The 57,671-nt window shown below is 64.7% G+C and carries 54 protein-coding genes (2 of these 54 cut by a window edge); 21 read left to right on the forward strand and 33 right to left on the reverse strand.

Annotation, left to right across the window (positions count from 1 at the left end; genetic code table 11):
- The 4 genes from MYCSP_RS21195 to MYCSP_RS21210 form a co-directional block, all read right to left on the reverse strand.
- On the reverse strand, window positions 1-213 hold the 5' end (the start) of the coding sequence (locus MYCSP_RS21195; protein ID WP_088415699.1) for a phosphoenolpyruvate carboxykinase (GTP). Its footprint begins 1,608 nt before the window's first position; 213 of the gene's 1,821 nt are visible here — the first part of the coding sequence; it begins with the start codon at window positions 211-213; its stop codon lies beyond the left edge, outside the window.
- Between the two features lie 152 nt (window positions 214-365).
- Window positions 366-731: a DUF6802 family protein gene (locus MYCSP_RS21200; protein WP_088415032.1), complete on the reverse strand. Its 366-nt coding sequence runs from the start codon at window positions 729-731 to the stop codon at window positions 366-368.
- Entirely contained in the window at window positions 728-2,173 is a 1,446-nt protein-coding gene (locus tag MYCSP_RS21205) for a hypothetical protein (RefSeq protein WP_088415034.1), read from the reverse strand. Before MYCSP_RS21205 ends, MYCSP_RS21200 begins: the two co-directional genes overlap by 4 nt.
- A complete protein-coding gene (locus MYCSP_RS21210) occupies window positions 2,170-3,234 on the reverse strand; it encodes an ERA-like protein 1 (RefSeq protein WP_070911815.1) in 1,065 nt (354 codons plus the stop codon). Before MYCSP_RS21210 ends, MYCSP_RS21205 begins: the two co-directional genes overlap by 4 nt.
- Before the next feature lie 134 nt (window positions 3,235-3,368).
- Between MYCSP_RS21210 and trmB the strand changes: the two genes are divergently transcribed.
- The 7 genes from trmB (at window position 3,369) to MYCSP_RS21245 (ending at window position 10,507) form a co-directional block, all read left to right on the forward strand.
- Window positions 3,369-4,163, forward strand: a complete 795-nt coding sequence (gene trmB / locus MYCSP_RS21215) for a tRNA (guanosine(46)-N7)-methyltransferase TrmB (protein ID WP_209435418.1) — start codon at window positions 3,369-3,371, stop codon at window positions 4,161-4,163.
- Window positions 4,160-4,849: an NYN domain-containing protein gene (locus tag MYCSP_RS21220; protein WP_083336072.1), complete on the forward strand. Its 690-nt coding sequence runs from the start codon at window positions 4,160-4,162 to the stop codon at window positions 4,847-4,849. The genes trmB and MYCSP_RS21220 overlap by 4 nt, the downstream gene beginning before the upstream one ends.
- A gap of 36 nt (window positions 4,850-4,885) precedes the next feature.
- On the forward strand, window positions 4,886-7,873 hold the full coding sequence (locus MYCSP_RS21225) for an MMPL family transporter (RefSeq protein WP_088415036.1): 2,988 nt from the start codon (window positions 4,886-4,888) through the stop codon (window positions 7,871-7,873).
- A 106-nt stretch (window positions 7,874-7,979) separates the two neighbouring features.
- The gene (locus tag MYCSP_RS21230) at window positions 7,980-8,282 is read left to right on the forward strand and encodes a WXG100 family type VII secretion target (protein WP_088415038.1); all 303 of its coding nucleotides are present in this window, start codon (window positions 7,980-7,982) and stop codon (window positions 8,280-8,282) included.
- Complete coding sequence (locus MYCSP_RS21235) at window positions 8,279-8,569, forward strand: WXG100 family type VII secretion target (protein ID WP_083014209.1); 291 nt, start codon at window positions 8,279-8,281, stop codon at window positions 8,567-8,569. Before MYCSP_RS21230 ends, MYCSP_RS21235 begins: the two co-directional genes overlap by 4 nt.
- Window positions 8,569-9,873 (forward strand): colicin D domain-containing protein, encoded by a 1,305-nt coding sequence (locus tag MYCSP_RS21240; protein WP_083014207.1) that lies wholly within the window; start codon window positions 8,569-8,571, stop codon window positions 9,871-9,873. The genes MYCSP_RS21235 and MYCSP_RS21240 overlap by 1 nt, the downstream gene beginning before the upstream one ends.
- 1 nt (window position 9,874) lies before the next feature.
- Complete coding sequence (locus MYCSP_RS21245) at window positions 9,875-10,507, forward strand: hypothetical protein (protein WP_083014205.1); 633 nt, start codon at window positions 9,875-9,877, stop codon at window positions 10,505-10,507.
- A 24-nt stretch (window positions 10,508-10,531) separates the two neighbouring features.
- Here MYCSP_RS21245 and MYCSP_RS21250 read toward each other — a convergent pair whose 3' ends face one another.
- The 14 genes from MYCSP_RS21250 to MYCSP_RS21315 all read right to left on the reverse strand — a co-directional run bounded on the left by MYCSP_RS21250 (window position 10,532) and on the right by MYCSP_RS21315 (window position 26,520).
- Entirely contained in the window at window positions 10,532-12,367 is a 1,836-nt protein-coding gene (locus MYCSP_RS21250) for a DUF2339 domain-containing protein (protein WP_088415040.1), read from the reverse strand.
- A gap of 86 nt (window positions 12,368-12,453) precedes the next feature.
- Window positions 12,454-13,113: a TetR/AcrR family transcriptional regulator gene (locus tag MYCSP_RS21255; protein WP_070912039.1), complete on the reverse strand. Its 660-nt coding sequence runs from the start codon at window positions 13,111-13,113 to the stop codon at window positions 12,454-12,456.
- A gap of 25 nt (window positions 13,114-13,138) precedes the next feature.
- The gene (locus MYCSP_RS21260; RefSeq protein ID WP_088415042.1) at window positions 13,139-14,389 is read right to left on the reverse strand and encodes an MlaD family protein; all 1,251 of its coding nucleotides are present in this window, start codon (window positions 14,387-14,389) and stop codon (window positions 13,139-13,141) included.
- Complete coding sequence (locus tag MYCSP_RS21265; protein WP_083014409.1) at window positions 14,386-15,591, reverse strand: MlaD family protein; 1,206 nt, start codon at window positions 15,589-15,591, stop codon at window positions 14,386-14,388. The genes MYCSP_RS21260 and MYCSP_RS21265 overlap by 4 nt, the downstream gene beginning before the upstream one ends.
- On the reverse strand, window positions 15,591-16,715 hold the full coding sequence (locus MYCSP_RS21270) for an MCE family protein (RefSeq protein WP_088415044.1): 1,125 nt from the start codon (window positions 16,713-16,715) through the stop codon (window positions 15,591-15,593). The genes MYCSP_RS21265 and MYCSP_RS21270 overlap by 1 nt, the downstream gene beginning before the upstream one ends.
- On the reverse strand, window positions 16,715-17,761 hold the full coding sequence (locus MYCSP_RS21275) for an MlaD family protein (protein WP_070911808.1): 1,047 nt from the start codon (window positions 17,759-17,761) through the stop codon (window positions 16,715-16,717). Before MYCSP_RS21275 ends, MYCSP_RS21270 begins: the two co-directional genes overlap by 1 nt.
- Entirely contained in the window at window positions 17,754-18,821 is a 1,068-nt protein-coding gene (locus MYCSP_RS21280; protein ID WP_083014196.1) for an MlaD family protein, read from the reverse strand. The genes MYCSP_RS21275 and MYCSP_RS21280 overlap by 8 nt, the downstream gene beginning before the upstream one ends.
- Window positions 18,818-20,389 carry an MlaD family protein gene (locus MYCSP_RS21285; RefSeq protein ID WP_083014194.1) on the reverse strand — a complete coding sequence of 524 codons (1,572 nt, stop codon included), beginning with the start codon at window positions 20,387-20,389 and terminating at the stop codon, window positions 18,818-18,820. The genes MYCSP_RS21280 and MYCSP_RS21285 overlap by 4 nt, the downstream gene beginning before the upstream one ends.
- The gene (locus tag MYCSP_RS21290; protein WP_070911805.1) at window positions 20,390-21,247 is read right to left on the reverse strand and encodes an MlaE family ABC transporter permease; all 858 of its coding nucleotides are present in this window, start codon (window positions 21,245-21,247) and stop codon (window positions 20,390-20,392) included.
- A 1-nt stretch (window position 21,248) separates the two neighbouring features.
- Window positions 21,249-22,106 (reverse strand): MlaE family ABC transporter permease, encoded by an 858-nt coding sequence (locus MYCSP_RS21295; RefSeq protein ID WP_083014407.1) that lies wholly within the window; start codon window positions 22,104-22,106, stop codon window positions 21,249-21,251.
- 430 nt (window positions 22,107-22,536) lie between these two features.
- Window positions 22,537-23,169 carry a response regulator gene (locus MYCSP_RS21300; RefSeq protein WP_162266391.1) on the reverse strand — a complete coding sequence of 211 codons (633 nt, stop codon included), beginning with the start codon at window positions 23,167-23,169 and terminating at the stop codon, window positions 22,537-22,539.
- Between the two features lie 32 nt (window positions 23,170-23,201).
- Entirely contained in the window at window positions 23,202-24,377 is a 1,176-nt protein-coding gene (gene macS, locus MYCSP_RS21305; RefSeq protein ID WP_070911803.1) for a MacS family sensor histidine kinase, read from the reverse strand.
- 9 nt (window positions 24,378-24,386) lie between these two features.
- Entirely contained in the window at window positions 24,387-25,586 is a 1,200-nt protein-coding gene (locus tag MYCSP_RS21310; protein ID WP_070911802.1) for an AI-2E family transporter, read from the reverse strand.
- A 55-nt stretch (window positions 25,587-25,641) separates the two neighbouring features.
- Window positions 25,642-26,520 carry an alpha/beta fold hydrolase gene (locus MYCSP_RS21315; protein WP_083014188.1) on the reverse strand — a complete coding sequence of 293 codons (879 nt, stop codon included), beginning with the start codon at window positions 26,518-26,520 and terminating at the stop codon, window positions 25,642-25,644.
- Window positions 26,521-26,685: 165 nt separating this feature from the next.
- Between MYCSP_RS21315 and MYCSP_RS21320 the strand changes: the two genes are divergently transcribed.
- From MYCSP_RS21320 to MYCSP_RS23605, 5 genes are all read left to right on the forward strand, one after another.
- Window positions 26,686-28,209, forward strand: a complete 1,524-nt coding sequence (locus MYCSP_RS21320; protein ID WP_083014185.1) for an adenylate/guanylate cyclase domain-containing protein — start codon at window positions 26,686-26,688, stop codon at window positions 28,207-28,209.
- 27 nt (window positions 28,210-28,236) lie between these two features.
- The gene (locus MYCSP_RS21325) at window positions 28,237-29,457 is read left to right on the forward strand and encodes a lysylphosphatidylglycerol synthase transmembrane domain-containing protein (RefSeq protein WP_070911800.1); all 1,221 of its coding nucleotides are present in this window, start codon (window positions 28,237-28,239) and stop codon (window positions 29,455-29,457) included.
- A gap of 56 nt (window positions 29,458-29,513) precedes the next feature.
- Window positions 29,514-30,053, forward strand: coding sequence for a YceI family protein (locus MYCSP_RS21330; protein ID WP_088415049.1), 540 nt, complete (start codon window positions 29,514-29,516; stop codon window positions 30,051-30,053).
- 31 nt (window positions 30,054-30,084) lie between these two features.
- A complete protein-coding gene (locus tag MYCSP_RS21335) occupies window positions 30,085-30,477 on the forward strand; it encodes a DUF3054 domain-containing protein (protein ID WP_070911798.1) in 393 nt (130 codons plus the stop codon).
- A gap of 65 nt (window positions 30,478-30,542) precedes the next feature.
- Complete coding sequence (locus tag MYCSP_RS23605; protein WP_070911797.1) at window positions 30,543-30,668, forward strand: hypothetical protein; 126 nt, start codon at window positions 30,543-30,545, stop codon at window positions 30,666-30,668.
- An 83-nt stretch (window positions 30,669-30,751) separates the two neighbouring features.
- Here MYCSP_RS23605 and MYCSP_RS21340 read toward each other — a convergent pair whose 3' ends face one another.
- Entirely contained in the window at window positions 30,752-31,498 is a 747-nt protein-coding gene (locus MYCSP_RS21340; protein WP_070911796.1) for a hemophore-related protein, read from the reverse strand.
- Between the two features lie 352 nt (window positions 31,499-31,850).
- Between MYCSP_RS21340 and MYCSP_RS21345 the strand changes: the two genes are divergently transcribed.
- From MYCSP_RS21345 to MYCSP_RS21355, 3 genes are all read left to right on the forward strand, one after another.
- A complete protein-coding gene (locus tag MYCSP_RS21345) occupies window positions 31,851-34,625 on the forward strand; it encodes an MMPL family transporter (protein WP_088415051.1) in 2,775 nt (924 codons plus the stop codon).
- Entirely contained in the window at window positions 34,622-35,152 is a 531-nt protein-coding gene (locus MYCSP_RS21350) for a helix-turn-helix domain-containing protein (protein WP_083020224.1), read from the forward strand. Before MYCSP_RS21345 ends, MYCSP_RS21350 begins: the two co-directional genes overlap by 4 nt.
- A gap of 113 nt (window positions 35,153-35,265) precedes the next feature.
- Window positions 35,266-35,712 (forward strand): CD225/dispanin family protein, encoded by a 447-nt coding sequence (locus MYCSP_RS21355; protein ID WP_070911793.1) that lies wholly within the window; start codon window positions 35,266-35,268, stop codon window positions 35,710-35,712.
- Here the strand turns inward: MYCSP_RS21355 and MYCSP_RS21360 are convergent, their stop codons facing one another.
- A complete protein-coding gene (locus MYCSP_RS21360) occupies window positions 35,713-36,948 on the reverse strand; it encodes a GNAT family N-acetyltransferase (protein ID WP_070911792.1) in 1,236 nt (411 codons plus the stop codon).
- 79 nt (window positions 36,949-37,027) lie between these two features.
- Here MYCSP_RS21360 and MYCSP_RS21365 point away from each other — a divergent pair, with 79 nt between their 5' ends.
- Entirely contained in the window at window positions 37,028-37,447 is a 420-nt protein-coding gene (locus tag MYCSP_RS21365) for a CoA-binding protein (protein ID WP_088415053.1), read from the forward strand.
- Here MYCSP_RS21365 and MYCSP_RS21370 read toward each other — a convergent pair.
- Both MYCSP_RS21370 and MYCSP_RS21375 read right to left on the reverse strand, forming a co-directional pair.
- Window positions 37,434-38,144, reverse strand: a complete 711-nt coding sequence (locus MYCSP_RS21370; RefSeq protein WP_162266392.1) for a hypothetical protein — start codon at window positions 38,142-38,144, stop codon at window positions 37,434-37,436. The genes MYCSP_RS21365 and MYCSP_RS21370 overlap by 14 nt on opposite strands.
- 11 nt (window positions 38,145-38,155) lie before the next feature.
- The gene (locus MYCSP_RS21375) at window positions 38,156-38,635 is read right to left on the reverse strand and encodes a hypothetical protein (protein ID WP_083020251.1); all 480 of its coding nucleotides are present in this window, start codon (window positions 38,633-38,635) and stop codon (window positions 38,156-38,158) included.
- A 111-nt stretch (window positions 38,636-38,746) separates the two neighbouring features.
- On the opposite strand from MYCSP_RS21375, the gene MYCSP_RS21380 reads away from it, so the two are divergent.
- On the forward strand, window positions 38,747-40,729 hold the full coding sequence (locus MYCSP_RS21380; protein WP_083020247.1) for a M13 family metallopeptidase: 1,983 nt from the start codon (window positions 38,747-38,749) through the stop codon (window positions 40,727-40,729).
- A 51-nt stretch (window positions 40,730-40,780) separates the two neighbouring features.
- Here MYCSP_RS21380 and MYCSP_RS21385 read toward each other — a convergent pair whose 3' ends face one another.
- The 4 genes from MYCSP_RS21385 to MYCSP_RS21400 form a co-directional block, all read right to left on the reverse strand.
- Window positions 40,781-41,770 carry a L,D-transpeptidase gene (locus MYCSP_RS21385; RefSeq protein ID WP_088415059.1) on the reverse strand — a complete coding sequence of 330 codons (990 nt, stop codon included), beginning with the start codon at window positions 41,768-41,770 and terminating at the stop codon, window positions 40,781-40,783.
- Window positions 41,771-41,995: 225 nt separating this feature from the next.
- Entirely contained in the window at window positions 41,996-43,156 is a 1,161-nt protein-coding gene (locus tag MYCSP_RS21390) for an acyl-CoA dehydrogenase family protein (protein ID WP_083017487.1), read from the reverse strand.
- Complete coding sequence (locus tag MYCSP_RS21395) at window positions 43,153-45,114, reverse strand: acetyl/propionyl/methylcrotonyl-CoA carboxylase subunit alpha (protein ID WP_088415061.1); 1,962 nt, start codon at window positions 45,112-45,114, stop codon at window positions 43,153-43,155. The genes MYCSP_RS21390 and MYCSP_RS21395 overlap by 4 nt, the downstream gene beginning before the upstream one ends.
- Window positions 45,115-45,118: 4 nt before the next feature.
- The gene (locus tag MYCSP_RS21400) at window positions 45,119-46,696 is read right to left on the reverse strand and encodes a carboxyl transferase domain-containing protein (RefSeq protein ID WP_070911787.1); all 1,578 of its coding nucleotides are present in this window, start codon (window positions 46,694-46,696) and stop codon (window positions 45,119-45,121) included.
- Between the two features lie 100 nt (window positions 46,697-46,796).
- Between MYCSP_RS21400 and MYCSP_RS21405 the strand changes: the two genes are divergently transcribed.
- On the forward strand, window positions 46,797-47,396 hold the full coding sequence (locus MYCSP_RS21405; RefSeq protein WP_070911786.1) for an SACE_7040 family transcriptional regulator: 600 nt from the start codon (window positions 46,797-46,799) through the stop codon (window positions 47,394-47,396).
- On the opposite strand, the gene ricR is transcribed toward MYCSP_RS21405, so the two are convergent.
- The 3 genes from ricR to MYCSP_RS21420 all read right to left on the reverse strand — a co-directional run bounded on the left by ricR (window position 47,393) and on the right by MYCSP_RS21420 (window position 49,791).
- Window positions 47,393-47,695: a copper-sensing transcriptional repressor RicR gene (ricR, locus tag MYCSP_RS21410; RefSeq protein WP_083017607.1), complete on the reverse strand. Its 303-nt coding sequence runs from the start codon at window positions 47,693-47,695 to the stop codon at window positions 47,393-47,395. The two genes, MYCSP_RS21405 and ricR, sit on opposite strands and share 4 nt — an antisense overlap.
- 6 nt (window positions 47,696-47,701) lie before the next feature.
- Window positions 47,702-48,331 (reverse strand): DUF305 domain-containing protein, encoded by a 630-nt coding sequence (locus tag MYCSP_RS21415; protein ID WP_070911784.1) that lies wholly within the window; start codon window positions 48,329-48,331, stop codon window positions 47,702-47,704.
- A gap of 74 nt (window positions 48,332-48,405) precedes the next feature.
- Entirely contained in the window at window positions 48,406-49,791 is a 1,386-nt protein-coding gene (locus MYCSP_RS21420) for a WS/DGAT/MGAT family O-acyltransferase (protein WP_162266393.1), read from the reverse strand.
- A gap of 109 nt (window positions 49,792-49,900) precedes the next feature.
- On the opposite strand from MYCSP_RS21420, the gene ilvD reads away from it, so the two are divergent.
- Window positions 49,901-51,637: a dihydroxy-acid dehydratase gene (gene ilvD / locus MYCSP_RS21425; RefSeq protein ID WP_070911783.1), complete on the forward strand. Its 1,737-nt coding sequence runs from the start codon at window positions 49,901-49,903 to the stop codon at window positions 51,635-51,637.
- A gap of 3 nt (window positions 51,638-51,640) precedes the next feature.
- On the opposite strand, the gene MYCSP_RS21430 is transcribed toward ilvD, so the two are convergent.
- Genes MYCSP_RS21430 through MYCSP_RS21440 form a run of 3 tightly spaced genes read right to left on the reverse strand, consistent with a single transcriptional unit; the run spans window position 51,641 to window position 55,032 of the window.
- Window positions 51,641-52,624: a hypothetical protein gene (locus MYCSP_RS21430; protein ID WP_088415063.1), complete on the reverse strand. Its 984-nt coding sequence runs from the start codon at window positions 52,622-52,624 to the stop codon at window positions 51,641-51,643.
- Window positions 52,614-54,257, reverse strand: coding sequence for an HsdM family class I SAM-dependent methyltransferase (locus tag MYCSP_RS21435; RefSeq protein WP_083017609.1), 1,644 nt, complete (start codon window positions 54,255-54,257; stop codon window positions 52,614-52,616). The genes MYCSP_RS21430 and MYCSP_RS21435 overlap by 11 nt, the downstream gene beginning before the upstream one ends.
- A 49-nt stretch (window positions 54,258-54,306) precedes the next feature.
- A complete protein-coding gene (locus MYCSP_RS21440; RefSeq protein ID WP_234795539.1) occupies window positions 54,307-55,032 on the reverse strand; it encodes a TetR/AcrR family transcriptional regulator in 726 nt (241 codons plus the stop codon).
- A gap of 86 nt (window positions 55,033-55,118) precedes the next feature.
- On the opposite strand from MYCSP_RS21440, the gene MYCSP_RS21445 reads away from it, so the two are divergent.
- Window positions 55,119-56,825 carry an aldehyde dehydrogenase family protein gene (locus MYCSP_RS21445; protein ID WP_088415065.1) on the forward strand — a complete coding sequence of 569 codons (1,707 nt, stop codon included), beginning with the start codon at window positions 55,119-55,121 and terminating at the stop codon, window positions 56,823-56,825.
- 47 nt (window positions 56,826-56,872) lie between these two features.
- Entirely contained in the window at window positions 56,873-57,517 is a 645-nt protein-coding gene (locus MYCSP_RS21450; RefSeq protein ID WP_088415067.1) for an O-methyltransferase, read from the forward strand.
- Here the strand turns inward: MYCSP_RS21450 and MYCSP_RS21455 are convergent.
- On the reverse strand, window positions 57,514-57,671 hold the 3' portion of the coding sequence (locus tag MYCSP_RS21455) for a TIGR04338 family metallohydrolase (RefSeq protein WP_083017499.1). Its footprint extends 349 nt past the window's final position; the window shows 158 of its 507 coding nt (coding positions 350-507); its start codon lies off the right edge, out of view — the gene reads right to left on this strand; it ends in the stop codon at window positions 57,514-57,516. The genes MYCSP_RS21450 and MYCSP_RS21455 overlap by 4 nt on opposite strands.

Raw genomic sequence — 57,671 nt, forward strand, 5'->3', positions numbered from 1 at the left:
CAGGAACGAGTTGGGGTGCTTCTCGGAGTTGAGCCGCTGGAAGGTGCCCGCGTCCACCAGCTGCTGAGAAACGCGTGCGAACTCCTCATCGGAACCGTCAGCGAACACGACGCGATCAGGTTGTGTCAGCTCAGCGACCTCGCGAACCCAGGCGAGCAAGCCCGCGTGCTTCGTCGGAGCGTTGTCAAGACCGGGAATGGTCGCTGCTGTCATCGAGAGCATCTCCTCTGTGGGTACGCAGGGCCGCACGGGCGCAGGTGGGCACCTAGATATATGAGGTTAGCGCTGGCTCTGTTCAGCGTGAAACGGGGTTGGTGCGTATCCATCAATACACGCGCGTCGGCGCTCGTATTGGTGGGACCGAGTTACTTGCCGCCGACGCGGCCGTGCTCGATGAGCTCCCAGTGCGCACCCGCTCCGCGGGCCCAGGTCTCATATGTTCCGTCCGCCCCGAAGGTGGTCACCTTGTCGGCGATGCCGTCCTCATCGAGGTCGGAGACAACGGAAAGCCCAGTCGATCCATCCGACGGATGCAGGGTGACGGTGTCGCCGATGCCGTCATGATCGGTGTCGATGAGGTCCCTGCCCAGATCCACCAGCCCGCCGTCCGTCGGCAAGTACATGTGGTGATCGACGTGCAGATCCGGATTGAGGGCATGCCCGGGCTCGGGCACTCCTTCCTCCAGCCCCCCAAGGCCTCCACCGAAACCCTGGTCAAAACCGTCGATCATGACGTCATATTCTCGTCGCTTCTGCCGATCGCGTCCAGCCGTTCGGTCACTTTGGTTAGCGCCTTGTGCACCGATGGCAGGTCACGGTTGCGCAAAGCCGTTGCCCGTGCGGTGTTCATGGCAGCTTCACGCAGCTCGGAGTCGATTTGTCCCACCCGGGCGGCCAGCTTGTCGTTCTCGCGTTCGTCGATCTCCACGAGGTCGGCGTTCAGCCGGGTCTCCACCTCCAGCACGCGCGCGGCCACCCACTGCTCCAGATACGCACGCAGCTCCCCCATGGTGTCGCCCAGCCAACGGTCCAGCACCGTCCGGTCGTGCAAGAGCCCGCGCACCGCCACCAACCACACCGCGATGCAGGCCCCGGCCACCAGTCCCACCGCCAAACCAACCAGTGCCAGCCCCGGCCACGCGTAGGCCACCAGCCGCGAGACCGTCAACGCCGCGCCCAACCCGAAGAACACTCCGAACAGCGCCATCATCCGGGTCTCCAGACGCCGTGACCGCACAGACGGATCCCCCGCTTCGGGCGGCACCGGGCGGTTCGAGCTGGGCCGCGGCGCGACCCAGCGCTGGGTCACCTCGGCGGAAACTTCGGCAAGGTGCTCTTCGGTGCCCTGCTCGACCTCGGCGACCACCTCTGCCATGCGTCGTCGCACCCGGTCACCGAAGCCTGCGACATCGCGGCGCTTCAGTTCGGCGATGTCCTCGCGCAGCTCGCCGCCCACCGACCCGACCCGCTTGCGCGCGAAGTACAACAGGGTCATGCGGGCCTGCGCAATGCGGTTGCGCAATGCCAGGGTGCGTTCGGACTTACCGGAACGTGTGCGCCGCACCGCGGCCTGCCGCTGATTGCGCAACTCGTCGGCGCGCGCGCCCTCGCCGGCCTCCGGCGGCACGTTCAACATTCCTTGCAGACGAGTCGCCCAGGCACGCAGCCGGTTTCGCTCTTCCAGCCCGGGTTCCCGGCGGATCTCACGCACCGCCCGTACCAGGTCGTCGAGCCCCGGTGCGCCACCGCGCGTCGACACTCCGAGCCAGGTGATGCCGCTGAACCGGGAATCGTGCTGGGCCAAGATCTCACGGTTCCGCTTCATCACGTCGCGCCAGGACTGGTGCACATCGATCTTGGAGACCACCGCGATGAGCGCATCGGTGTTGGCAGCGGCCAACTGAATCAGACCGCAGTCCGACGGCGTCAACGGCGCGGTTCCGCTGCACACGAAGACCACCGCACCCGGCGCCTGTCCATGCCGCAGATCTTCGGGTTCGACGATGCGGATCCCCGACATCCGTGATGTCAGCTCGGCGGCCAGCGTACTCGCGCCGGCCAGCCAGCTTCCGGTGACCATCACGGAGTCTTGGAGCTCCACGCCGAGTGGACCGAGCGCCGGATCCACCGTCAGCACCAGCTCGTCGACCTGTCTGTCTGTGGACGTGTTCATGCGCGCCCTCCCGCGCGTCGCCACAGCCGCAGCGACCCCCGCACGATGTCGGTGCCCATCGCGGCGTACGTGGCGTTCACCGGGCCGGTGGCGAACCGCTGCCAATGCTCGGCGCGGTACCGATGATCTTCGGGGTGATCGCTGCGCTCCACCGGTATGCCTGCGGCCGTGGCGGCGTCCACCGCGCACTGCATCGCAGCCACCACCACGTCGTCGCTGTTCAGAAAGGAATCGATCTGCATCGGCAGTACACCGGTGACTCCAATCTTGCGGAGTTCGGCCAGCACCGTGCGCATCCGCCGATACCAACCCTGGGCGACGGCGGCGCGGATTGCGTCCACCACCGCGTCGATGCCCGACAGGTCGCGCAGCAGCGAGGTCAGTCCGGGAGCCGCCAGGCTGGGGACCTGCCGCAGGGCCCCGATCGCGCATCCCATCGGATACAGGTCCAGTTCGTGCAGGAGTCGCTGCCGCATCGCCACCGGCACCTCGTGAGTGCAGGCGACAAAGGCGTCGACGGAACTGGTGTCGGCCGGGTTGTCGACCATCAGCTTGAGGGCCTCGACCATGCCGTCGTCCAATGTGACCAAGGGGACGTGCGCAGACAGCGGTAGCGTCGGCACCCGTGTCTCGGCGCGGTACTGGACGCAGCGCTCCACCGCGGCGGTCCAGGGCCCACGCGCGGCGCCAGGATCGGTCAGATCGGCCTTGTTGAGAATCAACACCTTGGGTGCGCTCGATGCCTCCAGAACGGCACGATCTTCGGGCTTGAGCGCCTCCGCGAAAACCACGATGTCCACGTCGGCTGTCAATGGTTCCGACGGAATCGGCACCTCGATGAGTGCGTGCCCTGGCCCGTCTTCGACCGGCAGGGTGCGGCCCAACGCGGCGATCACGCTGGTGACGCCCACCCCGGCGCGACCCCGGACGGTGACCCGCAGCGGATCCCCGGCCCGCACCGCGACATCGTGAATGCGCTGGCCACCATGGACCTGGCGAACCTCCGGACGCGTCGTGAACCGGTCCAGCGTCGCCCGGAAGACCTCGAACCCCCGCGTCATTGTTGCTTTTCCAGACCCAATCTCATCGCATGTACGCCAAATGCTCACATTGTCACCTGATCCGGTGGAGGGTTCCACCCTGGTAGGCAACTGTTGAGTATCAATCCGCGCTGGGATTATGGGATCTGCCGCCTATGGGTGACGATGGAAAGATGCGTTGTGACGGCCAGGAGAGGGGCGTCGGACCAGCTACCGACGAGCTCCAGAGAACCGTCAGTGCTCCGTCCGCCGATCAGAACCACCATCCCCGCCGCGTCTCGAGCTTCAGATCGCGCGGCTCCTCGCTGTCCGAGGGGCAGCAGAAGGCCTGGGACAAATCGTGGCCGACGTATGGCCGCCTGGCCCGCGAGGCCGACGGCTCCTGTCCGCCGCTGGACCCCGCCGCATGGTTCGGGCGCAGCGCCCCGCTGATTCTCGAAATTGGTTGCGGGACAGGAACATCTACCGCCGCAATGGCGTTGGAGGAGCCCGCATTCGACGTGCTTGCGGTCGAGGTCTACCGCAAGGGCCTGGCCCAGCTGCTCTCGGCGATCGATCGTGAGGGCATCGAGAACATCCGGCTTATCCGCGGCGACGCCCTGGACGTACTGGAGTACCTGCTGCCCTCGGGGTCGCTGACCGCGGCGCGGGTCTTCTTCCCCGATCCGTGGCCCAAGTCCCGTCACCACAAGAGGCGGCTGCTGCAACCGGGCACGGTGGCACTGCTCTCGGACCGGCTCCGGCCGGGCGGCACACTGCATGTGGCGACCGATCACGCGAACTACGCCGAACATATCGCCGAGGTCGGGGACAACGAACCCACTCTGCGACGCCTCGAACTGGGCGATCCCCGCATCCCGGTCTCAGTGAACCGGCCCACCACCAAGTTCGAAGGCAAGGCGCACACGGTCGGCAGCACCATCAACGACTTCGTCTGGGAGCGATTGTGAGCCTGGCCGTGGAGGACGCCGCCTGCAGCACCTCGGCCATGGACGAATCCGACCGCCGACGCCGGGTACTGCGGGTACTGCTGGTGTGGGACGCACCGAACCTCGACATGGGACTGGGAGCCATCATCGGCGGCCGCCCCTCGGCAGAGAACCGGCCGCGGTTCGACGCGCTGGGCCGTTGGCTGCTGGAGCGCACCGCCGCCTACTCGGCGGATCACCCCGATTGCCTCGTGGAGCCCGAGGCCACCGTCTTCACCAATATCGCGCCGGGCAGTGCCGAAGTGGTACGCCCATGGGTCGAGGCGCTGCGCAACGTTGGGTTTGCGGTATTCGCCAAACCCAAGATCGACGAAGACAGCGACGTCGACGCCGACATGCTTGCTCATATCGAGCTGCGGTCCGCCGAGGGCCTGGCCGGGGTGCTCGTGGCCTCGGCCGATGGCCAGGCTTTCCGCGAACCGCTGGAAATAATCGCCGGTGACGGGGTGCCCGTCAGTGTGCTGGGATTTCGCGAACATGCGAGTTGGGCGCTAACCTCGGATATTCTGGAGTTCGTCGATCTCGAGGACATACCTGGAGTTTTCCCCCGAGCATTGCCGCGGGTGTGTCTAGATTCGCTCCCCGACGAAGGCGCCTGGTTGCAGCCATTCCGACCGTTGTCGGCATTGCTCACGTCCAGGACATGAAAACCGGCGCGTGAGAGACGCTAGTTAGGAGATTCTGTGTTCGCCTGGTGGGGCCGAATGGTGTACCGGTATCGGTTCATCGTCGTTGCTGCATTCGTCACCGTTTGCCTGGGTTCCGGATTGTTCGGAATCACGCTCGGCGATCACGTGACGCAGAGCGGCTTTTTCGCTGACAACAGCGAGTCCGTCAAGGCCTCCGTCATGGCCGACGACGCGCTGGGACGTGACCGCACCACGCACGTCGTCGCGGTGATCGCCGCCCCCGAGGGCAAGACGGTCGACGACCCAGCCTTCCAGAAGAAGGTCATCGACCACTTCGATCAGCTCCAGAAGGACAATCCCGACGAGGTCTACGGCTGGGCCGGCTGGCTACGCGCCCCCACCACCACCGATCCCACCGTCAAGCGGATGGTCACCGACGACCGCAAACACACCTTCGTCTCGGTCAGCCTCAAGGGCGACGACGACGACACCATCCTCAACAACTACAAGGCCCTGTCGGATCCCGACAAGGACGGCGACCCCGCCAAGAACAAGTTCCTGATGGACGGCGTGGACATCAAGCTGGCCGGCCTACAGCCTGTCGCCAGTGAGCTGACCGGAACCATCGGCAAGGACCAGCAGCGCATGGAGGTCCTGTCGCTGCCGGTCATGGCCGTCGTGCTGTTCTTCGTCTTCGGTGGTGTGATCGCCGCCGGATTGCCACTGATGGTCGGTGGTCTCACCATCGCCGGCGCGCTGGGCATCATGCGACTGATCACGCTGTTCGCCCCCGTGCACTTCTTCGCACAGCCGGTGGTGACACTGATCGGTCTGGGTATCGCCATCGACTACTCGCTGTTCATCGTCAGCCGGTTCCGGGAAGAGATCGCCGAGGGCTACGACACCGAAACCGCGGTGCGCCGCACCGTCATCACGTCGGGTCGCACCGTCATGTTCTCGGCGACGCTGATCGCGGCCGCCCTGTTGCCGATGCTGATCGTGCCCCAGCAGTTCCTGAGGTCGCTGACGTACGCGGGTATCTCCTCGGTGCTGCTCGCCGCGATTCTGGCGGTCACCGTGCTGCCCGCGTGCCTGGGTGTCCTCGGACGACACGTCGACGCGCTGAGCATCAAGCGGTTCAGCCGCACCAAGTCTCGCGACGAGCTGGAGAACGGCTTCTGGGGACGCACCGTCGTCTTCGTCATGCAGCGGCCGCTGGTGTTCGCCGTGCCGATCGTCATCGTGATGCTGCTGTTGATCATCCCGCTGGGCAACCTGAAGCTCGGTGGCTTCAGTGAAAAATATTTGCCCCCAACGAATTCCGTGCGCCAGGCGCAGGAGGATTTCGACCAGCTCTTCCCCGGCTTCCGTACCGAGACCATCACCATCGTCACCAAGGGCGCCACTGATTCGCAGCTCAACCAGATTCGCGCCGACGCGATGAAGGTCCCCGGCTTCGTGGAGCCCGGTGGCGACAAGTCTCAGATGTGGCAGCGCCGACAGGCCGTCAAGACCGACGGCGATACCAGCGTCAAGGTCATCCAGAACGCCCTGATCGACCGAAACACCGCCGGGGCCAAGGTCAAACAGCTGCGGGAGATACCCGCACCCAAGGGCGTCACCATGTATGTCGGTGGCACGCCCGCGCTTGAACAGGACTCCATCGACACCGTCTTCGGCAAGCTGCCCTTCGTGATCGTGATCTTGATCAGCGTCACCACGATCCTGATGTTCCTGGCCTTCGGTTCGCTGGTGTTGCCGATCAAGGCCGCCGTCATGAGTGCCCTGGGCCTGGGCTCCACCATGGGCATCTTGACGTGGATATTCGTCGACGGGCACTTCTCCAAGTGGCTGAACTTCACGCCGACACCGCTGACGGCACCGGTCATCGTGCTGATCATCGTGGTGATCTACGGCCTGTCCAGCGACTACGAGGTCTTCTTGATGTCGCGCATGATCGAGGCGCGCCACCAGGGACTGTCGACCACCGAGGCCGTGCGCGTCGGTACCGCCAACACCGGACGAATCATCACCGCGGCCGCATTGATCCTCATCGTGGTGGCCGGCGGCTTCGCCTTCTCCGATCTGGTGATGATGAAATACCTGGCCTTCGGTCTCATCGCCGCCCTGATCCTCGACGCCACCGTGGTGCGCATGCTGCTGATCCCCGCGGTTATGAAGTTGCTCGGCGACGACTGCTGGTGGGCACCGGCCTGGATGAAGCGCATCCAGGTCAAGCTCGGCCTCGGCGAGGTCACCCTGGCCGACGAGCGCAAGCGTCCCACCGGCCGCGAGCAGGCCATCGCCGCCGCCTCGTCTCCGGTCGGGTCCAACGCGCGCACCACCAAACTGCCGATCGCCTCCGAGCGCACCCGTCTGCCCTCGGCGTCCACACCGCGCCAACACGATCCGTCGGCCCCGGCACGACCCACGCCGACTCCGCCCGCTCCCCCGACCACTCCGGTCAACCTGGCGGGCAACGCGGGCGAGGACGCGCCCGCGACCACGCGGATGTCGGTGCCCGGCAAGAACGTTGCTCCCACCGATGCGCCCACCACACGCGTACCGGGTGGCAATCCGGCGGGCCCGGACGCTCCGACCACGCGTAGCGCTGTTCCGGGCGGTCACCGCCCGGAACGCCCGAATGCCGATCGGGAGATCGAGTCGTGGCTCGGCGAGCTGCGCGGCCCCAAGCAGTCCGGCTCGACGCCAACCGCGGAGTCGGGTGACGCGACCACCGCGATTCCCATCGCCAAGCCCCAGCCCTCCAACAGCGCACCGGGCGAGGATGCGACGACGGCTATGCCCATCGCCGCGCCCAATGCGACCCGGCAGGGCCCGCCGCGGGCGCCGCGTCCGCCGCGGGCCGATCAGCCCGGCGCTCCGTCCGCCGATGCGACGGAAGCGCTGCCGGCCGGTCAGAATCGCGATCAGAAGCGCACGCCGCAACAGCAGCAGGAGGCCGACGAGGCCACCCGTCGCAGCCGTGGTGGCAGTGTGAGCGCCCAGGACCTGCTGCGCCGGGAGGGGCGTCGCATCTAGCGACGCACCTCGCCTCATCTATGCATTCGTAGATGTGATCTCGACTTGGGTGGCGATCTTGAATACCCCCCGTTAGGGTTTCGCCATACCCAGGGGAGGGCCACCAGTGCTCATTGACAGCGACGACCTGCACATCACGGCATCGGTCGTCCGCGCAATGGCCGACGCATCCAAGAAAGGCTGGCAGGCGCTCGATAGCGCTGCATCCGTGCTGAAGGAAGGTTGGCTCGGCAATCGCGCTGAGGAGTTCGATGACCAGTATGAGGCGCTGGTATCTCAGGCCGAGAAAATCTTGAAGCACCTGGACGAGATACCGCAAAAAATCATCAACAACGTCGAGGCCTACATCGCTCAAGAACAAGCCAATATTGCAGGTATTTCGGGCGTGAACGGGCAGATCAACACATGATCGACCGGCTCGTGTTCGACAGAGAGCACATCGACAACACATCGAGGACCCTGACCGAGTATTCAGATCAAGTCGCCGAAGCAGTGCACAAGGTCACCGCGGAGGTCGACAGGTCTGAACAGTCTTTTCAGGGTGTGGCCGGCGATCAGTTCCGCGAAAGCACCAGAGAATGGCTCAAGGCCGCTGAGGAGCTGAAGGATGTTCTTGGCGAGATGTCTACCTGGTTGACCGGAGTCGGGCAGACTTATGACGACGCTCGTGCGATCAACAGGTCGATGTTTGACTGATGCCTACCGAGATCGTCTATCGCAACTATTTCAGCATCGCCCGCGATGCTGACGATGCCTCAAAGTTCTTGTCGCAAGGCGCCAGCGCCCTCACCCTTGCTCTAGAAGGCACCGACTCGATGGCCGGTAGCGATATCGCCGGAAAGCAGTGGGGCGCAGAGTACGACGAAGCCGCTAAGGGCATCATCGACGGCATCAACAGCACCACCGCAGCACTTGTCAGCTTTTCAGCCCGGCTGAAGCAAACCGCCTACAACTGGGGCGAATCCGACGGGCTCCAGGGGAGCCTTCCCGGTGAAGAACGTGCCGATGAGGGGCAGCCGACGACCGTGCAGGCAGCCGCACCACCGTCCGCGATCGGGGATTCGGGAGCAGGACTCCAGGGTGTCATCGATCTCGTCGGTGAAATCGGTATTCCGATTCCCAATGGTGATACAGGGAAGCTGGACACCGCTCAATCTGCCTGGAAGAACTTCGCCAACAACGATTTACGCGCGGCAATCGATGTATTGGCGGCCGGACGAGACACCATCGTCGAAGACAAAAGTCCTGAGATCGATCTCATCGAAGCTGAGTACGGCGAGATCCAAAACTCCGTCATTGAGATCGGCAAGGCAGTGGACGCCATCGGCCCGAGTTGCGGGGACTTCAAGGCAACACTGGATAAATTACGGCAAGACATCAAGGACACTGTTGAGCAGATGCTCATCGAGCAAGCTGCTTCTGTAGCGGTGGGAATAGCGCTCTCATTTGTCACTGCCGGTATCGCCAGTGCGGCGGGCGCTGGTGTTGCCGCCTGGCGCATCACAAAGGCCTCCAAGTACATCAAGAATCTTATTGAGACTGCGGTCACCACAGCCAAACTCTCCAAGACAGGCCGGGCGCTCGCCGAAGGGGTTACAAAGTTCAAAGGGGCGATGGAGGCGTTGGCGGCGAAACTCCCCAAGCCACTGCGCCCGGGTAAGACCAAAACGCCTGAACCTCCCAAGCTCCAAGTCACGTACAAGAAGAGCAACCTGGACAAAAAATTCGATTCGCACGCCAAGGACATGTTTGGAATCGAAGGAAACCGAAACAAGGCGAACCTGGAGAAATTTCAGAAATCAATTGAGGGATTTCTCGAAGATCCTGCGAACAAGAGGATCAGCGTGCCCGACTACCATGGACAGGGGCCTGCGGTTGTTACCTACAATCCAATGACCAGGAAGATGGTCATGCAGAGGCCGAATGGCGAGTTCTGGTCATGCTGGGAAATGACGCCTCAGCAGTATCAAGGACTGCTCAACGGCGGAAAGTTCTGGTGACATGACGCAAGACGCTCATCACTCCGAGGCAGCTGCATTCCTTTCTGCCCTAGGCCGATTGGTCGGACAGTATCTGGGCGGAACGATTACTGCACGGGTATACACCCGGAACTTCATGTCCCTGAGATCGAGATTTATTACGGACGCAGTAGTCGACGATCCGGTGGTACGTGACATGTTCACGGACCTCGAAGACTATGTGCCCGCGTACCAGCCTCCTGATCCGTCCGAACCACAGGCGATCTCCGAGGCAGAGATGCACCGCCGCCTGATCGATGAGCGAATTCCTGCTCTCGAAGGGCGCTACGGAAGATTCATCGAACTTCACACGCCTGATGCCGAATACCTCTCCAAACAAGCGGATTTGGCGCGCAGGATTCGCGATCTGTCGTCCGCGTACGCACAAGGCACGCTCTCCGCGGAGGATTTCATCGCCGACATCTACTCCGTCCAAGACGTTGGCGATCAATGGCAGGTCTTCCACGACCTCTTGGACACCTCGTACGCCGACGCCGCGGAACTCGAAATGGGTTCCCCTGACGTTGGCAGCGATGCGTACGGTCGTGATGCACGGCTGCTTGCAGCAGAGCGGGCAAGAGTTTTGGAAAGCACCTTCGGATTGACCGCCGACTGAGCACGTTTCCACTGGAAATCCGCATTACTTGACCGGCAGCTCGGCATCGGATTGTTCACCGCACGTTGCATATTCGCGCGCGTACAACGTCCCGCCGCCGAGCAGCAGCAGACCGGTGACGATGAAGGCGCCGATCCGGGCAATGCCGTCAAGAGTGGCCAGGTCGAACAGGAACAGTTTGGCCACTGCCATCGCGGCAAGCACGAATCCTGTTCTGGTGAGCCATATCTGGTCGCGATAGCGCCGCAAACCGGCAAGCAGTAGCGACACCGACACCCCCATCCAGGACACCGTCGCCAGACCGTGGCCCAGTAAGAACCCGTCGTTGTTGCCGAGCAGTGCGGTACCCGCGAGGACGATCGCCGTGGTTCCGGAGTACAGGATCGACACCCCGGCCAACACACCGCGCAGCGGAGCGGATTGCGGGCTCGCCCAGCCAACCCGCTGCATGGCCGCCATCACCATGCCGACCGTGACCGCCATGAGCACGCTGGCGACGATCAATAGCGGACCGGCCGCACGCACCGCGCTGTTCGAGTCGGCCAGCAGCTCCGGCGGTGCGTACACGATGTAAGCCATACCGCCGAGTGCGCCGAACACCTGGCCCAGCACCAGCGAAACACGCTCCCGGAGTTGGTATCCAATGGCACAGAAGGACAGCGCAATCGCCAGCAGCACCACCACCAGTACAGCATCCCGGGTGCCGTCGACCGACGCCTGCAACAACGCCAAACCCGCCACCGCCGCCATCGTGACGCGCGCATGCAGCGGAAGGCCCCCGACCAGAAGAAGCGCCGCGCCCATCACGGCGGCGACCCCGACCGGCACCAGCACTCCCAGCGGCCACACCGGGAGCAACAGCGCACTGTAGAGCACCGGCACGGAAGCAACCGCGATCATTATCGACGAGGTGGGGTCGTTGTCGTCACCGGTGAGCAGCCACAGCGATCCCACCAGGGTCACCAGCAGCGCCAGTACCGCCATGACGAGCAGGGCATGCGGGTGTCCGTGGCCCGCCTCATGGCCGATGGCCGCCAGCTGTATCAGAGTGACACCCACGGTCCGGAATGCATGCAGCACCGGCCAATTGCGGCCGATCTGGGCGGGCAGGCTGGCGATCAGCAGCACCAGTACGAACGCGGCGAGTTCGACGGTGAACCCGTCGGTGAGGAACGGTGCCAGCACGGTGATCGCGACGACCACACCCGCGGCGAAGGGTTGGGAATTCCATTGCCGCGCCAGTACCAGGCCGGCACCCGCGATGGCGAGCCCGAGAATCAATCCCGCTACCACCGGAATCTTCTCGTAGATCACCGTGAGCGCCAGTACGTCGAAGAAGGCGGCCGCGAATCCGGTTGCCGCGGTGGCGATGCCTCCGATCCTGCCACCGGGCCGCGAGTACACCCGGACACCCAGCGCCACCAGTCCGCCCGCGAGCAGCGCGCCGGACAGCATGCGCGGTACCGGACCGAAGTACCCGCTCTTGGCGGCCAGCACCAGCAGCATGACCACGCCGGCAAGTGTCACCACCGCCCCGGCGAAGGCCATCGCCTTGCTGGCAATACCCTCACGCGCCCAGAATGGCTCCTTGGGCGAAGGCGCGGCCCCCGCCGTCGCCATCACAGGCATTCGAGCAGGTGGGCCGGGTGCTGCCGCAGGCAAGGGCGCGAGCGTCGCCAGCGGTGCGGCGCCCTGCGCGCGCCGGTAATCATCCCAATATTGCTGGGCTTTCAGGTATTCGGCTTGAGTCCATTCGACCATCCGGCCCCGCAATGCATCTAGTTCGCCCCGCAGCGCACGTTCACGCCCGTCGAGCTCGTCCAGCGTCGCGGTCATCTGCTGCAACTGTGGATCTGTCATACCTCTTAGGGTGCGGGCCGGGCGACACAAGATGAACACGTAGACCTACCGCCGCGGGTAGGGGTTTCTCACGCCACTAGGTAGCGCTACTCACCGACGCCGTCCGCACCGTCCCGAACTTCTGCCAGCACTTGTCCCCGGTATGCGGCACGCAGAGTTCGGGACGCAAACAACTCCTGCTCGCCCCACGGCAGGTATGGCCTTGTCGCCAACAGCGAGGCAACCCCGTGCGTGGTCGCCCACAACTGCAAGGCCGGCTCCATGGTGCTACCGCGGGGAAACCGCTCTTCGTCGACCAGTTCTTGCACAACGTCTCGGAGGTGCAGGAAGGCTGCGCTGCTGAGTATCTCGTCCGATTCGCTGCCCAGCCGTGGCGGGCTCGCGGTGGCGAACCGGTACAACAGCGGACTCTCCGCGGCAAAACGCACATAGGCCAGCCCGAGCGCGTGCAGTCGTTCAATTGCCGTGGGGACGTTGAGCGTGGCCCGCTGCAGCGCCTCCCCGAGCTGTTCGAAGTACCGCGCGCACAGGGCGTCTGCCAACTCGTCGGTACTCGAGAAGTGCCGATACAAAGACGGCGCCGTGATGCCCAGCGCGCGCGTCAGCTCGCGGGCAGACGGAGCCCGCGCCTCCCCCGACCTGAGGATGAGGTCCATCGCGGTGTCGATGATCTGCTGTCGCAGAAGCCAACCCTGCCCCTTAGGCAGGCGCTGTCGCGGTGCGGTTGCGTCGTTTTCGTCACCCATGTGTCGCTCCAACCGCATATCCCAATCACCGCGGGGGTTCGATCGGCAGTGTCGGCCCGCCGTGTGGGGTCGGGATCGTGAACCTGCCCTTGGGGGTGGGGTCGGTCGTCTTTCCGAGGTCGGCGCCCTGCGGCGGACCGGCGGTGTCGTCCCCGGCGGGGCGCGGTGCATTCTTGGCACCGCGAATCAACACCGCGGGGTCGTCATCGGCGCAGTAGGTATACACGGGCGGCTCCGGGAAATCAGCCGACGACGGCGGCACACGCGGAGTGCCGTAGTCACAGGCATAGCGCGGGTACAGATCCGCGGTGGCCCAGACTCCGTTGTCGCGCATGGTGTCTGCGATCGCACCGAATGTCGACCCGCGATAGTTGGGGAAGAAGGCGTTGATGGCCGGCGTGCGCACGTAGAGCATCTGCGATGTCGTGGCCAGGCTGGCGAGCAATTGCACCATGGTGTCGGAGTTGTCCGCGAACAGGTTGTCCACCGCACCCAGGGTCTTCGGGGCCTGATCGACCAGGGTGCGGTAGCCGTTCTGCATCTTGTCGACACCCCGCAACGTACGGCCCAAGCTATCGGCCGTCGCCTTGATGCCGGAGTTTTTGTCCGAGGCCAAGGTCAGCACCACGCGGCTGGTCTTGAGCAGGCTGGTGGTCTCGGGCAGCACCGAATCGAGGGTGCTCAACAAGAAGGTGCCACCGTCGATGATCTCGGTGAGCTTGCGCGGCCCCTCCTTGCTCAGGCTCAGTTCCTTCTTGATGAGCTCAAGCTTCTTGGGATCCACCTGGGCCAGCAGACCATCCGCATCGGCCAACAGCTTGGCCAGCGTGACCGGCACCTGAACGCCATCCGAGATCACGCTGCCGTCCTCAAGGAACGGGCCCTGTTGGCCCGGGGTGCCCTCGAAGTTGATGTACTGCTCACCGGCGGCGGAAAGGCCGGTCACCCGGACCTTGGCAGCGGCGGGAATCTTGTATTTCGACAAAATCTCGGCGGTGGCCTCGACTCCCTGTGGGGTGATCTCCAACGACTGCACGGTGCCGATCTTGACCCCACGCAGCGCGACATCCTGCCGGGGCAACAGGCCCCCGGATTCGGTCAGCTTCACCGTGACTTGGTACGTCGACGCGAAGGGGTTGGCCCGCAACGCACCGACGAACAAGTAAGTCACCGCCAGAACCAACGTCAGCGTCAGCGCCACCCCCGATAGCACCGACTTCTGACGGTGTCCGGCACGCACCACACCGACCACGGCATTCGCGACCGCGTTGATCATCGCCCAGCTCCCGGCGGAGCGTCCGTTGGCCGGATGGTTTCAATGACACCCGGCTCTGTGGGGCTGGGGCGCACCGGAACGTCTTGACCGAATTGACCCTTGCCTACGACGCGTTCCTGCAGGCGCCACAGTGTGTATTTGACGGAGCCGGCCAACTGAGCCCAGTTGTAGCGCTTGGGCCCGTGCGTGCCGATATCGGCGTAGGAGCCCACGTCAGGTATCGAACCGAGCACCAGCTGATCCAGCGAGGCGTGCAGTGAAAGCGAATTTCCCGCGGTCGCTTTGATGGCCGAGGGGAAAATGCGGTTGAATGCCGCCAGGCTGGTATCGGGATCCAGTGCCACGTCATTCCATGCCTTGGCCACCGTGTTCGCGTCCTTGATGATGCTGCGGCCGCTGGTATCGGTGCCTGCGATCGACGGAAACTTCTGCAGCTGACGCGTCGTGTCACCCAACATGAGCAGCAGTTCGGAGAGCTGTGCTGTGTTGGAGGCCAACGTCTCTGTTGCCGGCCCGGCCGCCTTCACGATGTCGGTGACCACCTGATTCTTGGCATCTACCTGATCTGCCAATTGCGATGTCTGCGTGAGGGCCTCGGAGATCTGCGCCGACCGCGAGTTCAGCGTTGCCAGTAGCTGGTTGGAGTCGTTGATCAGATCTCCGAAGGCTCGTCCCTGATCCCCGGTGGCCTTACCAAAGCCATTGACAACGTTCGTCAGGTTGCGCACCGCGCCGCCATTGGAGGCCAAAGCGGCCGAGCTGAGCACGGCCTCCACGGTCGCGGCGGCACTCGTGGAGTCAAGCCCGATCGTGTCCCCATCCGTGAGCAGCGGACCATCGGTGGATGCCCCCACAGGAGGACGGATCGATACAAAGACATCACCCAGCGGTGTGGCCGAACGCAATTCGGCGGTACTGCCCTTGGGCAGCCGCACCCCATCGAGAATCCGGAGTGTGGTGACGGCCGTGAAGTTACGCACGTACATCTCGTCGACCTGCCCCACGTCGGCGCCGGCCAACTTGACCTTCGCGCTGTCGGGCAGATTCAGGACATTCGAGAACAGCGCGGTGAGGTGGTAGCCGCCACTGCCGATGCCGGGCGCCGGCAGCGGTAGGTCGCCCAGTCCATTGGTGGCACATCCGCTGAGGACGGTGGCCGTCATCAACGTGGCCGCCGCCATCCGTGCCGTCCGCACCGCCATCATTTCTGTCCCATCGCGGCGAGTCCATCCAGCACGTAGGTCAGCCCGAAATCAGGTCCATAGTCTTGCAGGGTTCCTGTGCTGCAACCCAATTGGCGCAGCCCCATCATGTTGCAGATCTCTTTGTCCATCTGGCTCTCGAACAGCAGCCGGTCGGTCATGAACCGGATACGCAGACGCTTGTTGTCCTGGTCCACGGCGTTGTACATGTTGTCCCAGGCCAACGGTTGGACGTCGATCCACTCAGAGATCTCACGACGGTTGTCGACCACCGCCTTCAGCGCGGTGTTCGAATTCAGGATGGTTTGTTTGAGGTGGTCGCGATTCGCCTCGACAATGTCACCGGCCTGCTTGACAAGCTCGTTGAACCTGCGCCCGGTAGAGCCGGTGCCCAACGACTCCTCATCGAGGATTTGGCTCAGTTGACGCACGGTGGAGGCGAATTCACGCAGCTTGCCATCGTTGGCTGCCGCCGCATCGAACAGTGAACTGACGTTCTTGATGATGGCCGTCAGCTGCTCGCGGGTTGTCGTTCCCCCCTCTGAGCTCAGACGCAGAGCCTTGGACAGCTCGCCGAGCCCAGCCTTGATCTTCTCCCCGTTGCCGTCGGCAATGCGGGCGGCGGGGTTGACGATATCGGCCACCGGCCCCTGTCCCTTGCCATCTCCCTTGAGAGACAGCGAAAGCCGATCCAGCATGCCCAACACACGATCAAACTCCACCGGGGTCTTCGTATGGTCCAACCCAATGGTGTCGCCGTCCTTGAGCGCGGGACCACCGCGGTACGGAGGCGACAGTTCCACCTGACGATCGGTCAGGATCGACGTAGACAACGTGACCGCCTGCGCTTCGACGGGCACCTTCACGTTCTTGTCGACGGTGAACTGCACCTCCACATATCCCGGCATGGGCGTGATCTTGGTGACCTTGCCCACCGGCATGCCCAGCACCGCGACCACATTGGATTCGTAAAGGCCCGAAGCGCTCTCGAATTGCGCAGTCAGCGTGATGTGGTCGGTCGCCGACTTCACCCAAAACGCGCCTGCACCGACAACGGCTGCAACCAGTACCGCCAGTGCGCCGATCACTGCGATCAGCCGACTTCTTCTGACACCCTTGTTCATCACTTGCAGTCCTTGAAGTACGGGATCATTCCGAATTGCTTTGCACGTCCACTGATCGCGCACATCCACGAATCGACCAGCAAGCCGTTCGTCAGATTGATATCGATGGCGTTGCCGGTGCCGGTCGAGTTGGCGATACCGCGTATCAGAACCGGCGCGATCGGGTACAGGCTGCGCAGCAGGTCATCGTGTTTACCCAGCATGTCCGAGAGCTCATGCGCCGTCTTGAGCATCGCGTCGAGCTGCGCCCGGTCCTGGACCACAACCTTGCTCAGCTGTTCCACCAGATTGGTGAATGACTGCAGCATCGCGTGAAAGGTGTTGCGCCGCGTCACGATCTCTTCAAGGATGTCCTGCCCCTGATTGATCAGGACTCCAATACCGGACTGCTGCCGCCGCAGCGTGCTGGTCACCTTCTCTGTGCTCTTGAGCAGTGTGCCCAGCTGATCGCGCCGATCGGCGATGACCGAGGACAGCGATTGGATGTTCTCCATTGCCCGCGGAACGACATCGGGCAATCCCTGGAGCTGTGTGCCCAGCACACTGAGAGACTGCGCCACCTTGTCGAAATCGACCTGCTCGAAGGTGTTGGTCGCTCCCGCCAGCGCAGCCTGCAGATCATAGGGGACCTCGGTGTGTGCAAGGTCAATTGTCTTGCCCGGCAGTGAATCTGCCCCTCTGGGACGCAGATCCAGATAGCGCGACCCCAAGATGGTGGTGACCCTGATCGATGCCTTGGTGTCCTTACCGAGACGGATGTCGTCGCGGACCTTCAGGCCGGCCTCGACATGATCACCCACCAGCTTCATGCTCGTGATGTTGCCGACGGGGATGCCCGCCACGGTTATCGGCTGACCCGGCCGTAGCGAGGCCGCCTGGACGAACTCGGCGGTGTAGCTCGTGTATCCCAGGCCCAGCGCTTTTACCAGCAACATCGCACCGATGAGACTCGCGATCACCGCGATCGCGACGAAGCCCAGCCAGATCTTGTTGTAGGTCTCGACGGGCCGGTTCTTGATCTTCTGCCACCTGGATCGCTCAGCCATTGGCCATGTTCCTGCATCGCGGGGTGTACTGGGCCACGTTCCCTGGGGTCGCCGCGTTGACGATGATCGGTATCACGTCATTCAGGCCGGGGAAGAAGCCGGTGAGATTCAGATCGCACATGTAGACGTTGATGAACGCGCCCTCGGAGTAGAAGCGAGACAGGCCCTTCAGCACGATCGGCAGGTTGTCCCCGAGAAACGCGTACTGCGGTTCGATGCCCACCACGTGGTTGGTGAATCCCGGCTGCCGGGTGACGATCTCTTCCAGCGAGGGGAACACGTCGTTGGTGATCTTCGAGAGGCGGCGCATGGTCTGCGACAGTGAGCCCGCCGCCGACACCAGCTCGGGGCGCCTGCTATCCAAATCCGACACCATCTGACGCGTCTGGGTAAGCACCTTGTCCAGGCTCTCGTTCTGCTGCGCAAGATTGCCGGTCACGGTATTCAGACTGGTGATCGCATTACCCAGAGCCTGGTCCCGACCCGCGAATGTCTTTGTCAGCGTGGATGTCTGGCTGACCAGAGTGACGATGGAGGCATTGTCTCCCTGCAGGGATTGGATAACGCCCTTGGTCAGGTTGTCGGCCTGCTCGGGGGAAAGCGTGCTGAACAGCGGCTCGTAGCCATTGAGCAGGGTGGTGACATCGAAGGACGGGTCGGTGCGCTCCACCGGGATAGTTGCTCCGGCGGCCAGCACTGTGCTGCTGGCAGGGTTGCCGGACTTCCCCGGTGACAGGCCCAGATAGCGCTGTCCCACGATGTTTTGGTAGGTCACCGAGGCTATCGTGTTGCCATACAGTTTCTGATCGTTCTGGACCACGAAATCGACCCGGGCCTGCTCGTTGTCAACCAGCTCGATCTTCTGGACGCGACCGACCCGCACACCGGCCATGCGCACATCGTCACCTTCGCGCAGCCCGTACACATCGGTAAAGCGCGCCGAATAGGCTGTGGTGCTTCCCGATACCTCACGAAGCAGCGTGGCGTACACCAGCCAACCGAGTGTCAGGGCCACGGTCATGAAGACCGCGAGGCCGATCAATGGACCACGGAATCTCATGAGGGTCCTTCCTTGACGAACGACACCGCACTCCCCCTGGCCACCGGGCCGAGCAGCAATTGAGTTGCGGAAGTCGCTGAACCGCCGGCGATCACACGGAGTTGGTCCCGCTCACCGCGGCTGCCGACGGGGCCGACGTTCCCGCCGTATGAGGCAGGGGCCAGGGCCGGCCTACCTGCCCCGTTGATTCCGCCGGGAGCGACCGGCGCGGGCGGTATCGGTGGTACCGCTGGCGGCGGAGGCGGTTCCAGATCGTCAGGATCTGAGGTACCAGGCACGCGGGGCACCGGGAAGGGCTGCCACGGCGGCAGCGGTGGGTTGGGGTCCGTCAGGTTCGGGCCACCAGGAGGGACGACTCTCGGTGGGGCCACCGCGACCAGGTTTCCGTTGGGGCCGATCACCGTTCCGGCCGGCGGAGCCAGATCCGGGGGCACCTTGTAGTTCTGGGGCAGCAGGGTCTCGGGCAGATCCGGACGCACGACCTGCTCAGGGGCAGTGAAACAGCTCGGGCCCTTCACCTCTCCATACCGAGGGCAGTCGGCGCGGGTGTAGGTGTAACTCGGCGCCAAGGTGATGGAGATCGGCATATTGGGGACGTCTCGGTCCGCCATCCACATCTGCTCGAACCAGTTCCGGGACAGCTTGTTGATGTTCCGGAAGATCGGGACGAACTTGTCCGCGTTCTTGGCGAAGACACCGATCGGCGGGGTGAGTTCGGTGGTGATTCCGATGAGCTGGTCAGTGTGGTTGTCGAACGCCTTCTTATTGGTGCCCACCGTGGTCAGCCCGGCGTGTAGCAGCGTCGTAAGCTGCTCGCGCTTCTCGGCGAGGGTCTGCATGGGTTGCACGGCCTGGTGCAGTGAGTCCAAAAGGTCGGGCGCACTTTGTTTGAGGCCTTCGGCCGCGTTCAGAAGCGCCGAGGCTGTGGACGGCCCCGTGTCGGTGGCCACGATCGCGTTCAACTCGGTGATCAGCCGGTTGAGCTGCGCCCCACCGGCCAGCAGCTTGACTCGGCGACTGTCGGTGGCGGCGCCGACCGCGGCCAAGATGCCCACCGAATTGTCCTCGCGGCCACGGCCGGTGGCGTTGAGGACATCACGCAACTTGCTGACCGTGGTCTGGAAGAGAACCGTGGGCAGCTCTTGATCCTCGGCGATATGGGCACCCGCGCGGATAGGCGCACCGGGCCCGCGGTCGACCAGCTGCACCGAAGACACCGCGAACACGTTGCTCGGCACCACGCGGGCGGTGGCCGTCGACGGGATGGACTTGACGTACTGCGGTTTCAGATTGATGTGCACGAAGTTCGGCTTGGCGCCGGTGGCCGGGGTGACGTCGTCGACCTCACCGACCAGCACGCCGTGATACTTCACATCTGACTTCTGCGGCAGACCATCACCGACATTCATCAGGTCGGCGACCACGGGTACGTAATCGTTAAGCCGCCCGGCAGATTTCAACAACATGGTGCCGGTGAGCGCCACGATCGCCGCGAGCGTGACAACGGAAAGCGTCAGAAGCTGGTTATCTGACGGACCGCGCCCATCCACTTCAAAGGGGTTAGGCATCTATCCGCCCAACCTGGCACCGGCGTCCACGCTCCACAGCGCCATGGTCAGCAGCATGTTCACCATGACCACAACGGTGATGGCCGCACGCATGGCGTGGCCGGCAGCAATTCCCACACCTTCCGGTCCGCCGCTGGCGTAGAAGCCGTAGTAGCACTGCACCGTCGAGGCGATCCACACGAAGACGACCGTCTTGATGATCGAATACACGACGTCGATACCGCTCACGCCGATGCCGAAGTAGTGCAGATACGACCCCACCGAGCCGCCGCTGAGAATGCCCACCATCACCTGACAGGACACGTAGCTGATCGCAAGGCAGGCCAGGTACAGCGGGATCACCGCGATGATCGCCGCCATCAGCCTGGTGGTCACCAGAAACGGAATCGGTCGAATTGCAACCGAATCCATGGCGTCGATCTCCTCGGCGATCCGCATCGAGCCCAGTTGTGCGGTGAACCGGCAACCTGCCTGCATCGCGAACGCGAGAGAGGCCATGATCGGTGCGAGCTCACGAGTGCTGGCCAATGAGCTGATGATGCCGGTGGCGGGCCCCAGCCCGAGAAGGTCCAAGAAGTTGTACGACTCGATGGCCACCAGAGCGCCCGCGGTAATGCCCAGGACCAATGCCACTCCGGCGGTCCCGCCGCCGACCACCAATGAGCCATTGCCCCAGGCGATATCGGACAGATGACGCAGAAACTCCTTGGGGTACTGGCGCAGCACCACTGGAATGCCGCTCAGGGCGCGGAAGAAGAAGGCCACCATGTGGCCGAATCGCATCAGCGGCCGGCGAACTCTGTTGTAGACGCGTATGAATGGCCTGCGCCCCGGCGACAGATAGCTGGATACCGTCATCTCACAGCCCCGTCCGCGGGAACAGCATGATGTACAGCTGGCTGATGGCGACGTTCACGACCATCAGTAGCAAGATCGATTCCACCACCGCGGCGTTCACGGAGTTGGCGACACCGATGGGCCCGCCCTTGGTCGACAGGCCCTTCTGACACGACACCACCGCCACGATGGCGCCGTAGATGATGGCCTTCAGGACCGCCAACACCATGTCATCGGGAGTCGCGAAGGAGGCGAAGGTCGATACGAAACTGCCGGGTGCGCCGCCCTGCCAGTAGACGTTAAACAGATAGGCACCAAGGAATCCGACAAAGCACACCACCGCGGTCAGTGCCACCGCGATCATGATGGCGGCGGCGAAGCGGGGGACGACGAGTCGGCGGATCACCGAGACGCCCATGACCTCCATGGCGTCGGTCTCCTCGCGCATGGTCCGCGAGCCCAGGTCGGCGGTGATCGCAGAACCCACGGCAGAGGCCATCAACACCGCAGCCACCAGCGAGGCGGCCTGCCGGATGATGGCGATACCGCTGGCCGCACCCGCCAGTGACGTCGCACCGACCTGACCGGCGAGCAGTGCGAACTGGATCGACAGCGTCACCCCGATGGGCAGGGTTACCAGGATGACCGGCATTACCGCCGTCGCTGCCTGGAAGGCACCCTGCCTGACGAATTCCTGCCACTGGAACTGCCCCGTGAATAGGTCGACGAAGAACCACTGAATGGTGCGGACCCCGAGTATGAACTGCTCCCCGACAGTGCTCAGGGATTCGAGGGGGTGGCGCTTGACGTATCCGGTAGCCCAGTCCTGGATGGCTGCGGCTCCGTCCTCGGCCGCGACCTGTCCGCCGGGTGCGGTCACGATGGACCCAGACACAGCGCACGACGCATTCGAGACTCCTCATTGAACCGCATTGCTGGCGCACCAGGGGCTGCGGCGCCGATGAGCGTTGACGATAAATGATCAATCGTTAATTGAATAGTCGGTAATATTCTAAATCACACCGATCGGTTTACTGTGTGCTGCGTCACATACGTCGGGCGGCGATACCGCCTCCGCGTATCCGCATGTCGGGCGCGCCCCGAATCAAACAGTGGACAAGGGTTTTTGGGGTCTTTGTCGGCCTACATGAGCGACCGAGCCATTCGCCGCCGAGCGCAGGAACAAAGATCGCGGCCGCCCTTAGCCTCTCCGCCCTACCCGAGGCGGTGACACCGAAGACGTGGAGCCTTACCCCGCACCCACGTGTCCTAACCGTTTGCTGCATGCCACAGCGTGGGCCAAGCGGCCGCTATTCGTCGAGCCCGTGCTCGATCGCGTATCGCGTGAGCTCCACGCGGTTGCCCAATTGCAGCTTGCGCAGCGTCGACTGCACATGATTCTCGATGGTCCGGTGACTGAGCGACAGTCGCGTGGCGATCTGCTTGGCGCTCAACCCCTTCGCGACGAGCCGCAGCACCTCGGTCTCTCGTTCGGAAAGCCGCGGAGTCTCGTCGGCATCGGTCGCCGGAGCGCTCGACATGCGCCGGAACTCCCCGAGCACCAGTCCGGCCAAGCCCGGTGTGAACACCGCCTGCCCCTTGGCCGTTGACTTCACGGCATCGATGAGCTCGGTGGCCGAGGCACTCTTCACCAAATATCCTGTGGCTCCGGCTTTCACCGCTTCCAACACATCTTCGCGCTCGGCCGAGGCCGAGAGCACCAGGATGTGGCTGCCCGGGGACACGGCCAGTACCGCTGCGGTGGCTTGCGCACCGTCACCGTCGGTGAGTTGCATATCCATCAGCACCACATCGGGTTTCACCGTCGCCGCTATCCGGCCGGAGGACGCGACGCCATCGGCGGTGGCCACCACGCGCAGCCCCGCGGCCTGCAGGTCGCGGGAGACCCCGTCCCGCCACATCGGATGGTCATCGACCACCATCACCGAAATCTGCTCGTTGTCCACGCTTTCGGTCACACACCCACCTCCTGAGACTTGGGCACCGTGATCTCCCATTCGGTACCCGCTCCGGGGGCCGTCTCCAGCAGTACCGCCCCACCGAGGTCGGCCACCCGGCCCAGGATCGAACGAGACACCCCCATGCGGCCCTCACGTTCGGCCTGATCGAGTCTGCCGTCGGCGATCCCGCTGCCGTCATCGCGCACCGTCACCACCACCGAGTCCTGCAGATCCTCGACGAGCACGTAGGCGTGCGCCTGCGGTCCGGCGTGCAGTGCGACGTTGGAGAGCGCGCTGCGCACCACCGCGGCCAGCTCACTGGCCATGTGCTGGCCGATGAGTACCGGGGAGCCGGGCGCGGACACCGACACCGCGGTACTGGCCTGCGTCCGCAGCAGCGGACGCAGGTCGACCAACTCGTCATCGGCGAACGTCGTCTGTGTCGCACCCGAGATGAGCTCCCGGAGCGCGACCTCCTGCTCTCCCGCGATGACAGCCAGTTCGGCTGTCGGGCCCCCGATCTCGGTGCCGCGACGCTTCACATAGGACAGCACTTGCAGCACTCCGTCGTGCACCTGCCGCGACAGCCGTTCGCGCTCTATCGCTGCGGCGGCCGCCCGTTCGGCGCGACGCAGCTCATGGAAGGTGCGCTTCGCGGTGGTCGACGCCGCGCCGATCGCAAGGCCCACCACTACCAACGCCGGCATGGTCGCGTCGAGCCACAACGCGCTGACCGGCAGTCCCCGCGCCGCGATGCTGATCGCGGCAAGCACGAAACCGGATATGACGCCGGCAAGTTGTCCGCGCAGCAGCCCCATGGACACGACCGCGTTGGCCACCCACAACGTTGTCGGCAATGTTTGGTGCCCGCTGTACCACTGCACGTCGACAACCAGGCGACCGGCCAGCATCAACGCGATCACGATCACCTGATCGCACAACACCAGCTGCCAGCGACGAAACCAGTTGCGCGACAGCGCTACTGCCGCAAAACCCGTCCATATCGCCATACCGGCGTACAGGGCCCAGCTCAATGCCTGCCGGTCGTAGTTGGTGTAGGACGCCAACTGCGAGGCCAGCAGGGCATATCCGAAGCTCGCCAGTCGGAACACCTGCGCCGCGCGCCACAGCGATGCTGTCGGATCGTTGCCGCTCACCCAGCGAGGGACGGTTCCGGTTCCGGATGCCATGTGAATGCGTCAATCCTTCGGCGGGGCCGGACCCAACTCCGGCACACCGTTACCCGGGCCGGCCTTCACCGCGGGCGGACCTTGGTCGGGCACCATCTCCGGATCGAGTATCTCTGCTTCCTCTTCTCCTTCAAGCAGATACGGATCATCGGAGTCATACGGTTCGATGAGCGCGCGGATGGCGGTATTGAGAACGGCAACCGTCGGTACCGCGAGGAGCGCACCGATGATGCCGCCCAACACGCCGCCCGCCGCGATGGACAGCACCACGGCCAGGGCGTGGATCTGGACCGCGTGGCCCATGATGAGCGGTTGCAGCACATGGCCTTCCACCTGCATCACCACAATGACGATCACCAAGATCATGGCCGCGGTGAAGGCGCCCTTGGTGATGAGCGCGATGAACACCGCCACGAATCCCGATATCGCCGCACCGATGATCGGAATGAACGCACCCAGGAACACCAGCGAGGCCAAGGGAAGTGCAAGCGGCACGCTGAAGGCCGCCAGGCCCACCCCGATACCGATCGCATCGACCAGCGCCACCGCGACGGTGGCGCGCACGTAGCCGATCAGCGATCCGAAACCCAGCGCACCGGCACGGCGCACCCGCGGGCGCGCGTCCTTGGGGAAGATTCGGGTGACGAACTCCCAGATCTCCTTGCCCCCGTAGAGGAAGAAGATGGTGGTGAACAATGTCAGCACGGCGCCGGTGATGATCTCGGTGACCGTGGTGGCCGTGGCCAGGGCTCCACTGGTGACCTTGCCCTGGTTGTCTTTGATGGCGTTGACCAGTGCGTCACCAGCCTTGCCGATCTGCTCCTCGCTGATGTGGAACCGGCTGTGAATCGCCCAGTTCTTCAGCGACTCGATGCTGTTGGTCAGCTGGGCCGACAAATCCGGCAGACCCTTGATGAATTGGTCCACCACGAAGGTCAGGATCCCGCCCACCGCCGCGGTGCCGGCGAGCAGCACGACGACTACCGCCAATGAGCGCGGAACCTTGTGGCGCTGAAGGTAGTTGACCGTCGGCACCAGCAGCGCCGATCCCATCAGAGCCAGGAGCAGCGGGATGGTGATCGTTTTGAGATGCCAGAACAGCCACAGGAAGGTGAGTCCGAAGGCAAGCAGCACCAGCAGGCGCCACGCCCAGGCCGCCCCCTTGCGCACATACGGATGAACCGACTCGGCTGCGTCAGCGTGCGTCATGCGGGGAGCCTAGCTGCGATGAGCCGCTTGCGCGAAGAGCTGAACAATTCAGCAACTATCCCTTCGGCGCAGGCTCGGCCAGCACCTCCGACAGCCACTTCACGACGAGCTCCGGCTGCTCGTCGACGATGAAGTGACCGCAGTTGGGCACCTCGGTGATGTTCAGGTCGTCGGCGTGGTCCTTGAAGCCGTCGAGCAGCGAGGGATGCACCGCCACGTCGTCGAGTCCGAACAGCACCCGTACCGGCATGGTGAGCTTCTGATCGTCATAGGGACCACGCGCGAGATTCGCGAATTCCTTGCCAACCATGGACCGGTAGATCTTGGATCCGGCCACCCGGCGGTCGCGATCGCGGAAACAGCTGCGGAAGAAGTCCACCGACTCCTTGGGCATCCCGCTACGGCGGATGAACCACCACAGCGTCGGCGACAGATGCGACAGCGGTCCGACAACCGGAGCCCCCACCACCAGCTGGTAGGCCAGCTTGTGCGCGTGCCGGGCCACCCGGCCCGGCTCCTGCCACACCGGCGGGATGTTGAGGACGGCCAGCCTCCGGATGCGCGACGGCGCCTTCAGCGCGACCAACTGGGCGGTCCAGCCGCCCCAGTCGTGCCCGACCAGATCGAAGGAGTCCAGCCCCAGCGAGTCGGCCGCCGCCAGCACGTCGGAGGCGAACTGCTCCTTCTCATAGCCCTTCGGGGCGACCTCGCTCCAGCCCGCACCGCGCAGGTCCATGGCATGCACGCGGTACCCGGCCGCGGCCAGGGCCGGGATCACCTTGTGCCACATCCACCAGTTCTCGGGCCAACCGTGCAGCAACACCACCGGTCGTCCGTCCTGCGGACCGGCGACGGCGACGTGGATCTTCACGTCCCCGGCTTGCACGTACTGATGGTCCACACCGTCGAGAGTGGGCATGCTGCGCTGCGTCATGGACCGAACCCTACCGCGCAGTAGGTTCCATGGCACCACCCTGTCTGAGCTACCGGGCCCAGCCCGACCTGGACATACTCGTGCTCTGGAGCAAGAAGAACTGGCATGCTTCGTCATGTCACAGAAATTGGAGTAAAAACGGGGTAGACCGATCGGAATACTTGGGTGATGGAACGGCTACGCGAATGGTTTCGGGCCATGCATGTGCTGGGCCCACGGTGGACAGTGTTCGTTGCCTCGATGGTCGGCATCAACTCCGCTACTCTGCTGCTGCTGTTCTACTTTCTGCGTCACTGGATGCCCTTCAAGCGGCCGGCGAACGACTGGGTGTTCGAGAACGGCCCCCCGCTGTTCTGGGTGCTCTTCGGCCTCATGGTGGTGACGAGCGTCGGATGGGCCCTGCACATGGAGCACCGCCTTGCCCGCTGGTACTGCCGGGGCGGGCCACCCACAGCACTTGAGCTGCGCACCGCGCTGACCGCACCCCTGCAGCAGTCACTAATCCACCTCGGTGGATGGGCACTCGGCGCCGCCATCTTCATCGGCATCGGCGCCGCCCACGACTCCAAATGGACCCTGGCCACCATCATCGGGTGTGTGCAATCGGCGACGGCCAGTTTCGGCATCACCTACCTGCTCGGTGAGCGCATCCTGCGGCCTATTGCCGCAAAGGCGTTGAGCGCCAGTGAGTTCCATGGACGATTCGCGCCATCGGTCTTTGTCCGGGTCAGGTTGAGCTGGTGGATCGGCACCCTGGCACCGGCGATCGGAATCATCGCGTTGTGCGGGATGGCGCTGTGGAAGCCTGACGATTTGACCTCGACGCGCGATCTTGCGCTCACCGTCCTGCTCATCGTCTCGACCACCCTGGTCGGCAGCTACGGACTTGCCCTGCTCACCGCCGGACAGTTGGCCGACCCGGTACGCCAGCTGCGCACCGCCATCAGCGATGTGGCGCAGGGCGACTTCGACGCGCGCGTCGATGTGTACGACGGCAGCGAGCTGGGGGTCCTGCAGGCCGGTTTCAACCGGATGATGCAGGTGGGTGAGGAACGCCGTCAGCTGCGTGAGCTGTTCGGTAAGCATGTGGGCGCCGACGTGGCCAGTCAGGCGCTGCAGCTGGGCACCAATCTCGGTGGCGAGAACCGTTATGTCGCAGTGTTCTTCGTCGACATGATCGGGTCGACGTCGATGGCGTCCGATCGCGATCCCGAGGAGGTGCTGACGATCCTCAACGACTTCTTCCGCATCGTGGTGGAGGTGGTCGACAGCCGCGGCGGCTTCGTCAACAAGTTCGTCGGCGACGAGGCGCTGTCGGTGTTCGGCGCGCCGCTGCACCGCCCCGACGCCACCACCGCATGCCTGGCCGCCGCACGTGAACTGCGCGACCGGCTCACCGAAGACTTCCCCCACCCGTTCGAGTTCGCCATCGGTGTCTCGGCCGGGCTCGCGGTCGCCGGAAACGTGGGCGCCACCGAGCGCTACGAATACTCGGTGATCGGCGACCCGGTGAACGAGGCCTCGCGGCTTACCGAGCTGGCCAAGCACCGGCCCAGCCGGCTGCTGGCATCCACCAACGCGCTGTATTTCGCCGACCCCGATGAACAGAAACACTGGGATCACGGCGACTCTGTGCTGCTCCGGGGCCGCACCAGGGCGACACACCTGGCGTGGCCTGCGGGAACCTGAAAGAACTGACCAGCTCGCGCCGTTACTGTGGTGCCCGTGCCCCCGTCCGACGACCGAGATCGTGACCCTCTCGACGGCGTCTGTACGCCGCCGGAAGGAATCGGTCCGGCCTCGTGCCCGGACGACCCCGAAGCGGACACCGCACCCCAACCCGTCATCAAGCAGCGGGGAAAGTACTGGTGGATTCGCTGGGCGGTGCTCGTCGTCCTCGCCATCGTGCTCGCGGTGGAGATCGGATTCGTCTCCGATCAGCTGGCGTCGGCCTGGCGCAGCCTGAAGACCGCCAATCCCTGGTGGGTACTGGCGTCGGCGCTGGCGGCGATGTTCTCGATGCACAGCTTCGCACAGATCCAACGGACGCTGCTGCGCTCGGCGGGCGTGAAGATCCGTCAGTGGCGCTCCGAGGCGGCGTTCTACGCCGGGAACGCGTTGAGCACCACCCTGCCCGGCGGTCCGGTGCTCTCAGCGACCTTCATCTACCGGCAGCAGCGGCTGTGGGGTGCCACCCCGGTCGTCGCGTCCTGGCAGCTGGTGATGTCCGGGGTGCTGCAGGCGGTGGGCCTGGCGATTCTCGGCCTCGGCGGGGCATTCCTGTTGGGCGCCAAGACCAACCCGTTCTCCTTGATCTTCAGCATCGGCGGATTGTTGGCCATCCTGGTCCTGGCGCAGGCGGTCGCTTCGCGGCCGGAGATGCTCGACGGCATCGGTGTCCGGATCCTGCGCTGGGTCAACGATCTGCGCGGCAAGCCGCCGATGATGGGGGTCGCCCGCTGGCGCGAGATCCTCAAGCAGATGGAGGCGGTGACGCTGACCCGCCGGGCGCTCGGTGAGGCCTTCGGCTGGTCGCTGTTCAACTGGATCGCCGATGTGGCGTGCCTGGCCTTCGCGACCTACGCCGTGGGCAGCCGCCCATCCCTGGTCGGTGTCATGGTCGCCTATGCCGCGGCACGAGCCGCCGGGTCGCTGCCGCTCATGCCCGGTGGTCTGCTGGTGGTGGAGGCCTTCCTGGTTCCCGGTCTGGTGTCCTCCGGGATGACGCTGCCCGACGCGATCTCCGCGATGCTCATCTACCGCGCGGTCAGCTGGATCTTCATCTCCGCGATCGGCTGGGTCATCTTCTTCTTCCTGTTCCGCGACGAGAGCCAAATCGACCCGGATGCGACCCCGAGCTCGACCAAAGAGCCCGAACCCAGCTCTGGCGCTCCACCGGACGGGCCGCCGGAAAATTCTTCCGATCCCCCGAAATAAAGCGGACCATAGTCCGGTTGGTATGAGTGTCCTACCCCCACACTTGAGGAGCACTCATGACCACCACCACCCCCGTTCTCGCAGCCGGAACCTGGACCATCGACCCGGTTCACTCCGACATCACCTTCTCGGTACGCCACCTGGGCGTCTCCAAGGTCCGCGGCTCGTTTACCGACTTCAACGGCGAAATCACCATCGCCGAGGACGGCACCCCCTCGGTGTCGGCCACCATCGACGTGGCCTCGGTGAGCACCCGCAACGACCAGCGCGACACCCACCTGCGCTCGACCGACTTCTTCGACACCGACAACCACCCCACCGCCACCTACCGGTCCACCTCGGTGCGCGCCGACGGTGACGACTACATCGTCGACGGTGAACTGACCCTGCACGGCGTCACCCACCCGGTCTCGCTGAACCTTTCCCTGGAGGGAGTCGGCCCCGGCGCGCAAGGCGGCACCGTCGCTGGCTTCGAAGCCAGCGCTCAGATCAACCGCGGCGACTTCGGCGTCAACGGCGGCGCCGGACTGGTCGGCGAGAAGGTCACGCTGACCTTCAACATCGAAGCCGGCCACCCAGAGGCACCCTCCAACTAATCGCCCGCGCGGCACCCGCTACGGTCGGGGAATGCCCAGCGCACAGCCGAATTCACTCACGAAGAAGCCGGCGACATCCGTAGTGCTCGCACTGCTCCTGGATGTCGTCGGCATCTTCGTCTTCTGCACCATCGGCCGCCGCAGCCACGCCGAGGGCATCACCGTCCTCGGCGTGTGGCAGACCGCCTGGCCATTCTTGTCGGGCGCCGGCGTCGGCTGGCTGCTGAGCCGGGGTTGGTCGCACCCGACCTCCGTGACCCGCACCGGAATCCCGGTATGGATCGGCACCGTTGCGTTCGGAATGATCCTGCGCCGACTGAGCAATCAGGGCGTGGCGTTCAGTTTCGTGGTGGTGGCCTCGTTGGTCACTGCGTTGCTCCTGCTCGGATGGCGTGCCATCGCCACCCGCACGTCAAGAAGCTGAGACCGGCCGTCAGGATCTCGTCAACGCGCTTGGATCGGCGCCCACCGCACACGCAAGCTGGCTGCATGGAAGGTTTCGCCGCCGTGCTGGTGCCCCTCGCCGGTTATGCCGCGGTACTGCTGTCCGTGCGGTACCTCAATCGTCACGACGACATCGCCCCTGCCGCGGGCCCGGAAGCGCTGACCCGCTAGCCCCCAAACGCCGAGTGCGAGCCTCGCACGGATATCTCCAGGGAGATCCGCGCCAGACTCGCACTCGAATTGCGTAACAGGCCTTAGACGCGCGGGCCGGGCGCGGGGCCCGTTCCCACCGGTCCGGCCGGTGCGGCGGGTGCCACGGCCGGCGCCGGCCCGGGGGCAGGTCCGGGGCCCTGCGGGAAGTTGGCAGCCGGCGCCTGGTTCTGGATGGCGGACTGCACCGCCGGGTTCTGCACCAGAGCCTGGGCGGCCGGGTTCTGCGCCACCTGCTGAGCCGCCGGGTTCTGCGACAGCGCAGTCAGCAGCGCCGGGTTGACGCCCATCGCCGCGGGGTTCAGGCCACCACCGTTGACAACCTGAGCCAGATCCAGCGGCAGACCGCACTTGGTGCGCAGGTCGTTCAGCGGCGCCGCGATACCACCGAGGGAGGCCGCGACATCGGGGCGCGACACCAGGTAGCTCTGAGTCTTGGTGGCGATCTGATCCTGCGGAGCCGCCTTGATCTCAGTGAAGGCCGCGTCGACATCCGGATGCTGCTCCAGATAGCCCGCCGCGTTCTGCACGACGTTGCCGACGGTCTTGGTCATCTTGCTGGCTTGGCATCCGTCCGGGGTGGGTGTGGCCGGAGTCACCGTCGCCGCGGCGGGGGCAGCAGCGTTGGGGGCGGGTGCCGGCGCGGCGGGAGCCGCCGGAGCCGGAGCGGGGGTCGGGGGGACCGGTTCGGCCGCGGCAATCGGTGCCAGGGCGCTCATGGCGAGCCCGCCAGCGAGAACACCTGCGCTCAGCAAGCCGTAGGCCGCGCGCCGCGAGGTTGTGGCTGACATGACATTCCTCCTACTTGTTGGGGGATTACAGCCAAGGTATCGAAATCGGGCGCCATTTCGAAACACGGACGCGCGTGGTCACCAGAGAGTTACCGAGTCTTTATCGTCGGCCAGATTCTGATTTTCAAGATCCTTTTTTGATCCCGTGCAACGTTGCCAGGGAGCACGAAGAGCACGTCCAGCCACCACTCGTTTTTCGCCAAGGCGGCCTGTTAGTAAACCTGTCATCGCAGGTTGCCGCGATATATATAGACACCAGGCGCGGTAGGTCTCGTTGCTGTAGCATCACGACCACGCCACGCCGAGACTGCGTGCGTCACACCGAACGACAGGAACCATCGTGCAGTCAGTCATGATGCGCACCAGCGACTACCTTCGCAGGTATCGATGGCTGACCGTCGCTGTCTGGCTGATTCTTATCGTCGCCGCGGTAGGGCTGGTGGCCGGACGAGGCGAAAAACTGACCGGCGGCGGCTTCGAGGTCGCGGGTTCGCAATCGCTCACCGTGCACGACGCGATGGAAACCGGATTCCGGGAGCACGGCGCTTCCCCGCTGGCCTTGGTCGCCGCACCGCGGCCCGATGCGACCGTCGCCGATATGACGGCCGCCGTCGACTACCTCAAGCAGGTGGCGGCGCAGATCCCCCAGGTTTCGGTGGAGCCCATTCCCCCACAGCTGACCCCGCAGCCGGATCGCCCCTTCGTCGTCACCCTGCGCATCGGCTTCGACAACACCGGCGCCACCGATATCGCCAAGGACCTGCGTAAGAAAATAGGAGTACACGGCGGTCAGCCCGGACAGATCGCCGGTGGCCGGGTATCGCTGTACGTGATCGGCCAGGGTGCGCTGGGCGCGGCGATGACCGAGCAGATCGCCGGTGACATCAAGCAGGCCGAGAAGTGGAACATCCCGGTCATCCTCATCGTGCTGATCGCCGCGTTCGGTTCCCTGGCCGCCGCCTCGCTGCCCCTCCTACTAGGTGTGTGCACGGTGGCATTGAGCGTGGCGATCGTCCTGGCGCTGTCGAACATCACCACTATTTCGGTGTTCGCACTGCCGACGGTGACGATGATCGGCCTTGCCGTCGCGGTGGACTATTCGCTTTTCATCCTCATGCGCTACCGCGAGGAGCTGAATTCGGGGAAGAACCGGCAAGAAGCCATCGCCTCCGCCATGGCCACCTCGGGGCTCACCGTCACGTTCTCCGGCCTGACGGTGATCGCCGCCCTCGCCGGCATCTACCTGATCGGAACCCCCGCGTTGGCCTCGATGGCCTCCGGCGCCATCATCGTCGTCTCCATCGCCGTCCTGACCTCCACCACACTGATGCCCGCGCTGCTGGCCATCTTCGGTAAGGCAGCGGCCAATCAGTCGCGGTTCCTGCGCGTCTCACCTCTGCGCAAGCACTCGATTCCCTTCTGGCGCAAATGGACCCAAGGGGTTATGCGCCGACCATGGCTGTCCGCGCTGGGCGCGACGGTGTTCCTGCTGGCGCTCGCGGCTCCCAGCCTGCAGATGCAGGTCTCCAACAGCATGCTGCGCCAATTCGATTCGTCCCACGAGATCCGCCGGGGCATCGACGCCGCGGCCGTCGCCATGGGACCCGGCGCGCTCGGACCGGTACAGGTGCTGCTCACCTTCAAGGACAACGCAGCCAACACAGACCATGCACAGGCGCTGCAGACCGCGAAGGACACCATCGCGCAGGCCCCCAACATCGCGCGGGTGACCGACGCGTCCTTCTCGACCGGCGGGCATGACGCGCTGATCTCGGCGGTGTTGTCCGTGGATCCCGAGGCGAACGCCGCCCGTGACACGGTCAGCTGGTTGCGTACGAATGTGCCCGAAGCGCTCAAGAATTCGGGAGCCGATATCAACGTGGGCGGCCCGACGGCATTGCTCTTCGACTACGACAACCGGGTGGAGCGCTCGCTGCTGGGCGTGTTCGCCTTTGTCTGCGTACTCGCCTTCATGATGCTGCTCGCCACGCTGCGCTCGCCGGTGCTGGCCCTCAAGGGCGTGGTGATGACGGTGCTCTCGGTCGCCGCCGCTTACGGCAGCCTGGTGATCGTCTTCCAGTGGGGGTGGCTGGAATTCCTGGGCTTCCATCAGGCCAACATCGACAGCAGCATCCCGCCGCTGGCCCTTGCCCTGACCTTCGGCCTCACCATGGACTACGAGATCTTCCTGCTCGCCCGGGTGCGTGAGCGGTACCTGCGCACCGGCGATTGCGGGGACGCCGTCTCCTACGGAGTTCGCACCAGTGCGCGCACCATCACCAGCGCCGCGCTGATCATGATCGCGGTGTTCATCGGATTCGCCTTCGCCGGAATGCCGTTGGTGGCGCAGCTTGGTGTCGCCTGCGCCGTGGCCATCGCCGTCGACGCCACGGTGGTGCGCCTGGTGCTGGTACCGGCGCTGATGGCGATGTTCAACAAGCGCAACTGGTGGCTGCCCGGCTGGCTGGATCGGGTGCTCCCGACCGTGGACTTTGAAACCCCCTGTGTCGACGAGCTTCCGGGGCCGCACAGCGAAAGCGCACTGCGCCTGCAGGGATCCGGATTCGAAGAGCCTCGCATCGACTATCACGCCATCGCGGTATCCGCGGCCCGGCTCAAGCGCCTCGCCGACGGCGGCACGATCACCGCACCCGACACGCAGTCGGTGATCGCGGACCGCTGGCGCGACAACTTGACTGTGGCCCTGGAAGCCTTGCAGGCCGGCAAAAACGGAACGGACACCGACACGGTCCACCTGCCCGGCCCCCTGTCTCGGCTGACCCCCGTGGAGATCACGCAGGTGAAGCTGCCGACCGGACAAAACTGTGTGGTGCCCACCGACGCCGAAGCCCTGCGCATGCAAGGGCTACTGTTGATGCGCCGCAACGCCGAACGCGATTACACCGAGTTCGCCCGGCTCGCTTCGCTGATGGAGCCACGAACAGCGGCGAAGGTCCTCGCCGGGATCGATCAGCATTACTGTGTACAGTCCAATCAGAGGTGGGTTTCCAGCCAACTGGTACGTCGGCTGGCTGATCCGAAGCCCGGCGATGGTGCGATGGATTGCCCCACGGTACGCAGGCAGTGCCTATCGGTGGCGGTGGCGATGTTGGAGGATGCGAGGTGACGGTCACGAGCGACGCGCCAGCCGTCTCCCCCGAAGTGCCCAACGAGCCTTCGGGTTCCGGCGCCATCGGTTCCCATTCCGCCGAGTCCACCCCGCCCGGGCGTGCCGACAAGCCGGTAACCCACTGGACCACCTCGGAGATCTTCGACGCCCTGCAAAGCGGTGACCTCTCCGATTGGCAGGCAATCGTCCACGCTCTCAAACGCGATCCGTTCGGCCGAACCGCACGCCAGGTCGAGGAAATAGTGAGCGCCGATGAGCTGTACGGCATTTCGACCGCGCTGCAGGAAGTTCTCACCCGCGCCCGCGACAACCTTGCCGAGGCCGAGCGCCGAGAAGCCGCCAACGAGATCAACCTGCTGTTTGAGGCCTCCGGGCTGCGTGAGGCCGAGTTTGCCTCGCGCATAGGCATTTCAAGCTCAGAGCTTTCCGCATACCTGTCGGGTACCGACAGCCCGACAGTGGCGATGCTGGTCCGGATGCGGCGGGTAGCGCGGCGGTTCGGCCGTACCCGCCCCCGCGGATAGCCACCGAGCACACCTCACGGTTACATCCGGGTACCTGCGTACCCAGTGTCAGTTCCCTGGGAGCCCCCCGATCGTTATGGCAGCTCCTCTGAAATCGGCCTAACCTCGGTGCCATGACCGACGAGACGAAATCTGACGAACCCACTGGCGCCGTCACCACGCCCGTGTCCACTCCCCCACCTGCACCGACGACCCCGGCAGGGCTGCCGAAGCCGCCGCCCACCAATGTCGGCTGGGCCGTTGCCTCCGTTGTCTTTTTCTGGCCGTTGGCTTTCAGCGCGTTCACCAACGCCCTGAACGTCACCCAGTTCTGGCTCACCGGCCAATACGACCGCGCCCAGGAATCCTCCGACCGCGCCAAGCTGCTCGGCAAGATCGCGCTGCTGACCGGCCTGGTGCTGCTATTCCTGTTCATCGCCTTCCGCATCGCCTGCGCCATCTGGTGGCACACGCACGGCGGAGGCGGAGGCTGGGGACACCACGGCGGCTGGCACCGCAGCTGGGATGACGACGGATGGAACGGCCCCGGCCCGATGGGCCGTCCCGGCCGCGACAACTAGTTAGAAGGCGTCGGGCGCACTGGGTGCGACGGGCCAGCCGAACGCGATGGCGGCCCGTTGCACCGCGCCCGACCGCAGTTCTGTGACCAGGCCGGCTCTGGCCAGCGCCTGCAGGCTCACCCCGCCCATGTAGACAGACCCGAGATCACGGACGGTCAACGCGATATCGGCGTCCTCCGTGGTGATTTCGCACAGGGCATCGGCCGGCCCGCCGCGCAGCCGGTAACGCGCGGAGTTCTCCGGCAGGAATTCGTCGGTCACCTCCAGCACCACGTCCACCTCGGCGGCGTATCGCCGCTGCGACAGTGCCCGCGCAATGTCGACCAATCGCACATGAATCGCATCGCCCAGGGCGCATTCCAGTGCCGAATGGTTGGCCACCAAGTAGCGCAGCTCCTCGTGCACCGAGGCACCGTAGTACTTGATCTTGCGGACCAGGTCCATATCCAGCAGGTAGCGCCAGGTACGGGCGTAGGCCCGCGAGTTGGCACCCAGCACCTCTTGCACATGCAATTCGCTATTGGGTCCCGCGTCGTTCCACTCAGACTTCGGACGGTAGATGGCGAATCCGCTCACCGTTCCATCGGTTTCGTAATGCAGGACGAAGCGGATCTTGCCGGACTCCTTCTGCCGCTCCTCATTGTCGAGGGTCCATGCGGCCCACCACTGCGGGGTGCGGGACATCTGACCGGGCAGCTCGGCGATGGCCTCGTCATAGACGGCGGGTGCCGCGGCCAGGAAGGTCTCGGCGTCCACCTCGTCGAGGGTGCCGTCACCGAGATTCACGTCGGACCGGAACGCAAGGTCTCGCACCTGTCCGGACAGATCCGCGGCCTCCGTCGCGACCCCGTAACCAAATCGTCCGTAAATCAACGCTTCCGAGGCGAACAGCATGGCGATTGCCTCGCCACGCGAGCGAATGTCCGCCAGCTGGTGGCGCATCATGGCCGTCAACAACCCTTGGCGACGATGCGTCGGCGACACCGTGACCGCGGTGATAGCGGCCACCGGCACGACTGTTCCGCCTGGCAACACCACGTGTCGGCTGAGGGCACCAGCGGTCGACACCCACTTACGCCCGTTGTGGAATCCGATCATCCGGTCCAGCTCGATGAGCTTGCGGTTGACTTCGATCTCGTCCTTCTGCAGGTCCTGCAGGAACACGGCGTACGACGAGGTCATGTACGACTCGTAGTCGTCCTCATCTTGAATGGTGCGTAGGGTCAACTCAGACACGTACCCATGTCTACCGTGCCATGCCGGAGCCTGTCACTTGAGTTTTCCGCATGCTGCGTAGGACAGGAAAGGAACCACGGTGTGGAGCGCCCCCGATGACGCGACAATCGCCCGAATTCTGCTTGAGACCAAGAGCATTGCCATTGTGGGGATTTCGGCCAACCCGGACCGCCCGAGTCACGGCGTCTACCGTTATCTGGCCCAGCACAGTCCGTATCGGATCTTTTTGGTGAACCCGACCATCTCCGAACTCGACGGCGAGCCGGTCTACCCCAGCCTCGATGCACTGCCGCAGACGCCCGATCTGGTCGATGTCTTCCGCCGGCGCGAGGAGCTGCCGGGCGTTGCTCAAGAGGCCATCGACATCGGCGCACGCACCCTGTGGTTCCAACTCGATCTGGTCGACGTCGATGCCGCGAACAAGGCGACCGACGCCGGACTACAGGTCGTCATGGACCGCTGCACCGAGATCGAATTCGCGCGTATCAGTTCGCACTAGCCCTTTGCGGTTGAGCGCCGATGCGGTCAATGGGCGCGATGTTGTCCACCAGCCAGCGCCCGTCACGCTTGGTGAGTGCCAGCCGCAGCGCCAACACCGATTGTTCGGGTTGGGCCTTGGCTGCGACGCTGGTGCGTCGGACCAGCGTGGCCGCCACGGCGTCTTCGGGGCCCAGGGCCTCGATACCGACCGAGACGATCTCGCCCTGCTGCGAGATGCCCTTGGCTTTCAGTTCTGCGGTGGCCCTGTCGAAATCACGTGTGAAGGACCGCTTCTGCCCCTCGGTCATGTGCTCGGTGGCCTTGCGCACGTACGTATCCGGGCTACCCGGGGCGAAGTTCACCACCGCCTCTGCCACCGTCGCGACGACCTCGGTCACCGCCGCGCGATCCGCGTTCCCGTCGCGATCGGGCACCGTCCAATGCCGGTACCCCACCACCGCAACAGCGAGCACGCAGGCGGTGGTCAGCGCGACGATTCCGGTACGCAGCGCCGGTCCGTCGTCGTCGGTACCGACGGTGACCGAATCCCGCCGGGCCAGATAGGCATTCACCGCAAGACCCTGGGCGATGAGCACGCAGGACGCAGTGCACACCACCACCCACCAGATCGGCCAGCGCAGGATCACCCCGAGCTCCACGATCGCCAGCACCGACGCCAGCGGCGCCAAAAGGTCAAAGAAGATGACCCGCAACATATTCCGGCTCATCACAGCAGCTCCAAACCGGTGACCAGCAGCTGATCCCCAACCTTGGACACCGCAAGCCGCAAATGCCATTGATTGACCTTCGCAGAGGCGTTGACATCGCGGGTCACCGAGGTGGCCACCACCATCACGCGGTCTATCCGCTCCACGGACGGCAGACCGATATCCTCACCCGGAATCTTTGCGCCGCGCCTGTCGATGGCCACCGAGTCGATCTCCCCCGCCGCATCGGCATCGACCGTGCGCGCGAGCTTCACGACGCCGGCGATCATCTCTCCCAGATGATCGCTGAGCTGACCGGCGGTGCCGTCCTGCAGTGTCTGCACACTGGCATCGATATTGTCCTTCTTCATGTTGACCAGGGCGTCTACCCAGGTCACAGCGGTGTCGAGGACACGAGCGTCGTAGCGGTCACGGGCAACCTGGCGGTGATGGCCGGTAATCACCAGCACCGAAAGCACCAATGCGACGACCGCGATCACGCCGAAAACGGCCGAGAGCACGCCGTACCGGGAGAAGACGGGTTCATCCTCGGGCGCCGGGGCGTCTTTGCTCACGGGCCTCACCCTAGCGACCCGTGCCACCATGGACGGGTGACGACAGAATCCGTGCTGCCAAAATCCGGTATCGACCTGAGCCATCGTGACGAATCCATCCGCCCACAGGATGACTTGTTCGGCCACGTCAACGGGCGCTGGCTCGCCGACTACGCCATTCCGGCCGACCGTGCGGTCGATGGCGCGTTCCGGACTCTGTTCGACCGTGCCGAAGAGCAGGTCCGCGAGATCATCACCGAAGCCGCCGAGTCCGGCGCGGCCGAGGGCACCGAATCACAGAAGATCGGCGATCTGTTCGCCAGCTTCATGGACACCGACGCCGTGGACAGGGTCGGACTGGCGCCGCTGCGCGAAGAGCTGGACCGGATCGCCTCGGCGCCCGACGCCACCGCGCTGACCGCGGTCATGGGTGCCCTACAGCGCGCGGGGGTCGGCAACGGCGTGGGCTGCTATGTGGACACCGACGCCAAGAATTCTTCTCGCTACCTGCTGCATGTCAGCCAATCCGGTCTCGGGCTGCCTGACGAGTCGTACTACCGCGAGGACCAGCATGCGGCCGCCCGGGATGCCTATCGCGCGCACATCTCCACCATGTTCGCGCTGGTCGCAGGCGAGGGCGAACATGACGCCACCGCGACCACGATTCTCGACCTGGAGACGAAGATCGCCGCGGCACATTGGGACGTGGTGAAGCGGCGCGACGCCGAGCTGAGCTACAACCTGTTGAAGTTCGCCGACCTGGAGCACACCGCACCGGGATTCGATTGGAACGGATGGATTTCCGGTCTGGGTGCCGCCACCGGCCAGGTCGTCGAACTGGTGGTACGCCAGCCCGACTATCTGACCGCCTTCGCGGCGCTCTGGGCTTCGCAGCCGCTGAACGACTGGAAGCTGTGGGCCAGCTGGCGGCTCATCTGCGCCCGCGCGCCCTATCTCACCGAACCGCTGGTGGCCGAGAACTTCGATTTCTACGGACGCACGCTCTCGGGTACCGAGCAGATTCGCGATCGCTGGAAGCGTGGAGTCGCGGTGGTCGAGTCACTACTGGGTGAGGCCGTGGGCCAGCTCTACGTGGCGCGCCACTTCCCTCCGAACGCCAAGGCGCGCATGGAGGTTCTTGTTGGAAATCTCCGTGAAGCGTACCGCGCAAGCATCACCGATCTGGAGTGGATGACGCCAGAGACCCGTGAACGGGCCTTGCAGAAACTCGATAAGTTCACCCCGAAGATCGGCTACCCGGCCACCTGGCGTGACTATTCGACGATCTCCATCCGTCGCGACGATCTGCTGGGCAACGTCCGGCGCGCCACGGCCGCCGAATGCGACCGCGGCCTGGCCAAGCTGGCCGGACCGGTGGATCGCGACGAATGGTTCATGACCCCGCAGACGGTGAACGCGTACTACAACCCGGGCATGAATGAAATCGTCTTCCCGGCAGCGATTTTGCAGCCGCCCTTCTTCGACGCGGACGCCGACGATGCCGCCAACTACGGAGGCATCGGCGCGGTCATCGGTCACGAGATCGGCCACGGGTTCGACGACCAGGGCTCCAAGTACGACGGCGATGGCAATCTGGTGAACTGGTGGACCGACGCCGACCGCGACGAGTTCGGCTTGCGCACCAAGGCATTGATCAAGCAGTACGACGAGTTCGTGCCCCGCGAGCTCTCCGACCAGCATGTGAACGGCGCGTTCACCGTCGGCGAGAACATCGGCGATCTGGGTGGACTCTCGATCGCCCTGCTCGCGTACGAAATCTCGTTGGGCGGTAAGCCCGCGCCCGTCATCGATGGGCTCAGCGGTGCACAGCGGGTGTTCTTCGGGTGGGCGCAGGTGTGGCGTACGAAAGCCCGTGAAGCCGAGGCAATCCGGCGCCTGTCGGTGGATCCGCACTCGCCGCCGGAGTTCCGGTGCAACGGCGTGGTGCGCAACATCGATGCGTTCTACGAGGCCTTCGAGCTGACCACCGAGGACGAGCTGTTCCTGGAAGCCGATCAGCGCGTGCGCATCTGGAGTTAGTCGCGCGAACAGTCCCCCGCTCGCGGGGGACTGTTCGCGAAATACCGGGCGCTAGAAGCGCTGCCAGTCGTCGTAGCCGTCGTAGTCCTTGTACGGACCACCGGGCGAGTTCTTCACGATGACCGGGTCACCGGGGTGGGACTGGTTGAAGAACCAGGTGGCGTTGTCGGTGCTCAGGTTGATGCAGCCGTGGCTCACATCGCGCTTACCCTGATCGCCGACCGACCACGGCGCCGCGTGCACGAAGATGCCGGAGTTGGACAACCGGGTGGCCCAGAACACGTCCAGCTTGTAGCCCTCCGGCGAGTTCGTCGGCACCCCATAGGTTGACGAGTCCATCACCATCTTCTGGAACTTCTCGCTGACGTAGTACGTGCCGTTCTTCGTCTCGTGCTTCTTGTCGTGCTTACCCATCGACATCGGCATGGTCCGCTCCACGACGCCGTTGCGGGTCACGGTCATCGTGTAGGTCGCATCGTCGACCGTCGACACGAAGGCGTCACCGACCTTGAAGCTCCACTTGGTTCCGCCGGCGTTCACATTCACATCGGTGTTCGCGGGCCAGAACTGCGTGGGCTTCCAACGCAGCTGCTGGTCGGTGTACCAGTAGAAATACCCCGGTACCGACTTCGACGTGGTGATCTTCACGGCGGCCTCGGCAGCCTTCTTGTCCGTCACCGGAGCGGCGAAGACGATCGTCACCGGCTGAGCCACACCGACAACCTCGCCGTTGTTGGGCTCGTTCTTGAGCAATCCAACCGGCAGCGGTGGCACATCGCCCGTAGGGGGCGCCCCGGGCGGCGGTGTGGTGGGTGCCGGAGGCGGCGGAACCTCACCGGGCGGCGGCACGTCAGGTGCCGGCGGCGGGGGCGGCAGCTCCCACGGCAGAGGCGGGGGCGGCGGGGGGCCCGGCTCTTCAATACCGGGATCGGGGGGATCACCCGGATCCGCGAGTGCAGGAACCACCCCGGCACCCAGCAGTCCTGCGACACAGATACCGCTGACGAGGGCGCGCCGGAACCAACGAGTTAAGACAAGCATGCTCACTCCTGTAGACACGACACATCCAGTGTGTCATAGGGTTCGTCGCCACCAGGCAACACGATGTTTCACCAGCTCAAGAAAACCGTGCTTGACCAGGCCCTATCGCCATTGATTAGAAAAGGTCACATTCATAACCCCATAGGGGTACCTGACATGAGGCAGTGCGCTGGATGGCTGCGGGGGACCCCCCACTCACCCACCCAGCTAAGTACTCCCGACAGGTTACCGGGTGAGGGCGCGGGCGATGAGCATCAACTGCACCTCACTCGTTCCCTCGCCGATCTCCAGGATCTTGCTGTCGCGGTACTGACGGGCGACCGCAGACTCGTTCATGAAACCCGCTCCCCCGAAGATCTGAGTGGCGTCACGGGCGTTGTCCATGGCCGCCTCGCTGGCCACCAGTTTGGCGATCGAGGCCTCGGTCTTGAACGGCTTACCGGCCAGCAGCAGCGCCGCGGCGTGGTAGTAGGCCAGACGTGCGGTGTGCGCACGTGCCTGCATCCGGGCGATCTTGAACGATACGGACTGGTAGTCGATGATCGCGCTGCCGAAAGCAGGGCGGCTGCGTGCATATCGCAGGCTCTCGTCGACGCAGCCCTGCGCGGCACCGGTTGCCAACGCCGCGATGGCAATTCGCCCCTCATCGAGGATGCGCAGGAATCCCGCATACCCTCGGCCCCGCTCGCCCAGCAGATTCTCGTAGGGCACTCGGACATCGTCGAAGCTCAGCGGATGGGTGTCCGAGGCGTGCCAGCCGACCTTGTCGTATCCTGGTTCTACGGTGAATCCCGTTGTGCCCGCAGGCACGTGAATGACGGAGATCTCCGGCGATCCGTCCGCGGCACGGCCGGTCACCGCCGCCACGCCTACCACCGCGGTGATATCGGTGCCGGAGTTGGTGATGAATGCCTTGGAGCCGTTGATGACCCAGCTGCCACCGTCCTCGACGGCCTTGGTGCGGATCGATCCGGGGATGTCGGTGCCGCCACCGGGTTCGGTCAAACCGAAGGCGGCCAAAGAACTTCCGGATGCCAACTGAGGAAGCCAGCGCTGCTTCTGCTCCTCGTTTCCAAACCGATAGATCGGCATCGCCCCCAGCGAGACGGCCGCCTCGAGCGTGATGGCCACGCTCTGGTCCACTCGGGCCAGTTCCTCCAACGTCAGACAGAGGGCGAAGTAGTCACCACCCATGCCGCCGTATTCCTCGGGGAACGGTAGACCGAATAGCCCCATGTCACCCATCTGTGACACCACCGCGTACGGAAAGGTCTTGGTCGCGTCATGGTGCGCGGCGACCGGCGCCACCACTGAATTGGCGAACTCCTCAACGGTTTTACGCAGCGAGTCGTACTCGTCGGGCAGTTCGGCGGTGCTAAACGTCATGAGCTCCCCTCCTCGGGGTTGGTGGTTGGGTGGATGGTCGCCAGCAGCTGATCAACGGCCACCTGGTCGCCGACCGCCACTGAGACGGTGACGGTTCCGGCGATCGGCGCACGCAGGGTGTGCTCCATCTTCATCGCCTCGACAACCAACACCGGATCCTCGCGCTCGACGACGGTGCCGGTGCTCATCGACACCACCCGGACGACCCCCGGCATGGAGCTCCGAATCTCTCCGTCTTCGTCTTCGCCGTCAAGATGCCGCAATCGAGGTTCGGGTGCGATGTCGGCGTGCCAGGTTCCGTCCTCGGTGGCAATCCAGGCCGCGGCATCGGTCCGCGCAGCATCCGCGCGGTGCAGTTGGCCGGCGAACTCGACACTCACGTGCCCTGTCGCACAATGCACCTTGCCCCGAACCGGTTCACCGTCTCCGATACCGACCTCGGCGACCGGGTCACCCCAGAGACGCACAAGCTCCGTCGACTCCCCGATGCGAAGCCGATACGAGCGCGGTGCATGTTCGCCGACCCGCCAACCCGACTTGCCGTCCCATAGTGTTCCGCCTACGGATTCACCGTCGAGAAGGACCGACGCGGCGACCCACACCCACGGCGGCGTGACCGGCGGGTGGTACTCGGAGGCGATCTTGTCCAGCAACGTGGTATCGATATCACCCGATATCACAACAGGATTCGTTACCAACGCGCGCAAGAAGTCGATGTTGGTGCCCACCCCGAGTATCCGGGTCTCGGCCAGTGCCCGGTCGGCATCGGCGAGCGCGGTATCGCGGTCGGCGGCATGCACGATGACCTTGGCCAGCATCGGGTCGAACCGGGAGCCCACCACCGATCCCGTGGTCAGTGCGGTATCCGTACGCGCGCTGTCCGAAAAGTGCGCCAATGCAACGGTTCCACCAGTGGGGAGGAATTCACGCGCAGGGTCCTCGGCGTACACCCGTGCCTCGATCGCGTGTCCGGACAGCGAGATCTGTTCCTGTGTCAGCGGAAGGCGCTCGCCCGCCGCCACCAGGATCTGCCACTGCACCAGGTCGATACCGGTCACCATCTCGGTGACCGGATGTTCCACCTGGAGGCGAGTATTCATCTCCATGAAGTAGTACGACTCGGGCGCATCGCCGTCGAGGATGAATTCCACGGTTCCGGCGCCGAAATATCCGACGCTGCGCGCGATCTGACACGCGGTCTGCCCCATCGCGGCCCGCAGTTCCGGGGTGAGCAAGGGCGATGGCGCCTCCTCGATCACCTTCTGATGACGCCGCTGCAGGCTGCACTCGCGCTCGCCCAGGTGCACGATGTTGCCGTGGGTATCGCCGAACACCTGAACCTCGATGTGCCGGGGGCGGGCGAGGTAACGCTCGACCAACAAGGTGTCGTCGCCGAAGATCGCGGTGGCCTCGCGTCGCGCCGCGGCCAGCGCCTCGCGGACATCACTCAGGTCATGCACCACCCGCATGCCCTTGCCGCCGCCGCCCGCGGACGGCTTGATGATCAACGGCGTTCCGATCCGCTCGGCCACAGCCACCAGCTCGGTATCCGCAAGTGCGCCCACGCTGCCCGGCACCACCGGCTCGCCGGCGGCCGCCACGGTGTCCTTGGCCCTGATCTTGTCGCCCATCGCGTCCATGGCCTCGGCAGGCGGCCCGATGAAGGTGATCCCCGCAGCCTGGCAGGCCCGCACGAAGTCGGCATTCTCCGACACGAATCCGTACCCGGGGTGAATGGCGTCGGCGCCGGTCTGTTTGGCCGCACTGACAATCGCATCGATGTCGAGATAACCCGACGAGTCCGATCCGAGGCGCACCGCGGTGTCGCAGGCCCCGAGGTGATCGGTGTCGCCGTCGGTGTACACCGCGATGGAACCAATTCCCATGGCCCGCAGTGTTGATGCGATACGGACCGCGATCTCCCCGCGGTTGGCGATTAAGACGTTGTGCACTGTCACCTGGTCACATCCTGAAGACGCCGTAGGAAACCGGTTCGAGCGGCGCATTGGCGCAGATACCCAACGCCAACCCGAGCACCGTGCGGGTGTCCGCGGGGTCGATGACCCCGTCGTCCCAGAGGCGCGCCGTCGAATAGTACGGATTGCCTTGCCGTTCATACTGTTCGCGTATCGGCGCCTTGAAATCCTCCTGCTCTGCCGCGGTGAACTCCTTGCCCGACGCCGCGCTCTGGTCCGCGCGCACCGTGGCCAGTACCGATGCGGCCTGCTCACCACCCATCACCGAGATGCGGGCATTGGGCCACATCCAGAGGAATCGCGGCGAGTACGCCCGCCCGCACATCGAGTAGTTGCCGGCCCCATAGGAACCGCCGATGACCACGGTCAACTTGGGCACACGCGCGCAGGCCACCGCGGTGACCATCTTGGCCCCGTGTTTGGCGATGCCCGCGGCCTCGTAATCACGGCCCACCATGAATCCGGAGATGTTCTGCAAGAAGAGCAGCGGAATGCGCCGCTGATCGCACAACTCGATGAAATGTGCTGACTTCATGGCACTTTCCGCGAACAGCACGCCGTTGTTCGCGATGATGCCCACCGGGTGCCCGTGCAGCCGTGCGGTTCCGGTCACCACCGACTTGCCGTATTCCGCTTTGAACTCGGTGAACGTGCCGCCGTCCACGAGCCGAACTATCACGTCGTGCACGTCGTAAGGAATGCGTGGATCGGTAGGCACCACGTCGTACAACGTCCGCGGATCACGTTCCGGGGCAATGGTTTCGACAACGGGCCACGGTGGCTCGACCCTGGGCGCCAGGGTGGACACGATCCGCCGCACGATCCGCAAGGCATCCTTGTCGTCAGCGGCAAGGTGGTCGGTCACGCCCGACGTGCGGGAGTGTAGATCGCCACCACCGAGCTCCTCGGCGGTCACCACCTCGCCGGTGGCGGCCTTCACCAACGGCGGACCGCCCAGGAAGATCGTGCCCTGCTTGCGTACGATCACGGCCTCGTCGCTCATCGCCGGCACGTACGCACCGCCCGCGGTACAGCTGCCCAGCACTGCGGCGACCTGCGGAATTCCCTTGGCGCTCATGGTGGCCTGGTTGTAGAAGATCCGGCCGAAGTGCTCGCGGTCCGGGAACACCTCGTCCTGCTTCGGCAGGAACGCGCCGCCGGAATCCACCAGGTAGATGCAGGGCAGCCGGTTCTGTAGCGCGACTTCCTGAGCACGCAGGTGCTTCTTGACCGTCATCGGGTAGTAGGTGCCGCCCTTGACGGTGGCGTCGTTGGCGGCGATCACGCATTCCCGCCCCGAGACGCGGCCGATGCCGGCGATCATGCTCGCGCCGGGAGCATCGTCGTCGTACATGCCGTTGGCCGCCAGTGGCGACAACTCGAGGAACGGGCTACCCGGGTCCAGCAGTGCGTCGACGCGGTCACGCGGCAGCAGTTTGCCCCGGTCGACGTGTCGCCGCCTGGACTGCTCCGTGCCGCCGAGTGCCGCATGCGCCAGCCGCTGCCGCAGCTCGGCGACCAGCCGGGCGTGCTCCGCCCTGTTCTGCTCACCCACCAGAGTCATACCCAGCTCCGAAGTTTGAATTTCAGTTAATGACGATTAACTATGTTTAGGCTAATCTCGATTAACTGTTTTGTCTATAGCGGGCCATGGCGGAGGTGTGATGACCAACCTGATACCCGAGTCGGAAACCCCGAACAAACGCGAACGCGCCAAGGCCGACCGGCGTGACCAGCTGTTGCAGGCCGCCGCCCGCCTCCTCGCCATGCGCGGATATGCCCGGGTACGGCTGGAGGATCTGGGCTCGGCGGTGGGAATCAGTGGTCCCGCGATCTATCGGCACTTCCCCAACAAGGAAGCGCTGCTGGTGGATCTGCTGACCGATATCAGCCGTCGGCTATTGGACGGCGGGATGGCCGTCGCCGAGGCGGCAAGCACGGCGTCGGCGGCGCTAGACGGCCTCATCGACTTTCATCTCGACTTCGCGCTCACCGAGAGCGATCTGATCCGGGTGCAGGACCGCGACCTGGACTCGCTACCGGAGAACGCCCGTCGTCAGGTACGCCAATTCCAGCGCCGTTACGTCGAGGTCTGGGTCCAGGTGCTGTGCCGCATCGACGGGAGTCTCGACGAATCGGATGCGCGCATCAAGGCACACGCGGCCTTCGGCCTGATGAACTCCACGCCCTATAGCGCGGGCCGCTCGGCGCCTGCGCAGACGAGGGCTGTGCTGCGACAGATGGTTGTTGCCGCGCTGGACTAGCTGCGCACCAACCGGGCGATGGCCGCCGAGGCCTCTGCCAGCTTCTCGTCCGCATCCGCACCGCCGGAGGCCACGGCGTTGGAGACGCAATGACCGAGGTGCTCATCGAGCAGACCCAGAGCCACCGAACGCAACGCACTCTGAGCGGCACTGATCTGGGTCAGCACGTCGATGCAGTACTTGTCCTCGTCGATCATCTTCGCGATGCCACGCACCTGCCCCTCGATACGCAGGAGCCGCTTGGCGTAGTCATCCTTCTTCAGCGAGTAACCGTGTCCAGTCGAAGTCTTGGTGCTCATATCCATTTATCCCTTGAGAAGGCCCTGCATCGTGTCGATCTCAGGCTGCTGATTATCGATGATCTGTTGCGCCAACTGCTTTGCCGCAGGGTACTGGCCCCCGGAGAGTTCCGCATTCGACATGGCGACGGCACCCTGGTGATGGGCGATCATCGACTGCAGCCACAGCTGGTCGAAGACCTCGCCGTTGAGGGTCTTCATCCGGTCCAGTACCGGCGTGTCCACCATGCCAGGCATATGACCCGCCGGATCATGCCCCTCCGGCATCAGCGGCTGACCCCAGGCCTTGAGCCACCCGGTGAAGGTGTCGATCTCCGGCTGTTGCGCCGTCTCGATGTTCTTCGCAAGTTCGAGCACCGCGGGGTTGGCGGTGCGACCCTCGGTCAGCGCGGACATTTCGACGGCCTGCTGGTGATGCATGATCATCTGCTGAGCAAATGTCACATCGGCATCGTTGTGGTCGGACACCGGTGCCGCGGCATTGGTATCCAGCGTCGTCGTCATCCCGGACATGCCGGCATGGCCCGAATGCTCTGACTTCGACTCATCACCCTTGTCGCCCGAGCTACACGCGGAGAGAACCAGCACCGCAGCGGCAGCGCCGGCGAGAATGAGAGTCCGAGTTCGGTTTCGCATGCCCCCATCGTAGCTCAGATACCCCCGTAGGGTACGAGATACCGGTGGGTATACCCCTCGCGGGTACGAGTGCTCTAGCCGACGGACTCTTCCAGCTCCGTCAGCGCCTCCTCCAGATGCATGAGGATGCGCTGCAAATGCGGAACGCTGGTGCGGCATCCGGTCAGCCCGAAGTGCATGGACGAGCCACTGCTCGTGCAGGTGATATTCAACGCCACTCCGTCGATCGGGATGGATGCGGGGTAGCACCCGTCCATCTCGAAGCCGTTCCAGAACATGTCGGTGCGCGGCCCCGGCACGTTGGAAATGATCACGTTGAATGCAGGAGCAGCCCGATCCACCAAACCCGGGACGGCTCCGCTGAGTACGGGTGCGCCGTTGAGCGCGCCGACGAGCATCCGCTGCAGCGGCGTCATCTCCGAGAGCACCGACTTGGCGGCCTGCACCGAGTCGCGAATCGCGCTGAACCGCTCCAGGGGATCGGGCTTGTCGGTTGCCAGGTTGGCCAGTAGCGCGGTGATCGAGTTCCCCGCGTTCTGGTCGCCGTCTGCCCTGATCGACACCGGACACATGGCGACGAGCGGCTTGTCCGGCAGCGCGTTCTGCTCCTCCAGGTAGGTGCGCAACGCACCCGCGCACATCGCCAGCACCACGTCGTTGACCGTTCCGCCCAGCGCCTTCCCGGCCTCCTTGATCCGACCCATCGCCCAGGTCTGCGCCGCGAATCGCCGCGCCCCTCCGATCGACACGTTCAGCATGGTGTGCGGCGCGGACAGCGGCCTGACCAGCTGAGGGTCCGACAGCGCATGACGCCCGTACTTGAGCAGACCGGGGGGAATCGACACGACCTGGCGCACCGCGCCAGCCGCGCCCTTGACCAGGTCCAGCGCCGAGGTGTTGGTCGTGCTCACGATGCTGCTCTTGGCGCGCCGCTTGGCCGGGGCCCACACGGCCTGGCAGTCGCGCGCATCGGGATCGTCCGAGAGCGAGCGCATCATCATCCGCAAGGCGCCGACGCCATCGATCACCGCGTGGTGCATCTTGGTGTAGACGGCCAGGCGCCCGTCCGAAAGGCCCTCCACCACATGCATTTCCCACAGTGGCCGGTGCCGGTCCAGCGGGGAGCTGTGCCACCGGGAGGTGACGGTCAGCAGCTCACGGACCCGAGCCGGACGGGGCAGCGCCGAGCGGCGCACGTGGTACTCCCAGTCGATCTCGTCGTCGATGATCCAGGTGAGGTTGCCCATCACCGCCAGCGGCTGGCCAGGCCGTTTGCGGAAGTCCGAGGACACCTCGGTGGTCGACATCAGCTGTTCGTAGAACACCTCGGCGTAGTCCGGACCGGCGTCGACAGGCGGCTTGAACAGCTGCAATCCGCCGACGTGGAAGGGGTGTTCCCGCGTCTCCCCGATGAGGAACATCGAGTCGCTGACCGGCATCAATGGCATACCGGCCATCATTGCTGCCGACACGCCGTTTCGCGGCGGTTTCGTAGCGCACGTTTTGCCACGAGAGGCCGTGTCGACGCCTGTGGAATCCCGGTTGCACCGCCGAGGGATACTTAACCCCATGTCAGCCCCGCACAAGCCTGATTCTCTTCGCGCAAGCGGCTCATCGCAGCCCGATATCAAGCCCCGTAGCCGCGACGTCACCGACGGCCTGGAGAAGACCGCCGCCCGCGGGATGCTGCGCGCGGTAGGCATGGGCGACGACGACTGGGTCAAGCCGCAGATCGGTGTCGGTTCGTCGTGGAACGAGATCACCCCGTGCAACATGTCGCTGCAGCGACTCGCGCAGTCGGTCAAGGACGGCGTGCACGAGGGCGGCGGTTATCCGCTGGAATTCGGCACCATCTCCGTCTCCGACGGCATCTCCATGGGCCACGAAGGCATGCACTTCTCGCTGGTGTCGCGCGAGGTCATTGCCGACAGCGTCGAGACCGTCATGCAGGCCGAGCGCCTTGACGGTTCCGTGCTACTGGCCGGGTGCGACAAGTCCATTCCCGGAATGCTCATGGCCGCAGCACGTTTGGACCTCGCCTCGGTGTTCCTCTACAACGGCTCGATCATGCCCGGCAAGGCCAAGCTGACCGACGGCACGGAGAAGGAAGTCACCATCATCGACGCCTTCGAGGCCGTCGGTGCCTGTGCGCGCGGCCTAATGTCGCGTGAGGATGTCGACATCATCGAGCGCGCCATCTGTCCGGGTGAGGGCGCCTGCGGCGGCATGTACACCGCCAACACCATGGCCAGCGCCGCCGAGGCCCTCGGAATGTCGTTGCCGGGCAGCGCCTCGCCGGTCGCCATCGACAAGCGCCGCGAGGACTACGCACGCAAGTCCGGCGAGGCCGTCGTCGAAATGCTGCGCCGCGGGATCACCGCGCGCGACATCCTCACCAAGGAGGCCTTCGAGAACGCCATCGCCGTGGTGATGGCGTTCGGCGGGTCCACCAACGCGGTGCTGCACCTGCTGGCCATCGCCAAAGAGGCTGAGGTCGAACTGTCGCTGGCCGACTTCACTCGCATCGGCAACAAGGTGCCGCACCTCGCCGATGTGAAACCCTTTGGCCGCCACGTGATGAAGGACGTCGACGAAATCGGTGGCGTCCCGGTGGTGATGCGTGCGCTACTGGACGCCGGCCTGCTGCACGGCGAGTGCCTCACGGTCACCGGCAAGACCATGGCCGAGAACCTCGCTCACATCGCACCGCCGGACCCGGACGGCAAGGTGCTGCGCGCCATGAACAACCCGATCCACCCCACCGGCGGCATCACCATCCTGCACGGCTCGCTGGCGCCCGAGGGCGCGGTCGTCAAGTCGGCAGGCTTTGAGTCCGATGTCTTCGAAGGCACCGCCAGGGTTTTCGAGCGGGAACGGGCAGCACTCGATGCGCTGGAAGACGGCACCATCACGCACGGCGACGTCGTCGTCATCCGTTACGAGGGCCCCAAGGGTGGCCCCGGCATGCGCGAGATGCTGGCCATCACCGGCGCCATCAAGGGTGCGGGCCTCGGTAAGGACGTGCTGTTGATGACCGACGGCCGCTTCTCCGGCGGCACCACCGGACTGTGCGTGGGTCACATCGCACCCGAGGCCGTGGACGGCGGTCCCATCGCATTCGTCGAGGACGGCGACCGCATCCGGCTCGATGTCGGCAACGGAAAGCTCGATCTCCTGGTCGACGAGGCGGAAATCGCCAAGCGCCGTGAGGGATTCGAACCGCTGCCGCCGCGGTACAAGACCGGGGTTTTGGCCAAGTACACCAAGCTGGTCCAGTCGGCGGCCGTCGGCGCGGTCTGCGGCTAGGGCTTATCTACCCTCGTCGCGTAGGTCCCGGGCCCGTTCGTGCTGGGTGACGCTCGAGTTATCCAGCACGATATTGAGCATCATCCCGAAGAAACGTCCAGGCTCCAGTTCCTCGGGTACCAGCTCATGGCGCAGCGTCACCGCGGGCAGCGCGGCCAGATCCGCGGCCGTATCGGCCGAGGCTTCCTGGTCGATGTCTTCGATCTCGACCTCATCGGGTTCGATGACGACGTCGTCCGGTTTCTCCTCGCCGCCACCGGGCGCACTACCTTCCCATTCCGGAACGACGAGGGCGCAGGCGTTGTAGGCGTCTTCTTCACGTCCCAGCTTGATAAGCAGGTCAACGATCCACCTGAATGTGCGCGGTTCATCCGTGTGGGCCGTGGAGCGCAGGCCGTAGACGAAGCCGCGTGCGGCCAGCGGGTGACGCAACGCGAGATTCTTGGCGTCGCCATAGGACTCTTCCACCCGATTGGCGGCGTTCTTACCGAACGAGGAATCCATGCGTTTGGTCGAGATGAGAAGTTCGGGCCCGGTCAGCCAGGACGACATGACGACGTCGACCTGCTTGAGGTAGTTCTTGCCCGCAATGACCGCCGACGCCGTTCCCACACCTCCGGTGCCCTTGCCTGCCCGCAGCCGCTCAAGGAGCGCGTGCTTGCCCATGGTCACCGGGACGGCGTTGAGGAACTTCAGGACATCTCGTTCGACGACACGCGGCGCTTCGGCGCGCGGCCACACCGCATCCGGATCCAGCCCCGCTCGCCGTAGCTCGTAGGCAACCCATACGTCGAGTGCCAGCGCGGGAACACCGGATTGGGTCTCCGCGCCGAGATAGAGCGGCACCGCCAGCAGAGTTCTGAGCGTCTGGTAATCCGGGTGGAAGCGCTTCGACGCCCACGGGTTGACGTCCTTGAGCGCCGCCCCCGCGACGATGGCGTCGAACAGCGGCCAGGCCGCGGCCTTGGCGTTGGGCTTACTGGCCACCGGTCGACCTGCCCCGCGCGAACCGCCGCGCCGTGAGATCGGCATGATCCTGGCGCAAGGCACCCAGGTGCTTCTTCTTCATCTTCATTGCGCCGATCAACAGCACCTCGTCCACCATCGCGACAGCATCCAGGAGCTGGCCCGCACGTAGTCGCGCTGCCACCGTGGGCCGCAGACTGCGCAGATCGGCCGCGACGCGGCGGACAAGCGCCGGGGAAGGCACGGGCAGCGCGTCGGCCTCTCGGGGCTCGATCTTGAGCATGCCGCCACCGTACGACCGTCCTACCGTCTCGGCTCCGACGAGTGTCACCGAGTTCAACGCCGCAATCGGCAGCAGGGCCATGCCGTCCTTACGCACCTCGTTGCGCAGATAGACACCGTGGACCGAGTTGAGATGATGTACACCAACATGATTGGAGGCAAGGCGCGGCGTGTCCGCGTTCATGTAGGTCAAGAACAAGTCCGCGGGGCGCAGATACGGCACGCGCCACCACGGGGTACGCACTCGGCATTTGTAGGCCAGGTGCACATCAAGGTCCTCCCCGGAATGGATATAGCGCCACGCCGCGCGCGACGGAGTGTCCGCGGGTCGAAACAGATAGCTCGCGCGGCCCTCTGCGCCAAGCAGATCGAACGCGTTCTTGGTGAGCGTCAATGCCCGTAGATGTCGCGAACCCGGTGGAGACAAGGCCAACACATCCGAGGGGGCCAGGCCGAGATCCTTCACCTTGGCCGGTGGCAGGGTGAAGAATCGGTTATTGCCTGTGACCATGCCCAAGGTCGTGTCGCCCCAGGCTTCCAGGCAGGTGAAGTCACCGCCTACAACGGCGGAATTGAAGGCCCCCAAGCCGATTTCGGACATCAATCCGGCAGACCATTTGCCCCCCTTGCTCGGTGGGGTCCAACGCCGCGAGGCGGTCAGTTGCGCGAGCCCGAGAATGTCGCGCACCTGCCATAGCGTCATATGGTCGGTGCCGATGTCACCGTCAGGTGAAAACCCTTCTGCCAGTAGGAGAACGACCTCCTCCTGGACATCCGGAAACACGCGCTCCTGGAAGAGCACCAGCCCTACCGACCGAAACCGCTCCAGCAGGAACTGCCGTACCTGCGCCGCATAGTTGACCGTCAGCAGTTCGGCCGGCAGCACCAACGCCAACCGCCCGCCCGCCTTGAGGTGCAACGCCGAATGCACGGTAAACGCGGCCCAAGATGATGCGAGGTTGGTCAACGACACCCCCGCGCGAAGAGCAGCGCGTCGCGCTCGGGAACGAGACTCGCCGACGAAATCCTGGTAGCGCACATAGGGCGGGTTACCGACCACGGCGTCATACGTCCCGAACTCGGAGTGCAGGAAGAAATCACCGGGATGCACGGCAGCGTCTACACCGTTGGCCCGCAGGCTTCGCTGGGATTCAGCGGCCGAGCCGGGATGCAATTCCACGCCCACCAAACGGCCAACATGGTTCCCCCGCCGCCCGACCTCGTGCAGGAAGACGGCCTCGCCACAGGACGGCTCCAACACAGCGTCCTCGGGGTCACGCACCGCCCAGTCAACAAGAAATTGGGCAACCGGGGCCGGGGTGAAGTAAGCGCCGCGCGCCTTTCGCAGCGCTGCGCTGTCACCGGGGAGCATACGCATATCGTGCCCGAACACACCGACACCGCGGTGCTGCCCCGCCGGGCTAGACCACCCGGTGTGGATCCCGGTAACTGTCTGCCATCCGGGCGATCTCCCCGGGTTCCGGCAACGGCTCGTCGGGAGCTATGTAGACACCCCCTGCACGCAGCGTGTCGTCGAGCAGCAGCCATATCCACCGGACCTGATCGGCGATCAACCGTTCTTGCGACGTGCCCCCCGGGTTATCCAGCCAGTGGCTGGTCGCGGTTTCGATCATGCCCACGATGCCCATCGCCAGGATGTCACTTTCTACCGCGATCCCGAAGGCGCCCAGATACACGGCGAAAACCTGCCCGAGGTGCGTACCGACCGACAACTTGATGTCGGTGATCGCGTCCGGCGCATTGGAGTCCTCGGCCATAGAGCAATGCGCCAGATATCGATAGAGGTTCCGGTGCTCGACGAGGAAACGTGCGTGCGCACCAACCCCCGCCTCGATGATCTGGGCCATCGACCCATGCGGCTCCCACAACGGCGCAAGGTCGCCGATGAGCATCTCGCCGGCCCGCTGTGCCACGGCGCGCTGCAGATCCGACGCGTCGGTGAAATGACGGTAGAGCTTGGTCCGGGTGACCCCGACATAGACGGCGATCTGTTCGGTCGAGGTCTGCGGGCCGTGCTCGGCGATGGCCGCAAGTGCGGCGTCCACGAATTCCGCGCGCCGACGTTCGCGCTGGCCACTCCACCGGCCGGCGGCGCATTCTTCGACATCGGGCTGCACGAAGCTCACTCTAGCAATGGTGTGGTACGTCACGTACCATGTGACCCACCGAACACATCGGCACCCGACTTCGACAAGAGCGCGAGCTGACATTCATGACCGACGTACAGATCGAATCCCCGGTAGACCAGGCACTGCAGGACCTGACCGAAGGCGAAAAAGCCTGGGCCAAGACCTCTTTGACTCAACGTCTGCAGCTACTGGCCGAGACTCGGCAAGCCGTGATCGACAACGCGCAGCAGTGGGTGCAGGCCGCCGCGTTCCAGATCAAGAAGCTCGACCCGGAATCTCCGCTGGTCGGCGAGGAATGGATCTCGGGCCCGTACGCGGTGGCGGGCGCCATCGCCGCCCTGTCTGCCAGCTTGGAGCAGCTGCAGGCCGGGCACAGCCCGCTGCGTGACGCCAAGTTCGGTGTCACCCCCGGCGGCCGCACGACGGTTTCGGTCTTGCCGCTCAACATCTTCGACAGCCTGCTGCTGTCGGGTTTCAGTGCCGAGTTGTGGTTGCAGCCCGGGGTGGATCAGGCCGAGGCGCTACGCACGGCGGGCCTGGCGCAGCGCGACCCCAGCAAGACCAATGGGGTCGGCGCGGTGCTCGGTGCCGGCAACATCACGTCGATCGCGCCGCTGGACACCCTCTACGAACTGTTCGCCAACAACCGCGTGGTCGCGCTCAAGCTGAACCCCATCACCGATCCGCTGCTGCCGGTGTTCACCAAGGTGCTGCAGCCTTTCATCGCGATCGGCGCGGTGCGGATCCTCACCGGTGGGGCCGATGTCGGCACCTATCTGGTGCACCACCGGCTCGTCGACCACGTTCACATGACCGGCAGCTCGGTCACCCACGACGCGATCGTGTTCGGCACCGGCGAGGAGGGCGCGCAACGCAAGGCCGGTAATCAGCCGGTTCTGGACAAGGCCATCACCAGCGAGCTCGGCGGCGTCTCACCCACCATCGTGGTGCCCGGCGAGTGGAGCTCCTCGGATATCGAGTTCCAGACCCGGCACATCGCCACCCAGCGGTTGCACAACAACGGCTACAACTGCATCGCCTCGCAGGTCGTGGTGCTCTCGAAGGCCTGGCCGCAACGCGAGGAGTTCCTGACCGCACTGCGTAAGGCCGTCGACGAGGCACCTCCGCGACCCGCCTACTACCCCGGCTCCGATGACCGGGTGGCCGGCGCGCAAAAGTCCTACCCTGGTGCCGAGCGCCTCGGACAAAACGGTGCACGCGTGCTCGTGGTCGATCCCGACGATCGGACGGCGCTGCTGCGCACCGAGTACTTCGGACCGGTACTGGGAGTCATCGAACTCGATTCCTCCGGATCGCAGTTCATCCAGGAGGCGGCCAGGGTCGCCAACGACGAATTCGTCGGAACCCTCGGCGTGAACGTCCTGGCGCATCCGGACACCATCAAGGCGCTCGGACCGACTTTCGACACCTTCATCGAGGATCTGCGGTACGGCACGGTGGCCATCAACGCCTGGACCGGCGTGGGCTACCTGACCCCCGCTGCCACCTGGGGCGCGTTCCCCGGTCACGTCCTCAACGACGTGCAGAGCGGAATCGGCGTGGTGCATAACGGCTTCCTCGTCGAGAAGCCCGAACGCACCGTGGTGCGCGGCCCCTTCCGTCCGTTCCCGCGGTCCATCGTGCACCGAGAGTGGGCACTGTCCCCGAAGCCGCCGTGGTTCGTGAGCAACGCCACCGCCGCGGGCACGGGCGAACTACTGGTCGATTTCGCCAGTAAGCCCAGTCTGCGGAAGGTTCCCCGGATCTTCATCTCCGCGCTGCGGGGCTGACGAACCAACAAGGCCAATACTCAGGAATCAGGCGTACCCTCACGGAAGTGACTCTCTCCCAATCTGTGTGGGCCGACATCGACGACTATCTGGAGCGCACCGTCGCACCCGACGCCTCCGAACTGGACCATATTCGACAGGCACAGGACGACGGTGGCCTACCGGATATCGCGGTATCGGCGACACAGGGCAAATTCCTGTACCTGCTGGCCACCATCGCCAAGGCTCGGCGTGTGCTGGAGATAGGCACACTGGGCGGGTATAGCACCGCATGGCTCGCCAAGGCGGTCGGACCCGACGGCACCGTCGTGACGCTCGAGTACGAACCCAAGCACGCGGCCGTCGCTCAGGCGAGTTTGGAGCGCGCCGGGCTGGCCGAACAGGTCGAGATCCTGGTGGGGAGCGCCCTGGACAATCTTCCGTCGGTTCAGGGGCCGTTCGATCTGGTCTTCATCGACGCCGACAAGGCCAACAATCCCAACTATCTGGGCTGGGCACTGCGACTGAGCACGCCGGGATCGGTCATCGTGGTGGACAACGTGATTCGTTGGATCTCCCAAGAAGGGCCGAATGCCGACGGTACCCGGGACGCGTTGGAGCTGCTGGGGTCCAATCCGCGACTCGATGCCACCGCGCTGCAGACCGTCGGCGTCAAAGGCTGGGACGGATTGGCCATCGCCGTGGTGCGCTAGCGCGCCCCCTCGCGCGCATACACGGTGCGCAGCACGAATTCCACCTCAGGACCCATCGCCAGCCCCGCCAACTCCGGATAGAGGGTGACGAACTCGTGCCCGTGCGCCGGGCCGTCCTGCGGGCATAAGTGATGCGCCAGCTCGTGCAGGATCA

Source organism: Mycobacteroides saopaulense, assembly GCF_001456355.1.
In the GTDB taxonomy this organism is placed as follows: Bacteria; Actinomycetota; Actinomycetes; order Mycobacteriales; family Mycobacteriaceae; genus Mycobacterium; species Mycobacterium saopaulense.

Bases quoted from the DNA above. Each gene is read 5' to 3' on its own strand.
- MYCSP_RS21235 (WP_083014209.1), top strand. From the start codon at position 8,279: ATGATCGACCGGCTCGTGTTCGACAGAGAGCACATCGACAACACATCG.
- MYCSP_RS21390 (WP_083017487.1), bottom strand. From the start codon at position 43,156: ATGACGTTTAGCACCGCCGAACTGCCCGACGAGTACGACTCGCTGCGT.
- MYCSP_RS21285 (WP_083014194.1), bottom strand. From the start codon at position 20,389: ATGCCTAACCCCTTTGAAGTGGATGGGCGCGGTCCGTCAGATAACCAG.
- MYCSP_RS21370 (WP_162266392.1), bottom strand. From the start codon at position 38,144: ATGTTGCGGGTCATCTTCTTTGACCTTTTGGCGCCGCTGGCGTCGGTG.
- MYCSP_RS21335 (WP_070911798.1), top strand. From the start codon at position 30,085: ATGCCCAGCGCACAGCCGAATTCACTCACGAAGAAGCCGGCGACATCC.
- MYCSP_RS21435 (WP_083017609.1), bottom strand. From the start codon at position 54,257: ATGCTCCCCGGTGACAGCGCAGCGCTGCGAAAGGCGCGCGGCGCTTAC.
- MYCSP_RS21270 (WP_088415044.1), bottom strand. From the start codon at position 16,715: ATGAACAAGGGTGTCAGAAGAAGTCGGCTGATCGCAGTGATCGGCGCA.
- MYCSP_RS21340 (WP_070911796.1), bottom strand. From the start codon at position 31,498: ATGTCAGCCACAACCTCGCGGCGCGCGGCCTACGGCTTGCTGAGCGCA.
- MYCSP_RS21275 (WP_070911808.1), bottom strand. From the start codon at position 17,761: ATGGCTGAGCGATCCAGGTGGCAGAAGATCAAGAACCGGCCCGTCGAG.
- MYCSP_RS21345 (WP_088415051.1), top strand. From the start codon at position 31,851: ATGATGCGCACCAGCGACTACCTTCGCAGGTATCGATGGCTGACCGTC.
- MYCSP_RS21315 (WP_083014188.1), bottom strand. From the start codon at position 26,520: ATGACGCAGCGCAGCATGCCCACTCTCGACGGTGTGGACCATCAGTAC.
- MYCSP_RS21265 (WP_083014409.1), bottom strand. From the start codon at position 15,591: ATGGCGGTGCGGACGGCACGGATGGCGGCGGCCACGTTGATGACGGCC.
- MYCSP_RS21415 (WP_070911784.1), bottom strand. From the start codon at position 48,331: ATGCGAAACCGAACTCGGACTCTCATTCTCGCCGGCGCTGCCGCTGCG.
- MYCSP_RS21300 (WP_162266391.1), bottom strand. From the start codon at position 23,169: ATGGTGGTCGATGACCATCCGATGTGGCGGGACGGGGTCTCCCGCGAC.
- MYCSP_RS21200 (WP_088415032.1), bottom strand. From the start codon at position 731: ATGATCGACGGTTTTGACCAGGGTTTCGGTGGAGGCCTTGGGGGGCTG.
- MYCSP_RS23605 (WP_070911797.1), top strand. From the start codon at position 30,543: ATGGAAGGTTTCGCCGCCGTGCTGGTGCCCCTCGCCGGTTATGCCGCG.
- ricR (WP_083017607.1), bottom strand. From the start codon at position 47,695: ATGAGCACCAAGACTTCGACTGGACACGGTTACTCGCTGAAGAAGGAT.
- MYCSP_RS21255 (WP_070912039.1), bottom strand. From the start codon at position 13,113: ATGGGTGACGAAAACGACGCAACCGCACCGCGACAGCGCCTGCCTAAG.
- MYCSP_RS21385 (WP_088415059.1), bottom strand. From the start codon at position 41,770: ATGCTTGTCTTAACTCGTTGGTTCCGGCGCGCCCTCGTCAGCGGTATC.
- ilvD (WP_070911783.1), top strand. From the start codon at position 49,901: ATGTCAGCCCCGCACAAGCCTGATTCTCTTCGCGCAAGCGGCTCATCG.
- MYCSP_RS21405 (WP_070911786.1), top strand. From the start codon at position 46,797: ATGACCAACCTGATACCCGAGTCGGAAACCCCGAACAAACGCGAACGC.
- MYCSP_RS21310 (WP_070911802.1), bottom strand. From the start codon at position 25,586: ATGACGCACGCTGACGCAGCCGAGTCGGTTCATCCGTATGTGCGCAAG.
- macS (WP_070911803.1), bottom strand. From the start codon at position 24,377: ATGGCATCCGGAACCGGAACCGTCCCTCGCTGGGTGAGCGGCAACGAT.
- MYCSP_RS21260 (WP_088415042.1), bottom strand. From the start codon at position 14,389: ATGATCAACGCGGTCGCGAATGCCGTGGTCGGTGTGGTGCGTGCCGGA.
- MYCSP_RS21205 (WP_088415034.1), bottom strand. From the start codon at position 2,173: ATGAACACGTCCACAGACAGACAGGTCGACGAGCTGGTGCTGACGGTG.
- MYCSP_RS21445 (WP_088415065.1), top strand. From the start codon at position 55,119: ATGACCGACGTACAGATCGAATCCCCGGTAGACCAGGCACTGCAGGAC.
- MYCSP_RS21290 (WP_070911805.1), bottom strand. From the start codon at position 21,247: ATGACGGTATCCAGCTATCTGTCGCCGGGGCGCAGGCCATTCATACGC.
- MYCSP_RS21355 (WP_070911793.1), top strand. From the start codon at position 35,266: ATGACCGACGAGACGAAATCTGACGAACCCACTGGCGCCGTCACCACG.
- MYCSP_RS21420 (WP_162266393.1), bottom strand. From the start codon at position 49,791: ATGATGGCCGGTATGCCATTGATGCCGGTCAGCGACTCGATGTTCCTC.
- MYCSP_RS21280 (WP_083014196.1), bottom strand. From the start codon at position 18,821: ATGAGATTCCGTGGTCCATTGATCGGCCTCGCGGTCTTCATGACCGTG.
- trmB (WP_209435418.1), top strand. From the start codon at position 3,369: ATGGGTGACGATGGAAAGATGCGTTGTGACGGCCAGGAGAGGGGCGTC.
- MYCSP_RS21245 (WP_083014205.1), top strand. From the start codon at position 9,875: ATGACGCAAGACGCTCATCACTCCGAGGCAGCTGCATTCCTTTCTGCC.
- MYCSP_RS21400 (WP_070911787.1), bottom strand. From the start codon at position 46,696: ATGACTCTGGTGGGTGAGCAGAACAGGGCGGAGCACGCCCGGCTGGTC.
- MYCSP_RS21330 (WP_088415049.1), top strand. From the start codon at position 29,514: ATGACCACCACCACCCCCGTTCTCGCAGCCGGAACCTGGACCATCGAC.
- MYCSP_RS21210 (WP_070911815.1), bottom strand. From the start codon at position 3,234: ATGACGCGGGGGTTCGAGGTCTTCCGGGCGACGCTGGACCGGTTCACG.
- MYCSP_RS21250 (WP_088415040.1), bottom strand. From the start codon at position 12,367: ATGACAGATCCACAGTTGCAGCAGATGACCGCGACGCTGGACGAGCTC.
- MYCSP_RS21240 (WP_083014207.1), top strand. From the start codon at position 8,569: ATGCCTACCGAGATCGTCTATCGCAACTATTTCAGCATCGCCCGCGAT.